Origin of the sequence: Polaromonas sp., from assembly GCF_036676035.1 — a bacterium.
In the GTDB taxonomy this organism is placed as follows: Bacteria; Pseudomonadota; Gammaproteobacteria; order Burkholderiales; family Burkholderiaceae_C; genus Polaromonas.
This window is the reverse complement of the sequence record NZ_JAKFDR010000042.1, coordinates 1-53,706: the sequence shown is the minus strand read 5'-3', so window position 1 is coordinate 53,706 and position 53,706 is coordinate 1. Positions and strand designations below refer to the sequence as shown.

Annotated in this window: 48 protein-coding genes and 2 pseudogenes; 24 read left to right on the top strand and 26 right to left on the bottom strand. The window is 62.5% G+C overall.

The genetic code is table 11. From position 1 onward, the window contains the following. Positions 1–211: 211 nt before the first annotated feature. The 9 genes from V6M61_RS06935 to V6M61_RS06895 form a co-directional block, all read right to left on the bottom strand. Positions 212–928 carry an ABC transporter ATP-binding protein gene (locus tag V6M61_RS06935; protein ID WP_332775834.1) on the bottom strand — a complete coding sequence of 239 codons (717 nt, stop codon included), beginning with the start codon at positions 926–928 and terminating at the stop codon, positions 212–214. A gap of 15 nt (positions 929–943) precedes the next feature. Continuing rightward, positions 944–1,711, bottom strand: coding sequence for an ABC transporter ATP-binding protein (locus V6M61_RS06930; RefSeq protein ID WP_332775833.1), 768 nt, complete (start codon positions 1,709–1,711; stop codon positions 944–946). Positions 1,712–1,722: 11 nt separating this feature from the next. Continuing rightward, positions 1,723–2,805, bottom strand: a complete 1,083-nt coding sequence (locus V6M61_RS06925) for a branched-chain amino acid ABC transporter permease (RefSeq protein ID WP_332775832.1) — start codon at positions 2,803–2,805, stop codon at positions 1,723–1,725. Between the two features lie 27 nt (positions 2,806–2,832). Beyond that, positions 2,833–3,762: a branched-chain amino acid ABC transporter permease gene (locus V6M61_RS06920; RefSeq protein WP_332775831.1), complete on the bottom strand. Its 930-nt coding sequence runs from the start codon at positions 3,760–3,762 to the stop codon at positions 2,833–2,835. 262 nt (positions 3,763–4,024) lie between these two features. Further along, positions 4,025–5,353: a replication-associated recombination protein A gene (locus V6M61_RS06915; protein WP_332775830.1), complete on the bottom strand. Its 1,329-nt coding sequence runs from the start codon at positions 5,351–5,353 to the stop codon at positions 4,025–4,027. A 29-nt stretch (positions 5,354–5,382) separates the two neighbouring features. Next, on the bottom strand, positions 5,383–6,051 hold the full coding sequence (gene lolA, locus V6M61_RS06910; RefSeq protein ID WP_442957740.1) for an outer membrane lipoprotein chaperone LolA: 669 nt from the start codon (positions 6,049–6,051) through the stop codon (positions 5,383–5,385). Positions 6,052–6,193: 142 nt separating this feature from the next. Next, entirely contained in the window at positions 6,194–6,829 is a 636-nt protein-coding gene (locus tag V6M61_RS06905) for a LysE family translocator (protein ID WP_332775836.1), read from the bottom strand. Between the two features lie 69 nt (positions 6,830–6,898). Then, positions 6,899–9,238, bottom strand: a complete 2,340-nt coding sequence (locus tag V6M61_RS06900; protein ID WP_332775828.1) for a DNA translocase FtsK — start codon at positions 9,236–9,238, stop codon at positions 6,899–6,901. Between the two features lie 232 nt (positions 9,239–9,470). Then, positions 9,471–10,148, bottom strand: coding sequence for a Crp/Fnr family transcriptional regulator (locus V6M61_RS06895; RefSeq protein WP_332775827.1), 678 nt, complete (start codon positions 10,146–10,148; stop codon positions 9,471–9,473). A 156-nt stretch (positions 10,149–10,304) separates the two neighbouring features. Here V6M61_RS06895 and trxB point away from each other — a divergent pair, with 156 nt between their 5' ends. From trxB to rpmG, 3 genes are all read left to right on the top strand, one after another. Then, the gene (trxB, locus tag V6M61_RS06890) at positions 10,305–11,246 is read left to right on the top strand and encodes a thioredoxin-disulfide reductase (RefSeq protein WP_332775826.1); all 942 of its coding nucleotides are present in this window, start codon (positions 10,305–10,307) and stop codon (positions 11,244–11,246) included. A gap of 188 nt (positions 11,247–11,434) precedes the next feature. After that, on the top strand, positions 11,435–11,668 hold the full coding sequence (gene rpmB, locus V6M61_RS06885; protein WP_332775825.1) for a 50S ribosomal protein L28: 234 nt from the start codon (positions 11,435–11,437) through the stop codon (positions 11,666–11,668). A gap of 11 nt (positions 11,669–11,679) precedes the next feature. Beyond that, positions 11,680–11,847, top strand: coding sequence for a 50S ribosomal protein L33 (gene rpmG / locus V6M61_RS06880; protein ID WP_007863188.1), 168 nt, complete (start codon positions 11,680–11,682; stop codon positions 11,845–11,847). Between the two features lie 272 nt (positions 11,848–12,119). Here rpmG and V6M61_RS06875 read toward each other — a convergent pair whose 3' ends face one another. The 3 genes from V6M61_RS06875 to V6M61_RS06865 form a co-directional block, all read right to left on the bottom strand. Then, positions 12,120–13,319 carry a DesA family fatty acid desaturase gene (locus V6M61_RS06875; RefSeq protein WP_332775824.1) on the bottom strand — a complete coding sequence of 400 codons (1,200 nt, stop codon included), beginning with the start codon at positions 13,317–13,319 and terminating at the stop codon, positions 12,120–12,122. Between the two features lie 192 nt (positions 13,320–13,511). After that, complete coding sequence (locus V6M61_RS06870; RefSeq protein WP_332775823.1) at positions 13,512–14,765, bottom strand: RsmB/NOP family class I SAM-dependent RNA methyltransferase; 1,254 nt, start codon at positions 14,763–14,765, stop codon at positions 13,512–13,514. A gap of 30 nt (positions 14,766–14,795) precedes the next feature. Further along, positions 14,796–16,658: a M48 family metallopeptidase gene (locus V6M61_RS06865; protein ID WP_332775822.1), complete on the bottom strand. Its 1,863-nt coding sequence runs from the start codon at positions 16,656–16,658 to the stop codon at positions 14,796–14,798. A 36-nt stretch (positions 16,659–16,694) separates the two neighbouring features. Here V6M61_RS06865 and V6M61_RS06860 point away from each other — a divergent pair, with 36 nt between their 5' ends. Next, the gene (locus V6M61_RS06860) at positions 16,695–16,931 is read left to right on the top strand and encodes a DUF1653 domain-containing protein (RefSeq protein ID WP_332775821.1); all 237 of its coding nucleotides are present in this window, start codon (positions 16,695–16,697) and stop codon (positions 16,929–16,931) included. A 46-nt stretch (positions 16,932–16,977) separates the two neighbouring features. Then, on the top strand, positions 16,978–18,597 hold the full coding sequence (locus tag V6M61_RS06855; protein ID WP_332775820.1) for a peptide chain release factor 3: 1,620 nt from the start codon (positions 16,978–16,980) through the stop codon (positions 18,595–18,597). Positions 18,598–18,699: 102 nt separating this feature from the next. On the opposite strand, the gene V6M61_RS06850 is transcribed toward V6M61_RS06855, so the two are convergent. Next, complete coding sequence (locus V6M61_RS06850; protein ID WP_332775819.1) at positions 18,700–19,167, bottom strand: Lrp/AsnC family transcriptional regulator; 468 nt, start codon at positions 19,165–19,167, stop codon at positions 18,700–18,702. Positions 19,168–19,271: 104 nt separating this feature from the next. On the opposite strand from V6M61_RS06850, the gene mdeB reads away from it, so the two are divergent. Continuing rightward, positions 19,272–21,983: an alpha-ketoglutarate dehydrogenase gene (mdeB, locus tag V6M61_RS06845; RefSeq protein ID WP_332775818.1), complete on the top strand. Its 2,712-nt coding sequence runs from the start codon at positions 19,272–19,274 to the stop codon at positions 21,981–21,983. Between the two features lies 1 nt (position 21,984). Here the strand turns inward: mdeB and purN are convergent, their stop codons facing one another. Next, positions 21,985–22,587: a phosphoribosylglycinamide formyltransferase gene (gene purN, locus V6M61_RS06840; RefSeq protein WP_332775817.1), complete on the bottom strand. Its 603-nt coding sequence runs from the start codon at positions 22,585–22,587 to the stop codon at positions 21,985–21,987. A 145-nt stretch (positions 22,588–22,732) separates the two neighbouring features. On the opposite strand from purN, the gene V6M61_RS06835 reads away from it, so the two are divergent. Together V6M61_RS06835 and V6M61_RS06830 are read left to right on the top strand one after the other, a co-directional pair. Beyond that, positions 22,733–23,914: an acyl-CoA dehydrogenase family protein gene (locus tag V6M61_RS06835; protein ID WP_332775816.1), complete on the top strand. Its 1,182-nt coding sequence runs from the start codon at positions 22,733–22,735 to the stop codon at positions 23,912–23,914. 11 nt (positions 23,915–23,925) lie between these two features. Next, positions 23,926–25,041: an acyl-CoA dehydrogenase family protein gene (locus V6M61_RS06830; RefSeq protein WP_332775815.1), complete on the top strand. Its 1,116-nt coding sequence runs from the start codon at positions 23,926–23,928 to the stop codon at positions 25,039–25,041. 18 nt (positions 25,042–25,059) lie between these two features. On the opposite strand, the gene V6M61_RS06825 is transcribed toward V6M61_RS06830, so the two are convergent. Beyond that, positions 25,060–25,617: an HNH endonuclease gene (locus tag V6M61_RS06825; RefSeq protein ID WP_332775814.1), complete on the bottom strand. Its 558-nt coding sequence runs from the start codon at positions 25,615–25,617 to the stop codon at positions 25,060–25,062. A 175-nt stretch (positions 25,618–25,792) separates the two neighbouring features. Here V6M61_RS06825 and V6M61_RS06820 point away from each other — a divergent pair, with 175 nt between their 5' ends. The 4 genes from V6M61_RS06820 (at position 25,793) to V6M61_RS06805 (ending at position 32,139) form a co-directional block, all read left to right on the top strand. After that, entirely contained in the window at positions 25,793–26,818 is a 1,026-nt protein-coding gene (locus V6M61_RS06820) for a bifunctional riboflavin kinase/FAD synthetase (RefSeq protein WP_332775813.1), read from the top strand. A gap of 120 nt (positions 26,819–26,938) precedes the next feature. Next, the gene (gene ileS, locus V6M61_RS06815; RefSeq protein WP_332775812.1) at positions 26,939–29,758 is read left to right on the top strand and encodes an isoleucine--tRNA ligase; all 2,820 of its coding nucleotides are present in this window, start codon (positions 26,939–26,941) and stop codon (positions 29,756–29,758) included. Then, positions 29,758–30,249: a signal peptidase II gene (gene lspA / locus V6M61_RS06810; RefSeq protein WP_332775811.1), complete on the top strand. Its 492-nt coding sequence runs from the start codon at positions 29,758–29,760 to the stop codon at positions 30,247–30,249. The genes ileS and lspA overlap by 1 nt, the downstream gene beginning before the upstream one ends. A gap of 225 nt (positions 30,250–30,474) precedes the next feature. Beyond that, on the top strand, positions 30,475–32,139 hold the full coding sequence (locus V6M61_RS06805; RefSeq protein WP_332775810.1) for a Na/Pi cotransporter family protein: 1,665 nt from the start codon (positions 30,475–30,477) through the stop codon (positions 32,137–32,139). 12 nt (positions 32,140–32,151) lie between these two features. On the opposite strand, the gene V6M61_RS06800 is transcribed toward V6M61_RS06805, so the two are convergent. Both V6M61_RS06800 and V6M61_RS06795 read right to left on the bottom strand, forming a co-directional pair. Beyond that, a complete protein-coding gene (locus V6M61_RS06800; protein WP_332775809.1) occupies positions 32,152–32,985 on the bottom strand; it encodes an NUDIX hydrolase in 834 nt (277 codons plus the stop codon). A gap of 4 nt (positions 32,986–32,989) precedes the next feature. Further along, the gene (locus V6M61_RS06795; protein WP_332775808.1) at positions 32,990–33,982 is read right to left on the bottom strand and encodes a quinone oxidoreductase family protein; all 993 of its coding nucleotides are present in this window, start codon (positions 33,980–33,982) and stop codon (positions 32,990–32,992) included. 157 nt (positions 33,983–34,139) lie between these two features. On the opposite strand from V6M61_RS06795, the gene V6M61_RS06790 reads away from it, so the two are divergent. Then, the gene (locus V6M61_RS06790; RefSeq protein WP_332775807.1) at positions 34,140–35,039 is read left to right on the top strand and encodes a DMT family transporter; all 900 of its coding nucleotides are present in this window, start codon (positions 34,140–34,142) and stop codon (positions 35,037–35,039) included. A 58-nt stretch (positions 35,040–35,097) separates the two neighbouring features. Here V6M61_RS06790 and V6M61_RS06785 read toward each other — a convergent pair whose 3' ends face one another. Then, the gene (locus V6M61_RS06785; protein ID WP_332775806.1) at positions 35,098–35,997 is read right to left on the bottom strand and encodes a LysR substrate-binding domain-containing protein; all 900 of its coding nucleotides are present in this window, start codon (positions 35,995–35,997) and stop codon (positions 35,098–35,100) included. A gap of 117 nt (positions 35,998–36,114) precedes the next feature. On the opposite strand from V6M61_RS06785, the gene V6M61_RS06780 reads away from it, so the two are divergent. Beyond that, complete coding sequence (locus V6M61_RS06780) at positions 36,115–36,546, top strand: VOC family protein (protein ID WP_332775805.1); 432 nt, start codon at positions 36,115–36,117, stop codon at positions 36,544–36,546. 468 nt (positions 36,547–37,014) lie between these two features. On the opposite strand, the gene acs is transcribed toward V6M61_RS06780, so the two are convergent. Continuing rightward, the gene (gene acs / locus V6M61_RS06775; protein ID WP_332775804.1) at positions 37,015–39,072 is read right to left on the bottom strand and encodes an acetate--CoA ligase; all 2,058 of its coding nucleotides are present in this window, start codon (positions 39,070–39,072) and stop codon (positions 37,015–37,017) included. A gap of 269 nt (positions 39,073–39,341) precedes the next feature. Here acs and V6M61_RS06770 point away from each other — a divergent pair, with 269 nt between their 5' ends. Both V6M61_RS06770 and V6M61_RS06765 read left to right on the top strand, forming a co-directional pair. Next, the gene (locus V6M61_RS06770) at positions 39,342–39,764 is read left to right on the top strand and encodes an ACT domain-containing protein (protein WP_332775803.1); all 423 of its coding nucleotides are present in this window, start codon (positions 39,342–39,344) and stop codon (positions 39,762–39,764) included. 21 nt (positions 39,765–39,785) lie between these two features. Beyond that, positions 39,786–39,983: pseudogene (locus V6M61_RS06765) on the top strand (hypothetical protein); the annotation flags it as partial. 11 nt (positions 39,984–39,994) lie between these two features. Here V6M61_RS06765 and V6M61_RS06760 read toward each other — a convergent pair. Together V6M61_RS06760 and V6M61_RS06755 are read right to left on the bottom strand one after the other, a co-directional pair. Continuing rightward, positions 39,995–40,954, bottom strand: a complete 960-nt coding sequence (locus V6M61_RS06760; RefSeq protein ID WP_332775802.1) for a LysR family transcriptional regulator — start codon at positions 40,952–40,954, stop codon at positions 39,995–39,997. 81 nt (positions 40,955–41,035) lie between these two features. After that, positions 41,036–41,158 (bottom strand): hypothetical protein, encoded by a 123-nt coding sequence (locus V6M61_RS06755; RefSeq protein WP_332775801.1) that lies wholly within the window; start codon positions 41,156–41,158, stop codon positions 41,036–41,038. A gap of 20 nt (positions 41,159–41,178) precedes the next feature. Between V6M61_RS06755 and V6M61_RS06750 the strand changes: the two genes are divergently transcribed. The 6 genes from V6M61_RS06750 to V6M61_RS06725 all read left to right on the top strand — a co-directional run bounded on the left by V6M61_RS06750 (position 41,179) and on the right by V6M61_RS06725 (position 48,390). Beyond that, the gene (locus tag V6M61_RS06750) at positions 41,179–42,102 is read left to right on the top strand and encodes an alpha/beta hydrolase family protein (protein ID WP_332775800.1); all 924 of its coding nucleotides are present in this window, start codon (positions 41,179–41,181) and stop codon (positions 42,100–42,102) included. 32 nt (positions 42,103–42,134) lie between these two features. Beyond that, complete coding sequence (locus V6M61_RS06745; protein WP_332775799.1) at positions 42,135–43,079, top strand: ABC transporter permease; 945 nt, start codon at positions 42,135–42,137, stop codon at positions 43,077–43,079. Continuing rightward, entirely contained in the window at positions 43,076–43,897 is an 822-nt protein-coding gene (locus V6M61_RS06740; protein ID WP_332775798.1) for an ABC transporter permease, read from the top strand. Before V6M61_RS06745 ends, V6M61_RS06740 begins: the two co-directional genes overlap by 4 nt. Continuing rightward, on the top strand, positions 43,894–45,549 hold the full coding sequence (locus V6M61_RS06735) for an ABC transporter ATP-binding protein (RefSeq protein WP_332775797.1): 1,656 nt from the start codon (positions 43,894–43,896) through the stop codon (positions 45,547–45,549). Before V6M61_RS06740 ends, V6M61_RS06735 begins: the two co-directional genes overlap by 4 nt. A gap of 34 nt (positions 45,550–45,583) precedes the next feature. Next, complete coding sequence (locus V6M61_RS06730) at positions 45,584–47,143, top strand: ABC transporter substrate-binding protein (RefSeq protein ID WP_332775796.1); 1,560 nt, start codon at positions 45,584–45,586, stop codon at positions 47,141–47,143. Positions 47,144–47,253: 110 nt separating this feature from the next. Then, positions 47,254–48,390, top strand: a complete 1,137-nt coding sequence (locus V6M61_RS06725; RefSeq protein WP_332775795.1) for a C45 family peptidase — start codon at positions 47,254–47,256, stop codon at positions 48,388–48,390. 101 nt (positions 48,391–48,491) lie between these two features. Here the strand turns inward: V6M61_RS06725 and V6M61_RS06720 are convergent. The 3 genes and pseudogenes from V6M61_RS06720 to V6M61_RS06710 form a co-directional block, all read right to left on the bottom strand. After that, positions 48,492–48,653, bottom strand: a pseudogene (locus V6M61_RS06720) (SDR family oxidoreductase); the annotation flags it as partial. Further along, a complete protein-coding gene (locus tag V6M61_RS06715) occupies positions 48,644–49,765 on the bottom strand; it encodes a CapA family protein (protein WP_332775794.1) in 1,122 nt (373 codons plus the stop codon). The pseudogene V6M61_RS06720 and the gene V6M61_RS06715, both read right to left, overlap by 10 nt. Positions 49,766–49,818: 53 nt before the next feature. After that, a complete protein-coding gene (locus V6M61_RS06710; protein WP_332775793.1) occupies positions 49,819–50,616 on the bottom strand; it encodes an SDR family oxidoreductase in 798 nt (265 codons plus the stop codon). Positions 50,617–50,667: 51 nt separating this feature from the next. On the opposite strand from V6M61_RS06710, the gene V6M61_RS06705 reads away from it, so the two are divergent. Beyond that, entirely contained in the window at positions 50,668–51,267 is a 600-nt protein-coding gene (locus tag V6M61_RS06705; protein WP_332775792.1) for an SH3 domain-containing protein, read from the top strand. 13 nt (positions 51,268–51,280) lie between these two features. Continuing rightward, complete coding sequence (locus V6M61_RS06700; protein WP_332775791.1) at positions 51,281–52,330, top strand: M48 family metalloprotease; 1,050 nt, start codon at positions 51,281–51,283, stop codon at positions 52,328–52,330. Positions 52,331–52,456: 126 nt separating this feature from the next. Here the strand turns inward: V6M61_RS06700 and V6M61_RS06695 are convergent, their stop codons facing one another. Both V6M61_RS06695 and V6M61_RS06690 read right to left on the bottom strand, forming a co-directional pair. Next, positions 52,457–53,413, bottom strand: coding sequence for a DMT family transporter (locus V6M61_RS06695; RefSeq protein ID WP_332775835.1), 957 nt, complete (start codon positions 53,411–53,413; stop codon positions 52,457–52,459). A gap of 17 nt (positions 53,414–53,430) precedes the next feature. Then, positions 53,431–53,706: gamma-glutamyltransferase (locus V6M61_RS06690; RefSeq protein WP_332775790.1), on the bottom strand; the 276-nt coding region annotated here is incomplete at its 5' end.

Here is a 53,706-nt window from a genome sequence, read left to right as displayed (position 1 = left end):
CCTGAAGCGAGCACCGCAGGGTGCCCGTAGCGCAGCGAAGGGTCGCAGACAGTAGGGTCGCCTTTCTTTTGGGTACTTTTCTTTGGCGAAGCAAAGAACAAGTGCCTCGCCCGCCGGGGCGAGTCCCGGCCTGGTAGTGAAGGGCGACCGCTATCAATTCAATAGCTGTCTGCGCCCATACCACCTAGGCTAGAGCACCAAAACGCTTGAGTTACTCGCCCAGATAAGCCGCCCGGACGCGAGGATCGTTCAGCAGCGCCTTGGCTTCACCATTCATCGTGACGATGCCCGACTCCATCACATAGCCGCGGTCGGCAATGCCCAGCGCGCGGCTGGCGTTTTGCTCCACCAGCAAGACGGTGACGCCCTGGCCCGACACGTCGCGCACGACTTCGAAAATCTTGTCGACCATGATGGGTGACAGGCCCATCGACGGCTCGTCGAGCAGCAGCACCTTGGGACGGCTCATCAGCGCGCGGCCCATGGCCAGCATCTGCTGCTCGCCGCCGGACATGGTGCCGGCCAGTTGGTCCTTGCGCTCCCGCAGACGCGGAAAGAGGGTGAACATTTTCTCGATGTCGGCGGCAATGCCGGCCTTGTCGCTGCGGATGTAGGCGCCCATCTGCAGGTTCTCGGTGATGGTCATGCGGGTGAAGACGCCGCGGCCTTCCGGCACCATGGCCAGGCCATCCTTGACCAGGTCCCAGGCGCCGCGGCCCTTGATGCTTTTGCCCAGGTATTCGATGTCGCCTTCGGCCATGGCCAGGCTGCCGGTGATGGCCTTCATCGTGGTGGTTTTGCCGGCGCCGTTGGAGCCGATGAGCGTGACCAGTTCGCCTTCGTGGACTTCAAGGTCAACGCCCTTGACGGCCTTGATGCCGCCGTAGGCCACTTTGAGGCCCGTCACTTTGAGGAGTGTGTTTGCCATGTTCTCTATTTCCCTTCAGTGACCGGTGCCCAGGTAGGCGGTGATCACTTTTTCGTTTTTCTGCACTTCGGCGGGAGCGCCTTCGGCGATCTGCTTGCCGTAGTCGAGCACGGTCACGCGGTCGCACAGGCCCATGACCAGTTTCACGTCGTGCTCGATCAGCAAAATGGTGCGGTTGTCCTTGCGGATCTGGTCGATCAGCTCGCGCAGCTGGATTTTTTCGGTCGCGTTCATGCCGGCTGCCGGCTCGTCCAGCGCGATCAGTTGCGGGTCGGTGGCCAGCGCGCGGGCAATTTCCAGGCGGCGCTGGTCGCCGTAGCTCAGCGTGCGGGCCTTGAAGTCGGCGTATTTGCCAATGCCCACGTAGTCGAGCAGCTCCTGCGAGCGCTTGGCAATCGCGGCCTCTTCGACCTTGAAGCCCGGCGTGCGAAACACGGCGCCCAGCAGGCCCGATTGGGTGCGGATGTGGCGGCCCACCATGACGTTCTCGAGCGCCGTCATTTCGGCAAACAGGCGAATGTTCTGGAAGGTGCGGGCGATGCCGGCCTTGGCCACTTCGTGCACCGCGGTGGGGGTGTAGGACTTGCCGGCCAGCTCGAAGCTGCCGCTGTCGGGCGTGTACAGCCCGGTCAGGACGTTGAAGAAAGTGGTTTTGCCGGCGCCGTTGGGGCCGATCAGGCCATAGACCTGGCCGCGCTCGATGTGGATGCCGACATCGGACAGGGCCTGCAAGCCGCCAAAGCGCTTGGAAACACCCGAGACTTTAAGAATGGTATCGCTCATGTCCATTCTCCTTATTCAGAAACTTTGGTGAGGGGCTTGCCGTGTTCGGACGAGGGCCACAGCCCGCGCGGACGCATCAGCATGATGCCGATCATGGCCAGTGCAATCAGCAGCTGGCGCAGGATGGCGGAGTCCAGACGGCCGTCGGTCATGGCCTGCAGCGGGCCGGCCACATGGCGCAGCACCTCGGGCAGCGCGGCCAGCAGCAGGGCGCCCAGAATGACGCCGGGCAGGTGCCCGATGCCGCCCAGCACCACCATGGCCACAATCATCACCGACTCCATCAGGCTGAAGGACTCGGGCGAGACAAAGCCCTGGAAGGCGGCAAACATGGCGCCCGAGACACCGCCGAAGGTGGCGCCCATGCCGAAAGCCAGCAGCTTCATGTTGCGGGTGTTGATGCCCATGGCCTTGGCGGCGATTTCGTCTTCACGCACCGCCATCCAGGCGCGGCCAATGCGCGACAGCTCCAGGCGGTGGCAGATGCCCACCGAGAAAATCACCAGGCCCAGAAACAGGTAGTAGTAAAGCGACACCGAGGCGACTTCGAAGCCCAACACGTTGAAGCTTTTGCCCAGGTCCAGGCCGAAAAACTTCATTGAGTCAATCTGGTTGATGCCCTTGGGCCCGTTGGTCAGGTTGATCGGGCGGTCCAGGTTGTTGAGGAACACCCGGATGATTTCACCAAAACCCAGCGTCACGATGGCGAGGTAGTCGCCACGCAGCTTGAGCGTCGGGGCGCCGAGGAGGACGCCAAAAAACCCGGCCACCCCGGCCGCCACCGGGATCGCCGCCCAGATCGGCAGGTGCAGGCCTTCCGGGAAAGCCGCCGCAACGGCGGGAAAGGCATCGGCCAGGTGCGGCGAGCCGAGCAGCGCGAACAGGTAGGCGCCGACGGCGAAAAAGGCCACATAGCCCAGGTCCAGCAGGCCGGCAAAGCCGACCACGATGTTCAGGCCCAGCGCCAGCAGCACATAGAGCAGCGCCATGTCGACGATGCGCACCCAGGCGTTGCCGCCCTGCTGCAGCAGCAGGGGCAGGACCAGCAGCAGGACGGCGGCGATCAAAAAGGAAACCAGTCTGTTTTGTTTCATGAAAATTTCTCCTTAGCCAGCCGGGGATCAGGCCCGGTCTGCCACACGTTCACCGAGCAGGCCGGATGGGCGCAGGGTGAGCACGAAAATCAGCACAATGAAGGCAAAGATGTCCGAGTACTGGCTGCCCAGCACGCCGCCGGTCAGCGGGCCGATGTAGCCCGCGCCGATGGACTCGATCAGCCCCAGCAAAATGCCGCCGAGCACGGCACCGCCGAGGTTGCCGATGCCGCCAAACACAGCCGCCGTGAACGCCTTGAGGCCGGGCAAAAAGCCCATGGTGTGCTGCGCCGTGCCGTAGTTCGATGCGTACATCACGCCGGCCAGGGCGGCCAGGATGGCGCCAATGATGAAGGTGGCCGAGATCACGGTGTCGGGTTTGACGCCCATCAGGCCGGCCACGCGGGGGTTTTCTGCCGTGGCGCGCATGGCGCGACCGAGGCGGGTGTAGTGGACCAGGTACATCAGGATGCCCAGCGAGATGGCGGTGGAAGCCAGGATCACCACCTGCGTCACGGTAATCACCGCCCCGCCCAGGAAGATGGGCTCGGTGGGCAGCAGCGTCGGGAAGGATTTGTAGTTGGGCTTCCAGATGATCATGGCCAGCGTCTGCAGCAGGATGGACATGCCGATGGCGGTGATCAGGGGGGCCAGCTTGGGCGAGTTGCGCAGCGGCCGGTAGGCGACTTTTTCAATCGCGAAGTTCAGCACGCTGCACACCACAAAGGCAATCAGCAGCGAGACCACCAAAATGAGCCAGCCGGGTGTGCCGGGCATGGCGCCCTGCATCAGGCCGATGATGGTCCAGCTGGTCAGCGCGCCGACCATCAGCACTTCGCCGTGCGCAAAATTGATCAAGTTGATGATGCCGTAGACCATGGTGTAGCCCAGGGCGATCAGGGCATACATGCTGCCCAGCACCAGACCATTGATGATCTGCTGTAGCAATACTTCCATAACGCTTCTCCCGTGTAATTGAAATCCGCCAACTCCGCTTGCGCCGCAACCCGGCGGGATCACCAGCGGGTTGCGTGAGTTAACAAAAAGCCCGCCGATCAGAACCAGGTGACAACTGGGCTGGGTGGCGAGCTAATCCGCAAATTGTAGCCAAGCGCATCTAGCGAGAAACGGGCCAAGAGGGCGGATTTCGCGGGGTTTACCCTTGAAAAAGCTTTATTTTTTTATTTAATCAGGGCTTATCAGCGGTTTTACTTTTCTATTAGTTTTTCTGATTGTTTTTTAACTTCAACTCGTTCAGCTTATCGGCAATCCTGATCTCCAGGCCCCGGTTGACGGGCCGGTAAAACGCGGGCGCGGCCATGCCCTGCGGAAAATAGTTTTCACCGGCGGCAAAACCGTCTTCCTCGTCGTGGGCATAGCGGTAGTTTTTGCCGTAGTCGAGCTCTTTCATCAGCTGGGTGGGCGCATTGCGCAGGTGCAGCGGCACCGGGCGGGTGCCGTCTTTCTTGACGAAGGCCTTGGCTTCGTTGAAGGCCTTGTAGACCGCGTTGGACTTGGGCGCCACCGCCAGGTAGACCACGCACTGGGCCAGCGCCAGCTCGCCTTCGGGCGAACCCAGCCGCTCATAGACCTCGGCCGCATCCAGCGCCAGGCGCAGGGCGCGCGGGTCGGCCAGCCCGATGTCTTCACTGGCCATGCGGATCAGCCGGCGCGCCATGTAGCGCGGCTCGGCCCCGCCATCGAGCATGCGCATCAGCCAGTACAGGGCGGCATCGGGGTCGGAGCCGCGCACCGATTTATGCAGCGCCGAGATGGTGTCGTAAAACTGCTCGCCGCCCTTGTCGTAGCGGCGCAGGCTCTCGCCCAGCACCTTGAGCAGCCAGGCGCCGGTGACATGCGTGGTCTGGTCGCGCCCGGCCGCGACGCTCAGCGATTCCAGCGTGTTGAGCAGGCGCCGGGCATCGCCGTCGGCGTAGGCGATCAGCCGCTCGATGGCCTCATTCGCTATGGTTTCGATAGCTGGCAGCGCACGCAATTCAAGCACCTTGACCACAATCTGCTTTAAATCCGCCTCGGACAGCGGCTGCAGCACATAGACCACCGCGCGCGACAGCAGCGCGGAGTTCACCTCGAACGAGGGGTTTTCGGTGGTGGCGCCAATAAAGGTAAACAGGCCGCTTTCGACATGCGGCAAAAAGGCGTCCTGCTGGGATTTGTTGAAACGGTGCACCTCGTCGACAAACACGATGGTGCGCCGCCCGTGCCCGTCACCCTGCCCGCGCCAGATGCTGGCCTGCTCGACCGCATCGCGGATGTCCTTGACGCCGCCCAGCACCGCCGAGATGGTGATGAAATGCGCGTCAAAGCTGCTGGCCATCAGCCGGGCGATGGTGGTCTTGCCCACGCCGGGCGGGCCCCACAGAATGCAGCTGTGCGGCTGGCCCGACTCGAACGCGATGCGCAGCGGCATGCCCTCGCCCAGCAAATGCTGCTGGCCAATGACTTCGCCGAGGTTTTGCGGGCGTAGCCGTTCGGCCAGCGGTGCCTGCGCTTTGGCCTGTTCTTTGGGGTCTGCCCTGGAAACCATGGGATGGCTGCGTGCGTGCGGAAAAGGGCTTACTGCCGGATCACATCCGCGCCCTTGGGCGGTGTGAACTGAAAGTGGCTGGCGGCCAGCGCCGGGTTGAGCTCGAACTGGCTGAAGCTCATGACCGAGCGCTGGCCAAAGCTGTCCAGAATGTCCAGCACCGCCAGCTCGCTGCCTTTTTCATTCGCTTTGTCGCCGGCCTTGTCGGTCGGCCTGAAGCCGACGCTGATGCTTTGCAACTGGCCGTCTTTGGTTTTAGGCTTGGCCTGCACCCACTGCAAGCCGTCTTTTTCGGGCAAGGGCGTCAGCGTGAAGTCGGCCTGCAAGGCCTTCAAGTCGGCGGCGGCCGCAATCACGGCGGCCGGGGTGCCACCCAGCGCTTGGGCCAGCTTGCGGGAGGTCACCTGGTTGAGGTCCACGTCATGCAGCCACAGCGTCTGCCCGTCGGCGACGATGCTTTGCTCGAACGGTTTTTTGTACAGGAACTTGAAGCGGTTGGGCCGCAGAAACTCAAAGCTGCCGCTGGAAGTCTTGACCTTAGCGGTCTGCCCCTCGCGCGCCGGGCTGGTCACCACCTGGGTAAAGGCGGCGCGGCCACTGCGCGCTGTCTTGACAAAATTCTCCAGGCTTTTCAGGCCATCCGTCCCCGTTGTTTGTGCGCCGGCAGCTATCGAAATCGTAGCAAAAAGAGCCGCCAAAACGGCGTGCGCCAGACCTGGAATCGGCCTGAAGCGGCGGGTCGGTGAAGATTGAATATGAATCATGGCCGTAGTTGGTGGTTACTCTGCGCAGTCTGCCCGAACTGGTCAGACGCCTGCCCAAAGCCCGGGTTATCGAAGTTCAGCGGGGTGAGGGACGCTCCAAAAGGAGCAGGCGCACGGCCAGCCAGAAGAGGACCCCGCCCAGGAACCAGCCCTGGTACTTGGCCGCCCGCGGGCTTCGGTTGAGAAACGTCCCGACCTGGCCGCCAAATGCGCCCAAGGCCGAATTGAACAACAGTGCCGCCAACGACAGCGTACAGCCCAACACGGTGAGCTGCAGCGCGACGTTGCCGCGCGACTCGACGACGAACTGGGGCAGAAACACCATGAAGAACAGCAAGGCCTTGGGATTGAGCAGGCTGTTGAGCATGGCCATTCTGAAGACACGCACCAGCGAGGCATGTTCGCGCCGCGTGATGACGGCTTTGCCCGGGGAGCGGATTGCCTGGACAGCGAGCCATAGCAGGTAAACCGCGCCGAGGTAGCGAAGCACGTCAAACGAGGCAGGCCAGGCGGCCACGAGCGCCGTGACACCGGTGGCCGTGAGCAGCGTGAGCGTCAGATCGGCAGCCGTGATGCCCAGGGCGGCGGCAAATCCACCCTGGGGGCCATGCGCAACCCCATGCGACAGCACGAAAGCCATGTTGGGCCCAGGCGAGAGGAACAAGGCCAGCACGGCCAGCAGGAAGATGGAGAGTGTGGACAGATCGACCATGAGAACCATGAGAAGTTACGCCTATTTGGAAATGAAGGGGTGTCGCCAGCGCTGACGCTTGACTTGCCTTTACTCGGCGCGGGCCGGCACCAGGATTTCACGCTGGCCGCTGCCCGACATGGCGCTGACCAGGCCCGCTTTTTCCATGTCTTCCACCAGCCGCGCGGCGCGGTTGTAGCCAATCTTCAGGTGGCGCTGGACCAGCGAAATGCTGGCTTTGCGATTCTTGAGCACCACCTCGACAGCCTGGTCGTACATCGGGTCCTTCTCGCTCTCGCCGCCCCCTGCACCGTCACCCAGCAAATCGCCGTCGCCATCGACCGTGCCGCCTTCCAGCACGCCTTCGATGTAGTTGGGCTCGCCCTGCTGCTTGAGGTAGGCGACCACGCGGTGCACTTCATCGTCGCTGACAAAAGCGCCGTGCACGCGAATCGGAAAGCCGGTACCGCTGGGCATGTAGAGCATGTCGCCCATGCCCAGCAGGGCCTCGGCGCCCATCTGGTCCAAAATGGTGCGGCTGTCGATCTTGCTGCTCACCTGGAAGGACAAGCGGGTCGGGATGTTGGCCTTGATCAGGCCGGTGATCACGTCCACGCTGGGGCGCTGCGTGGCCAGCACCAGGTGGATGCCGGCGGCCCGGGCTTTTTGCGCCAGCCGGGCAATCAGCTCTTCAATCTTTTTGCCGACCACCATCATCAGGTCGGCCAGCTCGTCGATCACGACCACGATGTAGGGCAGGCGCTCCAGCGGTTCGGGCTGCTCGGGCGTGAGGCTGAAGGGGTTGTAGATGAACTCGCCGCGTGCCTTGGCCTCGTCGATCTTGCTGTTGTAGCCCGCCAGGTTGCGCACGCCCAGCTTGCTCATGAGCTTGTAGCGCTTTTCCATTTCGGCCACGCACCAGTTCAGGCCATGGGCCGCCTGGCGCATGTCCGTCACCACCGGCGCCAGCAGGTGCGGAATGCCTTCGTAGACGCTCATCTCCAGCATCTTGGGGTCGATCAGCAGCAGGCGCACGTCGCGCGCATCGGCCTTGTAGAGCAGACTCAAAATCATGGCATTGATGCCCACCGACTTGCCCGAGCCGGTGGTGCCGGCCACCAGACAGTGCGGCATCTTGGCCAGATCCGCCACCACCGGACTGCCGCCAATGTCCTTGCCCAGACCGATGGTGAGCAGGGACTTGGCTTCGTTGTAGATCTGCGAGCCCAAAATCTCGCTGAGCTTGATGGACTGGCGCTTGGCGTTGGGCAGCTCCAGCGCCATGTAGTTTTTGCCGGGGATGGTCTCAATCACGCGGATGGACACCAGGCTCAGGGCCCGCGCCAGGTCCTTGGCCAGGTTCACGACCTGCGAGCCCTTGACGCCGGTGGCCGGCTCGATCTCGTAGCGGGTGATCACCGGGCCGGGCGCCGCAGCCACCACGCGCACCTCGACACCAAAGTCCTTGAGCTTTTTCTCGATCAGGCGCGAGGTCATCTCCAGCGTTTCAGGCGCCACGCCCTCTTGGCGCTGCAGGGCGCCATCAAGCAGGTCGACCTGCGGCAGCTTGGAGTCGGGCATGTCGCTGAACAGCGGCTTTTGCCGCTCTTTCGCCACGCGCTCGCTTTTGGGAATGTCGGCCAGCGTGGGCTCGATCAGCACCGGCGTCGGGTGATGCTCTTCAATCTCGATGCGCTCCTCCACCAGCGTGGCTTCGCGTTCGCGCGCCGCCAGCTTGCCCAGCGCCAGGTCTTCGGCGATTTCGCGTTTCTCGCGGCGCGAAGCTATCAGGCTGTCGATCCAGGCGCCAATGCGCTGGGCCGCGTGCGCCCATGAAAAGCCAAACACCACGGAAACGGCAATCACCCCCAGGGCAATCCAGACCAGGCCCGAACCGGTAAAGCCCAGCCATTTCACACCGGCCGGCCCCGCCAGGTAACCCAGCACACCGCCGCCGTGGCCGGGCAGTTTGAATTCAAAGCGGTACAGCCGCGACCACTCAAGTGCCGTGCTGGCCAGCAACAGCAGCGCCAGACACAGCCAGAACTTGACCCGCCCGGCGTGCAAGCGGCCCTGCGAGGCCGGCTCGCCACGCAACCAGCGCGCCAGCGAGGCCAGCCAGACCCGGCCACCGGCGGCCAGCAGCCACCAGACCGAAAAGCCCAGCAAAAAGTAGCTGGCATCGGCCAGCCAGGTGCCGAAACGGCCACCCCAGTTGTGCACCGCGCCGGCTGCCTCGCCGCTGCCCGAGGTCGACCAGGCCGCATCTTGCGGTGAATAGCTCAGCAGTGCCGCCAGCCAGAAAAGCAGGCCCAGCAGGCCCAGCACCAGGCTGGCTTCCTGCGCAAAGCGTTTGACGCCGCCGGGCGCGCCCGCGGCGGCAGAGGTGGAAGAGGTTCTGGAGTTCAGGGTATCGAGTGAATAAGTCATAAGCCCGGCTCAGAGCTTACCGCAGTTAAACAGGGGGTTGGAGACAAGCAGAAGGCAGGGCTCTAGTACTGCAACCCGGAAGTAGCGAAACAAAATGAAAGTGATGGATTCGTGCCCAGGGCTTGCGCCAAGCCGCAGCGAAGGCTATGCGCCTTCGCAAGGGTTGCAACGCCGCCATGGGTGCGAAGACGCGCTTTCATGTTTCGATATTTTCGGGTTGCAGTACTAGCTTTCAGCCCAGTGAATTGAGCCGCGCCTTGACCAACAGGGAGCCATCGTCACGGGTTTCAATATAACCGTGCTCTTCGAGGTATTTCATCACGCGGCTGACCATCTCGCGCGAGGCGCCGACCATCTTGGCCAGATCCTGGCGCGAGACCCTGTCGCGGATCACGGCATTGCCATCCCCGTCCTGGATGGCGAATTCAAGCAAGGCCCGGGCCACACGGCCATAGACATCCATCAGGGCCAGGGATTCGATTTTGCGGTCGGCGTGGCGCAGGCGCTGCACCAGGCCCTTCATGACGGCATAGGCCATGGAGCTGTTTTCGGGCAGGCAGCGGGCGAACTCCGGGCGGCCCAGCACCAACACATCGGTCTGCACCTCGGCGCGCACCGAGGCCGAATGCGGTTCGTTGTCAATCAGGCTCATCTCGCCCACGTAGTCACCCGGTTGCATGGTCGCCAGAATCACCTCGCGGCCCCGCGTGTCGGTGGTCACGACGCGGGCGCGCCCGGTCAGGATGATGGACAGCGCGTTGGATTGTTTACCTTGCTCCACGATGGCTTCGCCGCGTTTGAAGCGGCGTTTGATCACGGCCTCGGCCACCGATTCCGCCTGACTGGCTGTCAGCATCGAAAACAGGGGGACCCGGCGAATCAGCTCCAGGTTGGACACCATCGTAGACATATCAGCCTCTCCAGACCTCACCACCGACAGAACTTCGCGCGAGTTCTTACAATGGCGGTTTATTTTTTCACAATATCCACCGGCTGCAAAGCTTGCACCTTGCATTTGGCCCCGACTCTAACTGAGTTCCAACGCATTCCCTATCGGTTTTTCACTATGAAACATTCTAAAGTTCTCATTCTGGGCTCAGGTCCTGCGGGCTACACCGCAGCGGTGTACGCCGCTCGCGCCAACCTCGATCCGGTGCTGATCACCGGGATTGCCCAGGGAGGCCAGCTCATGACCACGACCGATGTGGACAACTGGCCCGCTGACGTGCAGGGCGTGCAGGGCCCGGACCTGATGCAGCGCTTTTTGGCGCATGCCGAGCGCTTCAAGACCGAGATTGTGTTTGACCACATCAACAAGGTCGACTTCAGCCAGCGCCCCTTCACCCTCACCGGCGACAGCGGCACCTACACCTGCGACACGCTGATCATCGCCACCGGGGCATCGGCCCAATACCTCGGGCTGGAATCGGAAAGTGCCTTCATGGGCCGCGGCGTGTCGGGCTGCGCCACCTGCGACGGCTTCTTCTATCGCCAGCAAGACGTCTGTGTGGTGGGCGGCGGCAACACGGCAGTGGAAGAAGCGCTGTACCTGTCCAACATCGCCAGCAAGGTGACGCTGGTCCACCGGCGCGACAAATTCAGGGCCGAAGCCATCCTGATCGACAAGCTGCATGAGAAAGTCGCTGCCGGCAAGATTGAGCTCAAGCTGCACCACACCCTGGACGAGGTGCTGGGCGATGCCTCCGGCGTGACCGGCGTGCGCCTCAAAAGCACCCAGCACAACACCACCCAGGAGTTGGCGCTCAAGGGCTGCTTTATTGCCATTGGCCACCGGCCCAACACCGAGATTTTTGCCGGCCAGCTGGAGATGAAAGACGGCTACATCATCACCAGGACCGGCCTGCAGGGCTTTGCCACCATGACCAGCGTGCCGGGCGTGTTTGCCGCCGGGGATGTGCAAGACAACGTCTACCGCCAGGCGGTTACCAGCGCCGGCACGGGCTGCATGGCGGCGCTGGACGCCCAGCGTTTTCTGGAACAGGCGTAGTAAAAAGGCGCAGTAAGAGTAAGTCAAAAATCCCTTATAATTCAAGGCTTTGCTAAATTTGACCCTCAAAGGGTTGGATTTGGCAGTTTTGGGTTACCGCCACCCTATTCTGGCGAGGTGAGGCAGAAATGACGACAAGCGCGTAGCGCCTGGACGGTGTGACTGCTGTTAAAAATACTGGAGTGCATATGGCACGCGTATGTGAAGTAACGGGCAAACGCCCGATGGTGGGCAACAATGTGTCCCACGCCAACAACAAAACCAAACGCAGGTTCCTCGTGAACTTGCAATACCGCCGTTTCTGGGTCGAAAGCGAAAACCGCTGGATTCGCTTGCGCGTTTCCAGCGCAGCCCTGCGCCTGATCGACAAAAACGGCATTGATGCCGTGCTCGCAGACCTGCGCGCACGCGGCCAAGCTTAAGGAGCACCACCATGGCTAAAGGCGCACGCGAAAAAATCAAGCTGGAATCAACCGCCGGCACCGGTCACTTCTACACGACCACCAAAAACAAGAAAACCACGCCCGACAAAATGCTGATCATGAAATTTGATCCGAAAGCTCGCAAGCATGTGGAATACAAGGAAATCAAGCTGAAGTAATTCAGCCTGGTTTTCGGTGGCGCCCTGGCATCACCACCCCAAAGAACCCGCCCTTGCCCGGCGGGTTTTTTTTGCGCCTGCTGAAAGCTTCCGCATCAATAATCCTGCACTGCTCCCGGTGCGCACGTGCTGGCTACTGGCGCCTGCTTAGCCCCTCCCGCCTCTTCAAAGGCGAGTATCAATCGCACCAATGAAAACGGCCGCCCCAGCATTTCGCTGAGGCGGCCGCCATGCCGGCCTGACGGCCGGCGTTGGGATCGGGCAGTTGCAGTTTAGGCGCGGGCTGCGCGCAGCTTGGCAGAAAACTCCTGCAGGGCGGCAATGCCGCTTTCTTCGGCACGATGGCACCAGGCCTGCAGATCAGCCGCGAGCTGCTCGCGCGAGGCGGTGGTGGTCAGCCACATCTGGCGTAGCTCTTCGCGCATGGTGACCATTTTGTCGAGCACCGGATGCTCGGCACGGACCTGGGCGATTTGCGGTTTGGCCGCTGCGGGCACCTTGTCATCGTCGCGGTGCAGCCAGCGATTGGCCGCCTGCAGCACCGAGACATCGCCTTGTTTGGCTTTCAGGGCCTCCATCTCGACCTTGCAGGCACGGCGCATTTCACGCGCATAACCGGCCATGACCTCGTAGCGGTGTGCGATCAGCGCTTCGAGGGTTTTCTCGTCAGCCACCGGCTGGATGGCGCCCAGCTGCAGCTTGGGCGGCACTTTCTTGACCGTGGCCAGACCGACTTTTTCCAGGGCGCGGATATAAACCCAGCCGATGTCGAATTCGTAGGGCTTGACCGAGAACTTGGCGGAAGTCGGGTAGGTGTGGTGGTTGTTGTGCAGCTCTTCGCCGCCAATCATGATGCCCCAGGGCGAAATGTTGGTGCTGGCGTCGGGCGCCTCGAAGTTGCGGTAGCCCCAGTAGTGGCCGATGCCGTTGATGATGCCGGCGGCCGTCACGGGAATCCAGGCCATTTGCACGGCCCACACGGCCAGACCGGCCACGCCAAACAGCGCCAGGTTGATGACCATCATCAGGCCCACGCCCTGCCAGCTGTAGCGCGTGTACACATTGCGCTCCAGCCAGTCATTGGGCGTGCCCAGACCGAACTTGGCCAGGGTTTCCTTGTTTTTCGTCTCGGCACGGTAGAGCTCGGCACCCTTCCAGAACACGGTTTCAATGCCGTGGGCCTGGGGGCTGTGCGGGTCTTCCAGGGTTTCGCACTTGGCGTGGTGCTTGCGATGCACCGACACCCACTCCTTGGTGACCTGACCGGTCCCCAGCCAGAGCCAGAAGCGGAAAAAGTGTGCGGGAATGGCGTGCAGGTCCATGGCGCGGTGCGCCTGGTGACGGTGCAGATAAATCGTGACACTGGCAATGGTGATGTGCGTCGTCACCAGGGTGTACAGCACAATTTGCCACCAGCTTGCGGCGACCAGTCCGTGGGCCAGCCAGTCAATGGCGGCATCAAAAAAGATCATGAGATTCCTTAAAACAGCCCACACCGGCGCTTTGCCTCAAAGCGCGGCTCGGGTTAGCCTTCTATTGTAGGCGCTCAGGCCGGAAACACCAACCCTGCGGACGCCATAACCATGCAACACCGAAAAAGTAAGTAAATTTACTGATAAACACTCAATTAATCGCCATTTAACGTCTTCTTCTTTCAAAACTCATCAAATTTTCTGCCAGACGGCGGCAAAAAAACCGTCAGTTCCATGCTGGTGGGGCCACAGCCTCAGGTAGGCGCCGCTGCACAGCCGCTCAGCCCCCTCCACCCCCAGATGGGTCAGCAGCTCCCTGGTTTCAAGGGGTTTGAACGCCGGGTTGGCTGCGCTAAAGGCCTCGGCAATCGCCTCGTTTTCGTCCCGCAGCACGCTGCAGGTCGCGTAGACCAGCCGCCCGCCGGGCTTGAGCAGGCGGGCGGCGCTCTGCAAAATCGCCGTCTGCTTGGCTGTCAACTCCTCAATCGCCTTGGGGCTCTGCCGCCATTTGAGGTCGGGGTTGCGCCGCAAGGTGCCCAGGCCCGAGCACGGCGCGTCGACCAGCACCCGGTCTATCTTGCCGGCCAGGCGCTTGATGCGCTCGTCGCGCTCGTGCGCGATGGCCACCGGGTGGACGTTGGACAGGCCGCTGCGCGCCAGCCGGGGTTTGAGGGCGTCCAGCCGGTGGCCGGAGGTGTCAAACGCGTACAGCCGGCCGGTATTGCGCATGCTGGCGCCTATCGCCAGCGTCTTGCCGCCAGCGCCAGCGCAAAAATCCACCACCATCTCGCCGCGCTTGGCGTCCAGCAGCAGTGCCAGCAGCTGGGAGCCCTCATCCTGCACCTCGATGGCGCCCCGGGTAAAGACGTCGAGCTTGTTCAGCGGCGGCTTGTCGGCCAGCCGCAAACCCCAGGGCGAGTAAGGAGTTGCTACTGTTTTGATAGCTGCTTTTGCAAGCTCTTTCTGGACATCAGAGCGTTTATCCTTCAGGGCATTGACCCGCAGGTCGAGCCCGGCGGGGGCGTTGAGGCTTTCCACCAGCGGCCAGAAATTGTCCCCGAGCTGCTGCTTGAGCGGCTCAACCAGCCACTGCGGCAGGTTGTGGCGGTGCAATTCGAGCAAATCACCGGGCTGGACCTGGTCGCAGCGGGCCAGCCAGTCTTTTTCCTGATCGGTCAGCGCACTTAAAAGAAAATCACGCTCGGCCGCGAAACCCAAAATCGCCAGCCGCCGCTCGGGCGGGCCGCTGCCGTGCTGGGCCAGGTAGGTGTAGAGCGATTTTTTGCGCAGCACGCCGTACACCGTTTCGGCCAGCGTGGCGCGCTCGCGCGGGCCCAGGCGCTGCTCGCGAAAGTAGCGCGACACCACGGCGTCGGCGGGGTGGTCAAATTTGAGAACCTGCTTGAGAAGCTCGGAACAACTGTCGAGTAAGGCTTTAGGGTGCATGGCCCTATTGTCCCATCTGGCCGTGCAGCTTCAAGCCGGAGGGCGGATGTAGATGGGCTCGAAAGCGTTTCGCTCGATGTCGTCCAGCGTGGGGGAATAGCCGGCCCACAGGGCCAGAGCCGGCCCGGGCAGGTCCAGCGAACGCTCGAGCGCGCGGCACAGGTCGTAGCGCTCTTCGTCGTCCAGGCCTGGCAGTTCCACGAAGACGAGGTAGCAGCGCCGGTAGGGAAACTCGCGCAGGTTCTTGCGCACCAGCCAGGCCCGGGCCACCGGTTTGCAGCGCGCCAGACCCGCCTGGACCTCGCCTTTTTCGAATTCGTTCAGGTCGTGGCGGCTGATCGACTGGAAAAACGGCGTGTTCGTCAGTTCTTCCCAGGCACGGCCTTCGGCTTCCTCGGCCTGCTTGAGCCGCTCGCGCCAAAGTTTGAGCGCCTTGTCATCGAGGCTGCCGTCGGCGGCGGGCTTTTCCAGCTCGGCCACCGCCACCCGGCAGGCCCACCAGCGGTTGGGCAGGCTGTGATCAAACAGCTGGCCCAGGCAGTCCAGCCGTCGGGCATGCTCAGCGGCCGGCAGGCATTGCACCAGGCCGCGCAAACCGTCAGCATGGCCGGGCGTGATCTGCAAAGCCCGTTCGTAGTGGCTCCGCACATCGGCACGCGCATTGAGGCGTCTTTGCAGGTCGCCCAGCTCGACCATTTCGCCGGCGTTGTTGCGCGCGGCGCTGGCCATCAGGGCGTCGGCGCGGGCCCGCACCCGACCCAGGTAGGCATGGTGCTGCTTCCAGTCGGTAGCGTTGTCCTTGCACCATTGCTTGTCGAAATGGGCGATCCACTTGGCACCGCTGGCGCCCAGCAGGTCCAGCGCGGGTTTGGACGACCAGGCGGGCAAGCCCTTGCTCGCGTCCAGCGCCTCCAGGCGATCCCGCAGTACCGGGTGCGTGTCATCGACGTCGCTGATCTGCCTCAGGGTCTGCCGCAAGGTCTCGCGGGCGAAGTCGTCCGGCGGCGCCAAGGCCAGCAGTTTGCGCATGGCCGCATACGGCCCGACGGGCAGCGCGCTGGCTGCGGCGGCGCTCCAGTGGCCCGACCAGAACTCGCGGCCCAGCCAGGCGCTCTTGATGGCGATTTCGGTCAGCGCTGCGGCGGCGACTTCTTTGCCCAGCAGCTTGCCGGAAATGCGGTCAGCCTCGTACTCGTCCTGGCGCGCCAGCGCAAAGGTCTTGGCCGAAAAGCGCGGGAAATACCAGCGCAGGAAGGCCTGGGTGGCTGCGGCCGCCGGCCCCTCGTCGTTGCGCAGGCCGTGGCTGAGCTTGGCCCAGCTCAGGCGGGTGCGGTAAATCCAGGCCGCGAAGCGGCCGTGGTCGCCACGCAAGTGACCGTACTCATGGGCCAGCACGGCGAGAAAGCGCGGCCGGTCCACCGCCAGCAGCAAAGGCAGGCCAATGGTCAGGTAATTGACGGCGCCGCCAAACAGGCCATAGCGCGGATACTGGCTGATGCTGGCATTGAAGTCCCCGTCCAGCAGCACACGGTGGATAGCCGGGCCCTTGATCTTCCTGCGAATGCGCTCCAGCGCCTCGAACAGGGCCGGCGCCTCGGTGGGCGACAGCGCTACGCCTTGCGGCTCGTCGAGCCGGCACCACAGGGCGCGCAGGCTGGTCCAGAGCAGGCCGCCCGCAGCCAGCAGCAGCCCGATATAGGCGCCCTTGAACTGGCCCCGCAGCAACGAACCGACCGTCCAGAACAGAATCGCCGCCGCCAGCAGCAGACACCCGACAACCCAGGCATAACCCAGGGCGGCAAAGGCCGCGACGCTGCGGCGGTAGGCTTTGCTGTCTTCGGCGCTGGCGTGTTCGCTCAGTCGCACCAAATGAATGAAATCGGCTCGATCCAATCGCTTCCCCTCCTTGGTTTGTGGACAATCTTAACCATGGACCAAGACCTTGCCCCCCTGATCGAAACCCCGCCCGGCCTGTACCGGCATTACAAGGGCCTGCTCTATGAAGTCGTGGGCACGGTGCGCCACAGCGAGAGCCTGGAGCCGATGACGCTGTACCGGGCCCTGTACGGCGAGCGCGGCCTGTGGGTGCGCCCGGCCGCCATGTTCAACGAGGAGGTGGTGATAGACGGCGTGCGGCAGCCGCGTTTTGCCAGGCAGCCCGATTAAACCCGGCCTGCAACGTGGCAAGCCACGTCAACGATAATTGAGGGTTATGTCTGAAATCCCTTCCGAAATCGCAAAACAGGTCAAGCGCCGCCGCACGTTTGCCATCATCTCCCACCCCGACGCCGGCAAGACCACGCTGACCGAGAAGCTGCTGCTGTTTTCGGGCGCGATCCAGATCGCCGGCAGCGTCAAGGCGCGCAAGGCCGCGCGCCACGCCACCAGCGACTGGATGGAGATCGAGAAGCAGCGCGGCATCTCGGTGGCCAGCTCGGTCATGCAGATGGAGTACCGCGACTGCGTGATCAACCTGCTAGACACACCCGGCCACCAGGATTTCTCGGAGGACACCTACCGCGTGCTGACGGCCGTGGACGCGGCGCTGATGGTGATTGACGCGGCCAACGGCGTGGAGCCGCAGACGCGCCGCCTGCTGCAGGTATGCCGCGCCCGCAACACGCCCATCCTGACCTTTGTCAACAAGATGGACCGCGAGGTGCAGGACCCGATGAGCGTGATGGACGAGATCGAGCGCGAACTGGGCATGGCGGTGGTGCCTTTCACCTGGCCGGTGGGCATGGGCAAGCTGTTTCATGGCGTGTATGACCGGCGCGAGGACCAGATGCGCGTCTTCAGCCCCGGCGAAGACAAGCGCGGCGGCGACGATGAAATCCTGTCCGGACTCGACAACGCCGAGGCGGCCAAACGCTTTGGCGCCGAGTACAAGCAGGCGCAGGACGAGATTGAGCTGGTGGCCGGCGCCTCGCACGAATTTGACCGCGCCCAGTTCCTGAGCGGCAAGCAGACGCCGATGTTCTTCGGCTCGGCCATCAACAACTTCGGCGTGCGCGAGGTCCTCGATGCGCTGGTTGATCTGGCGCCGGCACCGGCCGAACGGGCCGCGCTGCAGCGCACCGTGCAGCCCGAAGAAAAGAAATTCTCGGGCGTGGTCTTCAAGATCCAGGCCAATATGGACCCGGCCCACCGCGACCGCATTGCATTTTTGCGCGTGGCCAGCGGCGAGTTCACGCGCGGCATGCGCCTCAAAGTCGTGCGCAGCGGCAAGGAGCTTCGCCCCAACACCGTGGTCAGCTTCATGAGCCAGCGCAGGGAATTGCTGGACACTGCGTTCGCAGGCGACATCATCGGCATTCCGAACCACGGCGTGCTGCAGCTCGGCGACACGCTGACCGAAGGCGAAGCGCTGCAGTTCACCGGCCTGCCCTTCTTCGCGCCGGAAATGTTCCGCGCCGTGGAGGTGGCCGACCCACTGCGTAGCAAGCAGCTGCGCGCCGGCCTGACGCAGCTCGGCGAAGAGGGCGCGATCCAGGTGTTCCGCCCGATTGCCGGCTCGCTGTTGCTGCTGGGCGCGGTCGGCCAGCTGCAGTTTGAAGTGGTGGCGCACCGCCTGGAACACGAGTACGGCGTGAAAGCCCGCATCATGGGCAGCAACTTCCACCTGGCGCGCTGGGTCACCAGCGACGATGCCAACGAGCTGAAAAAATTCATCGATGCCAACTCGCACCGCGTGGCGCTCGATGCGGTCGATGCGCCCACCCTGCTGGTCGATCACAGCGCCACCTTGCGCGCGGTCGAGCAGCAATGGCCCAAGATCAAATTCCATGCGCTGCGCGAGCATGCAGGCCTGGTGTTTCAATCGAAAATGTAACGATTTAAGGTTCTAGCCCTTGCTGATCGGGCGTTGACAGCTATTTTTTTAGTAGCAATCTTCACTGCGGCAACAGCACAGACCGCGAGCTGCGAGCAACCGCTACAGGGCGGGCAGCGGCAACGCCGTCTTGTAGCGCACCTGCTTGAGCGCGAAACTGGAGCGGATTTTTTCGATGCCGGGAATTGGCGTGAGCTGCTCCAGAATGAATCTTTCCAGCGCGCCGATGTCAGCCACCGCCACACGGATCAGGTAGTCGCTGTCGCCGCTCATCAAATAGCACTCCATCACCTCGTCATGCTCGGCGATGCGCCGTTCAAACTCGGCCAGGGACTCCTTGCTCTGCGAGCGCAGGCTGATGGAGATGAACACATTCAAGCCCAGCCCCAGCGCAGCGGCATTGGCAATCGCCACATAGCGGTCAATCACGCCGGCAGCTTCCAGCGCCTTGACGCGCGCCAGGCAGGGCGACGGGCTCAGGTGTACTCGGCGCGCCAGCTCCACGTTGGACAGCGCGCCGTCGCGCTGCAGCTCGTCAAGAATCCTTAAATCCAGGCTGTCAAGCTTCATAAACCTTTAAATCGAAAATTCAAAGCATTTTATGCTGTCCATAACCTGGTTGACGGCGCTATCTTGGCAGCTCATTTGGTGCAAATCTGCGTATATTGAGCCCGATGAACGCTTCTATTCCCTCCCACGCGCTGGCGCCGGCCGATCTGAATTTGCCCGGTGAAAGCGGCCCGGCGACTATGCCTGCTAGCGACCCGGACCCCCAGGAAACCGCCGAATGGCGCGAGGCCTTTAGCGCGCTGGCCGCCACCCAGGGCCCGGCGCGTGCGCGGCAAATGCTCGACGAGCTGGCCCGGCTGGCACGCGCCCAGCGTGTGGGCTGGAAGCCCGAGCTGTCCACGCCCTACCTCAACACCATAGGCGTCAACGAGCAACCGGTGTTTCCCGGCGACCTGGCGATTGAAGAGCGCTTGGCTTCGCTGATGCGCTGGAACGCGCTGGCCATGGTGGTGCGCGCCAACCAGGCGCATGGCGAGCTTGGCGGCCATATTGCGAGCTATGCGAGTGCGGCCGATCTGTTCGAGGCCGGCTTCAACCATTTCTTTCACGCACGCGAAGGCCTGGGTCAGATTGACGGTGTTAACCAGCACCGCGGCGACCTGGTGTTCTTCCAGCCGCACAGCGCGCCCGGTGTCTATGCCCGCGCCTACCTGGAAGGCCGGCTCACGGAAAAAGACCTGGCCTTTTACCGCCAGGAACTTTCCGCACCCGGCCATGGAGCGCAAGGGCTTTGCAGCTACCCGCACCCGTATCTGATGCCCGACTTCTGGCAGTTCCCGACCGGCTCCATGGGCATAGGTCCGATCAGCTCGATCTACCACGCGCGCTTCATGCGCTACCTCACGCACCGCCGCCTGCTCGACTGCACCGGCCGAAAAGTCTGGGGCGTGTTCGGCGACGGCGAGATGGACGAACCGGAGTCCATGAGCGCGCTGACCCTGGCCGCGCGCGAGGGGCTGGACAACCTGGTGTGGGTGGTCAACTGCAACCTGCAGCGGCTCGACGGCCCGGTGCGCGGCAACGGCCGCATCATTGACGAGCTGGAAAAACTGTTTGCCGGCGCCGGCTGGAATGTCATCAAGCTGGTCTGGGGCAGCGACTGGGACGGCCTGTTTGCACGCGATCTCACCGGCGCCCTCACGCAGGCCTTTGCCCACACGGTCGACGGCCAGATGCAGACCTTTGCCGCCAAGGACGGCCGCTTTAACCGCGACAACTTCTTTGGCCAGAACGAGGAACTGGCACGGCTGGCGCAAGGCATGACCGACGAGCAGATCGACCGGCTCAAACGCGGCGGCCACGACCTGGTGAAAATCCACGCAGCCTACGCGGCGGCGGCAAACCATCAGGGCCAGCCCACGGTGATCCTGGCCCACACCAAAAAAGGCTACGGCATGGGCAGCGCGGGCCAGGGGCGCATGACCACGCACTCGCAGAAGAAATTCGATGAAACCGATTTGATCGAGTTCCGCAACCGCTTCAACCTGCCGCTCTCCGACGAGCAGGCCAGAAACATAGCTTTTTACAAACCTGCACCCGATAGCCCCGAGATGCAGTACATGCACGCCAAACGCGCTGCACTGGGCGGTTATTTACCAAAACGGGAAACCGCCGCAGACGTCATTGCTGTGCCGCCGCTGTCCTCGTACGCCCAGTTTGCGCTGGCCGCTGCGGCCAAGGAAATGAGCACCACCATGGCTTTTGTGCGCATGCTCGGCGGCCTGCTCAAAGACCCGGCCCTGGGCCCGAAGATCGTGCCCATCGTGGCCGATGAAGCGCGCACCTTCGGCATGGCCAACCTGTTCAAGCAGGTGGGCATTTACTCCAGCGTGGGCCAGCGCTATGCGCCCGAAGACATCGGCTCGGTGCTCAGCTACCGCGAGGCACTGGACGGCCAGATCCTGGAAGAAGGCATCAGCGAAGCCGGCGCGCTGGCCAGCTGGACGGCGGCGGCCACCAGCTACAGCGTGCATGGCCTGGCCATGCTGCCCTTTTATATCTATTACTCCATGTTCGGCTTCCAGCGCGTGGGCGACCAGATCTGGGCCGCCGCCGACCAGCGCGCCCGCGGCTTTTTGCTGGGCGCCACCTCCGGGCGCACCACGCTGGGCGGCGAAGGCCTGCAGCACCAGGACGGCTCCAGCCACCTGATGGCGGCCACCATTCCCAACTGCAAGGCTTACGATCCGGCCTTTGCCTGCGAGCTGGCCGTCATCATGGATCAGGGCATGCGCGAGATGATGGCCCTGCAACAGGACGTTTTTTACTACATCACCTTGATGAATGAAAACTATGCCCAGCCCGACCTGCGTGCCGGCTCGGAAAGCGACATCATCAAAGGTTGCTATAAATTCGATAGCTACTCACGCACAAAAGGCGAGGGGGAAACACCTAAATCGTCTCAAACCGTGACGCTGCTCGGCTCGGGCGCCATTTTGACCGAGGTCATCAAGGCCGCCCAGCAGCTGGCGGCCCAGGGCGTGGACGCCACGGTCTACAGCGTGACCAGCTGGAGCGAACTGGCGCGTGATGGCGCCGCTTCACAACAGCGCGCGCTGGCAGGCGAGGCTGCCGCGATCGAGCCCTTTATCAAAAACCGGTTGCGCGGCAGCGCGGGCCCCATCATTGCCGCCACCGACTATGTGCGCGCCGTGCCGGAGAGCATCCGCGCCTTCCTGCCTGAAGGCCGCAGCTACCTGACGCTGGGCACCGACGGCTTCGGGCGCAGCGACACGCGCGCCGCCCTGCGCGATTTTTTTGGCGTCAACGCGCAGAGCATCGCGGGCGCCGCCCTGCACCTCATCAAGGCGCCCTGAATCAGGAGGGGCTGCCCTTGCTGAGCCACTCGCGTATGGCGCGCGGGTAGATCAGGTGCTCCTGCGTGAGCACGCGCGCGGCCAGCGTATCGGCGCTGTCGCCCGGCAGCACCGGCACCACGGCCTGCGCCAGTATCGGGCCGTGATCGAGGTCAACCGTGACCTGGTGCACCGTGGCCCCGGCGACCTGGCAGCCCGCATCGATCGCACGCTGGTGCGTGTTCAGGCCCGGGAAGGCGGGCAGCAGGGACGGGTGAATATTGATCAACCGCCCGGCGTAATGCTGCACAAACCCGGGCGTGAGTATGCGCATGAAGCCGGCCAGCACCACCAGTTGCGGCTCATGGCGGTCGATCAGCGCCATCAGGGCGGCATCAAAGGCCTCGCGCGAGGCAAAGGACTGGTGCGCCAGCACCTCGGTGGCCATGCCCAGGCTTTGCGCCAGCGCCAGGCCCGCCGCACCCGCCTTGTTACTGATGACGGCCGCCACACGCCCGCCCCATTGGTCCTGCCAGGCTTCTTTTTGGGCGGCCCGGACGATGGCGGCCATGTTGGAGCCGCTGCCGGAAATCAGGATCACGATGTTTTTTTGCTTGCTTGCCATAGGCCCGTAGTTTATTAGGGCCTGCGCCGGGCCTGATGCCGATTCCTGGCATTTGTCCCACCTGAGACATAAAATTCCGAACGACCGTGCTAAAAACCTGTGGTGGCAGCGACGCTGAAACACACCCGAATTTGGAGACACCAAGATGGATTTAGCCTTCACCCCCGAAGAACAGACGTTTCGCGAAGAAATACGCAGCTGGGTTCGCGCCAACCTGCCGGCCGACATCTCGCACAAGGTCCACAATGCCCTGCGCCTGTCGCGCGACGACATGCAGGGCTGGGCCAAGATTCTGGGCAAGAAAGGCTGGCTGGGCCACGCCTGGCCCAAGGAATTTGGCGGCCCGGGCTGGAACGCCGTGCAAAAGCATTTGTTTGAAGAAGAATGTGCGCTGGCCGGCGCGCCGCGTGTGGTGCCGTTCGGCCCGGTGATGGTGGCCCCGGTCATCATGGCCTTTGGCAACGCCGAGCAGCAAAAGCGTTTTTTGCCGGGCATTGCCAGCGGCGAAGTCTGGTGGAGCCAGGGCTACAGCGAGCCGGGCTCGGGCTCTGACCTGGCCTCCGTCAAGTGCCGGGCCGAGCGCCAGGGCGACCACTACATCGTCAACGGCCAGAAAACCTGGACCACGCTGGGCCAGTACGGCGAGTGGATTTTCTGCCTGGTGCGCACCAGCACAGAGGGCAAGCCGCAGACCGGCATCTCCTTCCTGCTGATCGACATGAAGTCGCCCGGCGTCACGGTGCGCCCCATCGTGCTGCTGGACGGCGAGGCCGAGGTCAACGAGGTCTGGTTTGACAACGTCAAGGTGCCGGCCGAGAACCTGATTGGCGAGGAAAACAAGGGCTGGACCTACGCCAAGCACCTGCTTTCGCACGAGCGCACCAACATCGCCGACGTGAACCGGGCCAAGCGCGAGCTGGAGCGCCTCAAGCGCATCGCCAAGGCCGAGAACGTCTATGACGACACCCGCTTCCGGGACGAAATCGCCAAGCTCGAAGTCGATGTGGTGGCGCTGGAAATGCTGGTGCTGCGGGTGCTGTCGGCCGAGAAATCCGGCAAGAACTCGCTGGACATTGCCGGCCTGCTGAAAATCCGCGGCAGCGAAATCCAGCAACGCTACAGCGAGCTGATGATGCTGGCCGCCGGGCCTTACAGCCTGCCCTTCATCGAGGAGGCCATGGAGGCCGGCTGGCAGGGAGACTTCCCCGGCGGCGTGCTAAGCAATGCGCCGCTGGCATCGACCTATTTCAATCTGCGCAAGACCACCATTTACGGCGGCTCCAATGAAGTGCAGCGAAACATCGTCGCTCAAACAGTTCTTGGCTAAAGGGAAACATCATGAATTTCGATTTCACGGACGACCAGGAACAACTGCGCGACGCGGTGCGCAAATGGGTGGACAAGGGCTACGACTTTGAGCGTCGCCGCGGCATTGTCAAGGCCGGCGGCTTTTCGCGCGACGCCTATGCGCAGCTGGCAGAGCTGGGCCTGACGGGCCTGTACATTCCCGACACGCACGACGGGCTCGGCATGGGCCCGATTGAGGGCATGGTCGCGATGGAAGAGCTGGGTCGTGGCATGGTGCTCGAACCCCTGACCCAGGCCCTGATCGCCGGCGGCGTGCTCTCGGCCTACGCGCCGGAGGCGCTCAAAACGGCCTGGCTGCCCCCCATCGCCAGCGGCGAGCGCCTGGTGGTGCTGGCCTGCCAGGAGCGCGCGGCCCGCTACAAACTCGATGTTTGCGAGGCAAAAGCCGCTTCGGCCGGTACTGGATGGGCGCTGACAGCTACCAAAAGCATAGTACCGGCCGGTGACCAGGCCGATGCCTTCATCGTTCCGGCCACGGTCAAGGGCCAGATCGCCCTGTTTCTGGTGGAGCGCAGCGCGACGGGCGTCACAACCCGCGGCTACAGCACGCAAGACGGCGGGCGGGCGGCTGAAGTCAGCCTCAAGGACACGCCGGCCAGCCTGATTACCCAGGGCGGCCTGACGGCGCTGGAGCATGCCGTGGACATTGGCATCGCCGCCGCCTGCGCCGAAGCCGTGGGGGTGATGGACAAGACGCTGGCCATCACCACCGAGTACATGAACACCCGCAAGCAGTTTGGCGTGGCCATCAGCAGCTTTCAGGCCCTGCGCCACCGCGTGGCCGACATGAAGATGCAGCTCGAACTGGCCCGCTCCATGAGCTACTACGCCTCGCTCAAGCTGAATTCACCCACCGAAGAGCGCCGCCGCGCCATGGCGCGCGCCAAGTACCAGCTGGGCCAGTCCATGCGCTTTGTGGGCCAGCAGGCCGTGCAGCTGCATGGCGGCATTGGCGTGACGGACGAGTACATCGTGAGCCACTATTTCAAGCGGCTCACCCAGCTGGAAATGACCTTTGGCGACAGCCTGCACCACCTCGGCGAGGTGTCGCAGCGCATGCAGGATACGGCGGGCGTGTTTGCCTGAGGCCTGAGCCGGGCCTGCTCAGGCGTGCAGGCGCGATGTTTTGGGCAGGTGCGCCATCAAGAACTCCATCTGGTCCGCCAGAATGCGGCGGTTGCGCAAAATGAAGTCCTCCCAGAGGCTGGGCACATAGGGCGTGTACAGCAGCGGCATGCGGGCCTGCTCGGGCGTGCGGCTGCTTTTGCGGTGGTTGCAGCCGCGGCAGGCCGTCACCACGTTCATCCAGGTGTCGATGCCGCTTTGGGCAAACGGAATGATGTGCTCGCGCGTCAGCTCTTCTTCGTGGAAATGATCGCCGCAATAGGCGCAGACATTGCGGTCGCGCGCAAACAGCTTGCTGTTGGTCAGCCCGGGCTTGAGGTTGAAGGGATTGATGTTGGGCACGCCCTTGGTGCCAATGATGCTGTTGACCGTGATGAGGGACTGCTGGCCCGTGATGGCGTTGTGCCCACCCCGAAACAGCGTCATCTTCGCGCCCATCTCCCAGCGCACCTCATCGGCTGCGTAATGCAGCACGGCTTGTTCGAGGCTGATCCACGACTGTGGCAACCCCTGGGCTGAGAGCTTCAAGACCTTCAAAACGAACCTCCACGATTGCGAATGACGCATGGAAACACGGAATCGGACCAGGAAATCGGGCTAACTGCGTATCAATATACAGTGAAATCATGATAAACAGGTCCAAACTCCCGATTAACCACTTTCAGGCGACGCCCAACCGGGCTCTGGCGCTATAAAAACGATAATTGGCTTCATGAAAATTTTCCGTGGCTACCACCATCCCCAGCTGGCGGCGCACTGCGCCCTGACCATCGGCAACTTCGATGGGGTGCACCGCGGCCACCAGGCCATGCTGGCGCTGCTTAAAAACGAAGCCCAGCACCGCGGCGTGCCCAGCTGCGTCATGAGTTTCGAGCCTCACCCGCGTGACTATTTCGCCGCGGTCGCCCGCAAACCCGAGCTGGCGCCCGCGCGCATTGCCACGCTGCGCGACAAGCTCACCGAGCTGGCGCGCTGCGGCATCGACCAGTGCGTGGTGCTGCCCTTTGATGCGCGGCTGTCGTCGCAATCGCCCGAAACCTTTATCCAGGACGTGCTGGTGCAGGGCCTGGGGACCCAGTACGTGCTGGTGGGCGACGATTTCCGCTTTGGCGTCAAACGCGCCGGCGACTACGCCATGCTCGACGCGGCGGGCGATCGCCTGGGTTTTGACGTCGCCCGCATGAACAGCTATGAAGTGCATGGCACCCGGGTTTCCAGCTCGGCCGTGCGCGAGGCGCTCGCTGCCGGGAAAATGGACGATGCCGCGCGCCTGCTGGGCCGACCCTACAGTGTTTCAGGCCATGTGGTGCATGGCAGCAAACTGGGCCGCAATCTGGGCTTTCGCACGCTCAATCTGCGGTTTTCCCACTGGAAGCCGGCGGCCAGCGGCATTTTTGCGGTCCATGTGCATGGGCTGGCAGACCGCCCCCTGCCCGGCGTGGCCAATCTGGGCGTGCGCCCCTCTCTGAAAGCCGATGACGTCAACGCCGGGCGGGTGCTGCTGGAAACCTATTGCCTGGACTGGCCCGCCAGCCTGGGCGCGGAAGGGGCATACGGTAAAATCATCCGCGTGGAACTGCTACACAAACTGCACGACGAACTGAAGTACGACGGTCTGGACAGCCTGAGATCGGGCATCGCCAAAGACTGCGACGATGCGCGGGCGTTTTTCGCCCAGGCTTTTGCGGCGTCCATGCACACGGAAACCAGCCGCCAGACCACGCGCGACCGAATTTAGACGAGCTGTCATTGCGGACCCGATCCCGGAGGGATCCTCCGAATCCGCCGCAATCCATTCCTCGCCCCCACCATCCTGGATTCCGGCTCAAGCCCGGAATGACACTCCGAAGCCATTGCCATGACCGACAAAACCGACTACCGCAGCACCCTGAATTTGCCCGACACGCCCTTCCCCATGCGCGGCGACCTGCCCAAGCGCGAGCCGGGCTGGGTGAAAGAGTGGGACGACAAAGGCATTTACAAAAAACTGCGCGATGCGCGCTGCGGGGCGCCCAAGTTCGTGCTGCACGACGGCCCGCCCTACGCCAACGGCCAGATCCACATCGGCCACGCGGTCAACAAGATCCTGAAAGACATGATCGTCAAGGCGCGCCAGCTCAAGGGCCTGGACGCCATTTATGTGCCGGGCTGGGACTGCCACGGCCTGCCGATCGAAAACGCGATTGAAAAGCTGCATGGCCGCAACCTGCCGCGCGACGAGGTGCAGGCCAAAAGCCGCGCCTTTGCGACCGAGCAGATCGAAGGGCAGCGCCAGGACTTCAAGCGCCTGGGGGTGCTGGGCGAGTGGGACAATCCCTACCGCACCATGGATTTTGGCAATGAAGCCGATGAAATCCGTGCGCTCAAACGCATCATGGAGCGGGGTTTCGTCTACCGCGGCCTCAAACCCGTCTACTGGTGTTTTGACTGCGGCTCATCGCTGGCTGAATTCGAGATCGAGTACGCCGACAAAAAGTCCCAGACGCTGGATGTCGGTTTCAAATCTGCCGAGCCCGAAAAACTCGCCGCCGCGTTTGGCCTCAAAAGCCTGGCCAAAGACGCCTTCGCCGTGATCTGGACCACCACCGCGTGGACCATCCCCGCCAACCAGGCCCTCAACCTCAACCCCGAGCTGGACTACGCGCTGGTCGACACCGAGCGCGGCCTGCTGGTGCTGGCCGCCTCGCTGGTCGACAAGTGCCTGGAGCGCTACCAGCTCACGGGCACGGTGCTGGCCACCACCCGGGGCGAAAACCTCGAGCGCCTCAATTTCATGCACCCGCTGTACGAGGTGCACGAGGGCTACCGCCGCCTCAGCCCGGTGTTCCTGGCCGACTACGCCACCGCCGACGACGGCACCGGCATCGTCCATTCCTCGCCCGCCTATGGCGTGGAAGACTTCAACAGCTGCATGACCCATGGCATGTCCTACGACGACATCCTCAACCCGGTGCAGGGCAATGGCCGCTACGTGGACGAGCTGCCGCTGTTCGGCGGCATGAACATCTGGAAGGCCGCGCCGCAAATCATCGAGACGCTGCGCGAACACGGGCGCCTGTTTGACACGCATGACATCATGCACAGCTACCCGCACTGCTGGCGCCACAAGACGCCGGTGATCTACCGCGCAGCCGCCCAGTGGTTTGTGCGCATGGACGAGGGTGAAGGCGTGTTCACCAAGGACAAGGCGTCCAAGACCCTGCGTGAGCTGGCCCTGGCCGCGATCGAGGAAACCCGCTTCTACCCCGAGAACGGCAAGGTGCGGCTGCACGACATGATTGCCGGGCGGCCCGACTGGTGCATCAGCCGCCAGCGCAACTGGGGCGTGCCGCTGCCCTTTTTCATCCACACCGCCACCGGCGAGCTGCACCCGCGCACCATGGAACTCATGGACCAGGCCGCCGACATGGTGCAGGCCGGCGGCGTCGAGGCCTGGAGCAAGGCCACGCCCGAATCGCTGATTGGCGAGCAAGATGCGGCCCACTACACCAAGAGCCACGACATCCTGGACGTCTGGTTCGACTCCGGCACCACCCACGACCATGTGCTCAAGCACAGCCACGCCGAACAGTCCACCTGGCCGGCCGACCTCTACCTCGAAGGCCATGACCAGCACCGCGGCTGGTTCCACAGCTCGCTGCTCACGGCCTGCGCCATGTACGACCACGCGCCCTACAAAGGCCTGCTGACGCACGGTTTCACGGTGGACGGCCAGGGCCGCAAGATGAGCAAGAGCGTGGGCAATGTGGTGGCGCCGCAGGAAATCAGCGGCAAGCTGGGCGCGGAGATCATCCGCCTGTGGTGCGCCGCCACCGACTACTCGGGCGACCTCAGCATTGACGACAAGATCCTGGCCCGCGTGGTCGACGGCTACCGGCGCATTCGCAACACCTTGCGCTTTTTGCTGGCCAATGTGAGCGACTTCGACCCGGCCCAAGACGCCGTGCCGTTCGAGCAGATGCTGGAGATAGACCGCTACGCGCTCAGCCGCGCGGCGCAGCTGCAGGCCGACATCCTGGCGCACTACGAGATTTATGAATTTCACCCGGTGGTTTCCAAGCTGCAGGTGTACTGCTCTGAAGACCTGGGCGCCTTCTACCTCGACATCCTGAAAGACCGGCTGTACACCACGGCTCCCAAGTCGCTGGCGCGGCGCAGCGCGCAAACCGCACTGTGGCAGATCACGCACGCCATGCTGCGCTGGATGGCGCCGTTTTTGAGCTTCACCGCCGAAGAGGCGTGGAAGACCTTTGGCAGCTCGGAGTCCATCTTCATGGAAACCTATACCGAGCTGACCGCCCCCGATGAGGCGCTGCTGGCCAAATGGTCGCGCATCCGCGAGATCCGCGACGCGGTCAACAAGGACATCGAGGCCTTGCGCGCCGACGGCAAGGTGGGCTCGTCACTGCAGGCCAATGTGGCCCTGGAAGTCAATGCCGACGACCACGCACTGCTCGCCAGCCTCGGCGACGACTTGAAGTTCGCCTTCATTACATCTGCTATTGATTTAATAGCTGCTGACGCAATGACCATAAGGACTACCGCCAGTTCCGACACCAAATGCGAACGCTGCTGGCACTACCGCAAGGATGTCGGGCATGACCCGGCGCATCCGGCCATCTGCGGCCGCTGCACCAGCAACCTGTACGGTGCGGGCGAAGACCGGAGGTTTGCCTGATGGCCAGATCGTCGACCGCGTCCCGCGGCATGCTGCCCTGGCTGGGCCTGGCGCTGATCATCCTGCTGGCCGACCAGTTCACCAAGGTGCTGATTCTGGGCTACTACCGGCTGGGCGATGCGACCCAGGTGACCAGCTTTTTCAACGTCGTGCGCGTGCACAACACAGGCGCGGCCTTTTCCTTCCTCGCCGGCGCCTCCGGCTGGCAGCGCTGGTTCTTCACGGCCATTGGCGTGGCTGCGGCGCTGTTCATTCTTTACATGCTCAGGTCGCACGCCGGGCAAAAGCTGTTTGCCTTCGCGCTGGCCTGCATACTGGGCGGCGCCGTGGGCAATGTGATTGACCGCACGATGCACGGCTATGTGGTGGACTTTCTGGATCTTCATTACGGCGGCTGGCACTTCCCGGCCTTCAACATTGCAGACAGCGCCATCTCGATAGGCGCGTTTTGCCTCATCCTGGATGAGTTGCTGCGTGTGAAGAAGAGTTAGCCCCAATACTGTTCTGTTAAGCAAAGAACCGTTCGGGCTGAGCTTGTCGAAGCCTTGGGGCCAAGCGCGCGGACCCTTCGATACCTCAGGGCGAACGGTCATCAAAGGCCTGCCATCATTGGTGAAATTCTCAATAGCAGCAGAGCCAACATGGTGCTTAAGAATGCTCCGGGTTTTCCGCTTCATCTGCTTGCGCCGGCTGGCGTATAGTGAAGGCCGAAAACCATGAAGCATTTGTTGAATTTATTGGCAGCCATCGCGCTGCTTGTCTGGGGCACCCATCTTGTACGTACCGGCATCCTGCGGGTGTTCGGTGCCAATCTGCGCCAGGTGCTGGCGCGCAGCATCAGCAACCGCTACACCGCGGCCGTCTCGGGCATTGGCGTCACGGCGCTGGTGCAATCGGGCACCGCCACGGCGCTGATCATCGCTTCCTTTGTCGGGCAGGGTCTGGTGGCGCTGCCACTGGCGCTGGCCGTCATGCTGGGAGCCGACATCGGCACCAGCCTGATGGCCGTGGTGTTCTCCTTCGACTTGTCCTGGCTGTCGCCCCTCTTCATTTTTCTGGGTGTGGTGCTGTTCATCTCGCGCCAGGACAGCACGGCAGGCCGCCTGGGCCGCGTCCTGATTGGTCTGGGCCTGATGCTGCTGGCGCTGCGGCTGGTCACGGATTCCACCGAGGTGCTGACCCGGGCACCGGCCGTCAAGGCGCTGCTGGCATCGCTCAGCAGTGACTTGCTGCTGGAAATCACCACCGGTGCGGTGTTGTCCGTGGTGTCTTACTCCAGCCTGGCGATTGTGCTGCTCACCGCCACACTGGCCAGCACCAATGTCATTCCGCTGGACGTCGCCCTGGGCCTGGTGCTGGGCGCCAACCTGGGCAGCGGCCTGCTGGCCGTGCTGACCACGGCAAAGTCCTCCATCGAAACGCGGCAGGTGCCGCTGGGCAACCTGGTGTTCAAGGCGCTGGGCATTGTCATTGCCGCGCCGCTGATCGGCCTGTGGCTGCAGCATGTGCGCCCGCTGCTGGGTGAACCGGCCACGGCGGTGGTGCTGTTCCACCTCAGCTTCAATGCCGTTATCGGCGCGGTCTTCATTGGCCTGACGCAGATGGTGGCACGCTGGGTCGAAGCCTGGCTGCCCAAAGCCGAGAAAAAGACCGACGCCAGCACGCGCCACCACCATCTGGACCCTTCCGCGCTGACCACGCCCTCGCTGGCAATCTCGTGCGCGGCGCGTGAGGCCATGTACCAGGCCGATGTGGTGGAAACCATGCTGCGCGGCATGCTGGAAGTCATCAAAAAAGACGATCTGCGGCTGGCCGAAGACCTACGAAAACTCGACGATACGGTGGATGAGCTGTACTCGGCCATCAAGTACTACCTGACCAAAATCTCGCGCGAAGCCCTGAGTGAAGAGGAAAGCCGCCGCTGGACCGACATCATCAGCTTCACCATCAACATGGAGCAGATCGGCGACATCATCGAGCGCGTGCTGATTGACATTGAAGACAAGAAGATCAAACCGGCCCGCAGCTTCTCGGAAGCCGGCATGGCCGAGATCTGCGAGCTGCATGACCGGCTCATCGACAACCTGCGCCTGGGCATGAGCGTGTTTCTGAACGGCACGGTGCATGACGCCCAGAAGCTGCTGGAAGAAAAAGCACGCTTTCGCGACCTGGAGCGCGCCTACGCCACCACCCATCTGAGCCGCCTGTCCGCCAACACGCTCCAGAGCCTGGAGACCAGCTCGCTGCACATCGACCTGATCAGCGACCTCAAGCGCATCAACTCGCATATCTGCTCGATCGCCTACCCCATTCTTGATTCGGCCGGGGCACTGGCGCCCAGCCGTTTGCGCCAGCCCATCGCCTTGCCCGGCGCACGCTAGGCCCCGGCAGGCTCAGGTCAAACCGAGCACGGCGGCCTGGATCAGCGCCGCCTCGGTCGTGAATTCGTTGTGCTGCATTCTGCTCAGCAATTCGCGTGCATCCATCAGGCAAAACTGCTCGACCTCGCCATCCTGGTTGACGGGCCGAAGGCCCTGGGGCACGGTGCAGCGGTACCAGTCAATGTGCTCCACCACATAGCCCGCGCCCATGCCGTCTTCCGAGGGGCGCCGCATGGACAAGCGGCCACAGGCCGTCACGTCGCCCAGCTTGCCGAGCTCAAGGCCCGCCTCTTCCCAGGTTTCCCGCACCAGCGCGGTCTGCAGCGTGTCGGCGGCCGAGATCATGCCGCCCATCAGCGTATCCCACAGGCCCGGGTCGTTGGCCTTGGTCAGAGAACGCTGCTGGACCCAGAAGCGCCCATCGGCCGTTTGCCCCACCAGATGCACGGCGTGCGTGGTGATGCCCAGTGGCCGCACCGCGGCGCGCTCAACAGTGCCCAGGCGTTCCCCGCGTTCATTGTGCACAGCGAGCTGCTCATTGCGCCACACCCCGGCCAGACCTGCCGTCTGCAGAGCCGCGGCCACGCGGTTCAGGCCGGCGCTCACCTCCCCCTGCAGGCACCAGCCCGACACACCGGAACGCTCCTCTTTCAGGAGCTGCTCATGCCCATTTGACAAGGGCTGCAGGCTGATTTGACATAAAAAATCAGGCTCCACCGAACCAATCAGCGAATCGCCCGCCCAAAGTGGCACCCGCGGACGCAGCGGGGGCTGGCTGGCTTGTGCTTGCAGGGCGCGCAGCCAGCCGGCATCCACCATAGGGTTTTCTGCTGGCGTCTTGTTCACTGGATCACAGGGTCAAGATCGTGCAGCCGGTGGTCTTGCGCGCTTCCAGCGAGCGGTGTGCTTCTGCCACATCGGCCAGCGCAAACCGCTGGTCAATGCGTATCTTGACCTTGCCGCTGGTGACCATCTCAAACAGCTCGTCGGCCATGGCCTGCGTGGACTCGCGCGTGGCGATGTGGGTGAACAGCGTTTGCCGCGTCACATAGAGCGAGCCCTTGGCGCCCAGCAAGCCGGGTGCGAACGGCGCCGGCGCCCCCGAGGCAGCGCCAAAACTCGCCATCAGGCCGAAGGGCTGCAGGCAGTCGAGCGACTTGTCCCAGGTGTCCTTGCCCACCGAGTCGTACACCACCTTGACGCCACGCCCGCCAGTGATCTCCTTCACGCGGACCAGGAAGTCTTCACGCGTGTAGTTGATGGCATGGGCCGCGCCGTACTCCTTGGCCAGCGCACATTTTTCGTCCGACCCCGCCGTGCCTATCAGCTGCAGGCCCAAGGCCTTGGCCCATTGGCAGGCAATCAAACCAACGCCACCGGCGGCAGCGTGGAACAGCACGAAATCACCGGCCTGCAGCCCGCCCTGCGGCTGCGTGCGGCGCAGCAGGTACTGCGCGGTGAGCCCCTTGAGCATCATGGCCGCGCCGGTCTCAAACGAAATGGCGTCTGGCAGCTTGCACACGCATTTGGCAGGCATCACGCGCAACTCACAGTAGCTGCCGGGCGGGTGGCTGGCATAGGCAGCCCGGTCACCCACCTTGAGATGAGTTACCCCTTCGCCCACGGCCTCGACCACCCCCGCCGCTTCCATGCCGAGCTGCACCGGCAGGGTCTGCGGGTACAGGCCGCTGCGCTGGTAGACATCAATGAAATTAAGCCCCACGGCATGGTGGCGGATACGGATTTCACCGGGACCGGGTTCGCCCACCGTGACAGTCACCAGCTTGAGTTCTTCAGGCCCGCCATGCTGCTCGATGCGGACGGCTTTTGAGGTTTGTGGCATGTTGCTTTTCCTTGAAATTCGGTTGAATGGGAAGTGCGGCCTGCATCCTGCCACGAATCAGCGCTGCCTGCTTGCCCCGCGCGGCTGTCCCGCTTCGCCGGCCGGGGTGTTCCGCCGGCCTCCAGCAAGCCGGCGGAGCCTTGGTTAAAGTCGCCGCATGACCCAAGGCCTGACACCTCGCACCACCCTGCTGCTGGTCGTTCCCCCGCTGCTCTGGGCTGGCAATGCGGTGGTAGGCCGTCTGGTCGCTGGACTCGTTCCGCCCATGACGCTTAATTTTCTGCGCTGGGCGCTGGCGTTTGTGATTCTTTTGCCGCTGGCCCACCGGGTGCTGCAGCGGGGCAGCGCCCTATGGCCGAGCTGGAAGCGCTTTTCGCTGCTGGGCTTGCTGGGCGTGGGCTGCTACAACGCCTTGCAATACCTGGCGCTTAAAACCTCCACGCCGCTCAATGTCACGCTGGTCGCATCCAGCGTGCCGCTCTGGATGCTGGCGATCGGCTGGCTCTGCTTCGGCCAGCGCGTCTCGCGCCAGCAGCTCGCGGGCGCCTCGCTGTCGATGGCGGGCGTGCTCGTGGTGCTGTCACGCGGCCAGTGGGCCATGCTGGCAGAAATCCGGCTGGTGCCCGGCGATCTCTATGTGCTGCTGGCCACGCTGGCCTGGGCGTTTTACAGCTGGCTGCTGTCGCAGCCCAAAGAGCCCGCAGAAATCCGCGATGACTGGGCCGCCTTTTTGATGGCGCAAATCGTTTTCGGCCTGGGTTGGTCCGGTTTTTTTTCAGCCGGCGAATGGGCGCTGACCGACGCTCACATCAGTTGGGGCTGGCCCCTGGCGACGGCCCTGCTCTACGTGGCCGTCGGTCCGGCCGTGATCGCCTACCGCTGCTGGGGCATGGGCGTGCAGCGTGTCGGACCCGCCATTGCCGGCTTTTTCTCCAACCTCACGCCGCTGTTTGCCGCCTTGCTGTCAGCGGCTTTTCTGGGTGAGCTGCCGCATCTTTATCACGCGCTGGCGTTTTTGCTGATTGTGGGTGGGATTGTGGTGTCGGCGCGGCGGTGAGGGAAGTTGCGCGGGCCGCCCTGCTGCAACGCGGAAGCAGTCTGCATTTACAGGCCCCTCAGCCCTGAGGGGAATCTGCTGGCTTGAAACCCGCTTCTGCAGCATCGCGAAGGCATTGCGCCAGCTGATGGACCGCGGGCTGGCTGCCCTTTGGGCTTCGCTGGAGAATGCCGATCTCGCGGTAAAAAGTGTGTTCTCCGAGTGACATGGCCCGCACACTGCGGGGTAGCGGCAGCTGCGCTTCCCCCATAGGCATCAGGGCCACGCCCAATCCGTTCGCCACCATCTGCACCATGCCCTGAAGTTCATCGAGTTCGATCGATTCCTGCACGGCAAGGTGCATGGACCGCAAGAAGCGCTCGACCATGCGCCCGCCGAACGAGGTTCGCTCATAGCGCAGGAAGGGATGCGTCTGGATCAGCTTGCGCCAGCCATTGCCCTTTATCCTGGCAGGCACCACCAGCATGAAAGGCTCGTGGACCAGCGACTGCCAGCTCAGCTCAGGCAGCATGCCGAAAGGCGGCCGGATCATGATGGACGTATCGATTTCTCCTGCGTCCAGCTGGTCCATCAGGTGCATGGACACGCCTGGAACGATGCGCAGGCGTAGCTGCGGAAACTTCTGGCGAAAACGCACCAGGGCACGCGCCAGCAGCGTGGACTGAACCGAAGCAATGGCGCCAATGCGGAGCAAGCCATTGGCGTTCTCATCACTGGGCAGTTCGCCGAGCTTGGAGAAGAGCGCCACGATTTCCTCTGCCCGTGCCAGTGTCATGCCCCCGGCCGCATTCAGCGTCGCGGAGCGCCCTGTGCGGTCAAAAAGCTCAAAGCCCAGCGACTCTTCCAGACGCTTGATCTGGCTGCTCACCGCCGATTGAGTCAGGCCAATGTGCTCGCCCGCCGCCGCAAAAGTGCCATGGCGGGCGACAGCAATCAGCGTGCGGAGTTCGGGAATCATGATTGAATCATCAATTATTTAGTTTCTCAGAGCAAATATATATCGCTTTTCATGATCAATGAAGAATCCTAAAGTTCTGACACGTTGTTTTTAACGCTTCTTTTTTTGAACACCATCATGCCCACCACGACCACCATCCCCCCGTTCCATCTTGCGTTCCCTGTCCATGACATCGCACAAGCGCGCCGCTTCTACGGCGATCTGCTGGGCTGCCCGGAAGGCCGAAGCGCGCCCGATTGGGTCGACTTCAACTTTTACGGCCACCAGATCGTGGCCCATCTGGCACCCGACGAAGTGGGCCATCGCTCGACCAGTGCGGTCGACGGCCATAACGTGCCGGTGCGCCACTTCGGCGCGGTGCTGCCGATGGAACAGTGGCAGGCCTTGGCCGACAAGCTGGCGGCCGCTGGCACGCAATTCGTGATTGAGCCCCATATCCGCTTCAAGGGCGAAGTTGGCGAGCAGGCCACCATGTTTTTCCTGGACCCGTCCGGCAACGCCGTGGAGTTCAAGGCGTTCGCCAACCTCGACGCCTTGTTCGCCAAGTAAACCGAAACATCACGCAATCAAGGCATGGCGAGGTGTCAAGCCGCTCCGTCCAGCCGGTTGTTCCCTTGTTGCCTCCTCCTGCAAGAGGTCTCCATGAAGAAATCACTATCCGTAAAGTCTGCGGCCCTAATTGCTGCAATGTTGGCGGTGGGTTCCGCCCACGCCCAAGCGAATGACATCTTGAAAAGATAATGCTACTGCTGACGGTCAGCAATGGATTCATTCATATTCGGGACCCGGCCGACCCCATGTGGCTATACACAAGTCTGCTTTGCACCAGGTCAAGTGCCTGCTGGTTTGGCTCCTTCACCCTCTGGGGGAAGGGGTAAAACGGGTAGCCAGAGCCTTCAGAAGGCTGGCACGAACTTGTGTATAACGAAATGGGCCGACCCATCACCCCACAACCTGCATCCGCACCCGCCGCGCCACCTCCTTGGCGCAGTTTCTTGCTGCCAGGTGACATGGGCGCTACTTGGCCAGCTCCTTGATCTTGTCAACGACCTCCGGATTGGCGAGGGTCGACACGTCGCCAGGATCCAGGTGATTCGAGATCGCCGCGAGCACGCGGCGCATGATCTTTCCCGAGCGGGTCTTGGGCATATCGGGAACGACGATCACTCGGCGCGGCCGCGCGATGGCGCCGATCTCGGACACGACCGATGCCGAGACCCTGTTCGCTATCTCCTCGGAAGGCGCCAATCCCGGCTTCAAGGCAACATAGAGGTCGGGCACCTTGCCCTTGATCGGGTCGGCGACCGGAACCACGGCCGCCTCGACGACCTCAGGCACGAGCAGCGCGGCCGATTCGATTTCCTTGGTGCCCAGGCGATGGCCGGCGACGTTGATCACGTCGTCGATGCGGCCAAGGATCCGGTAGTAGCCGTCGGCCGCCTGCACCGCACCGTCCCCCGCCAGGTAGGGCCAGTCGCGCCAGTCCTTGCTCTCGGGGTTTCTGCAATAGCGCGAGTAGTACTGGCGCACATAGCGCTCGGGGTCCTTCCAGATCGTCTGAAAGCCACCCGGCCAGGGGTTGCGGATGCAGATGTTGCCCGCCTTGCCCGAACCGCTCGCCAGCTCCTTGCCCTCGTCGTCGTAGATCACCGGATGAATGCCTGGAATCCCGGGGCCCGCGCTGCCGGGCTTCATCTTGTGGATCGCCGGCACCGTGCTGCACAGGAATCCGCCGTTTTCGGTCTGCCACCAGGTGTCCACGATCACCGCCTGGCCCTTGCCGACCATCTTGTGGTACCACTTCCAGACTTCGGGCTCGATCGGCTCGCCCACGGTCGTCATGTGCTTGAAGTGGTGGTTGTACTTCGCGGGCTCGTCGGGTCCGTCGCGCCGTAGCGCGCGGATTGCCGTGGGCGACGTGTGGAAGATGTTGACGTCGAGGTTCTCAGCGATACGCCAGGGCCGTCCGGCGTCCGGGTATGTCGGCACACCTTCATACACCACCGAAGAAGCGGCGAGCGCCAGCGGGCCGTAGACGATGTAGGAATGGCCTGTGATCCAGCCGATGTCGGCCATGCACCAGTACACGTCCTCGGGATGGATGTCCTGGATGAACTTCGACGTCCAGGTGACGTAGGCGAGGTAGCCGCCGATGGCGTGCTGACAGCCTTTAGGCCGCCCCGTCGTGCCGCTCGTGTACATCAGGAACAGCGGCGCCTCTGCCGGCATCTGCACGGGCTCGACCCGCTGGCCGCGGAACTTCTTGAGGACGTCGTTGATGACGAAGTCGCGTCCCTCCACGAGCTTGGTGGGGCTAGAGTTCTTGCTTGGGTAGCGCTGCCAGATCAGGACCTTGTCGACCTGCTGGCCATGGCTGGCTGCCTCCATGACCGCGGTGTCGGCTTTCTCCTTGTGGTCCAGCAGATTGCCGGCGCGGTGATAGGCGTCCATGGTGATCAACACGCGGCTCTCGGAATCCGCGATGCGGTCGGCGCAGGCCTTGCCGCTGAATCCGCTGAACACCTGCGAGTGAATCACGCCGAGCCGCGCGCAGGCGAGCATGGTGATGGGCAGCTCCGCCACCATCGGCATATGCAAGGTCACCCTGTCCCCCGCTTTCAGGCCGCAGAAATCGCGCAACAGGGCCGCGAACTCGTTGACGCGTACGAAAAGCTCCTGGTAGGTAAGGTGCTGCGGCGCCTCGTCCTCCGGCTCGGGCACGAAATGGATCGCCGTCTTGTTCTTGTGCTGGCCAAGGTGGCGGTCCACGCAGTTGTAGCAGGCGTTGATCTTGCCGCCGACGAACCAGCGCCAGAACGGGGGGTTGCTGGTGTCGAGCGTTGTCTCCCAGTACTTGTACCAGTCCAGCAGGTCCGCGAACTCCTTGAAGCATTCTGGGAACTTGTCGAGGGCAAAACGCGCGAAGATGCCCGCGTCCGTCAAATTGGCCTGCGCGATGAACCGGTTGGACGGCGAGAAATAGTCCTCCTCCGGCCAATGCACTGCGATCTGCGCCTCGGAGACTTCGACGTTCTGCTGCTCGGTGGCATGGCGCGGCAACTTGTCTTTTGACATGACCGTTCCTCCTTGGCTTTGCGTGACTCCGATGCAGGCAATCGGCGCGCCAAGCGCAATGAGCGGACTGCCTTTGTCACAAAGATCAATATTAGTCCGGGCCTGGTGAATTGCCAAGAAAAGCGCCAGATCAGAAACTCACCGCATGCCCAACCGAAGCGTTGATTGAGAAGGGAAACCCTTGACACTGCCCTGCTGAGCCTTGCTTTTGGGCCCGTCATGCCGTAGATTTTAGATTTTCGTGGGGCGTAACAAAAGGAGAATCTGACATGGATCTTCTCGTGGAACGTGTAGATGTTTGGGCGGCGACCATTGAAGACAGACCCGGCGGCCTGGCGCAGGTGCTGGCTACTCTGCGAGACGCGGGAGCAGACCTGCAATCCATCATTGCCCGGCGTACCCCGGAACAACCTGGCAAGGGCGTCGTGTTCGTCACGCCGCTGCAAGGTGACAGGGAAATCCGTGCGGCCGCCCAAGTGGGTTTCAACGTGACCGCAAGCCAACACTGCGTTCGGGTCATGGGCCCGGACCGGCCTGGGATCGCCGCGGAGCTGACTCAGAAGCTGGCTGACGCGCGAATTGACCTGCGCGGGTTCTCGGCCTCCGTGATCGGCCCACAGTTTGTGGCCTACGTGGCGGTGGACTCGCTGGACGATGCCAATAAGGCGATAGAAATCCTGCAGAAGGCCTGAAGTGACGATGAGACGGCGACGCTGCCGGCCAGGCTGGCCTGGGCGTTTTACAGCTGGCTGCTGGCCAAGCCCGACGAGCCGCCCGAGCTGCGCCGCGACTGGGCCGCTTTTTTGATGGCCCAAATGTCAGCAGCGTTTCTGGGCGAGCTGCCGCATGTTTACCACGCGCTGGCGTTTTTGCTGATTGTGGATGGGATTGTGGTGTCGGCGCGGCGGTAAACAGCCAGGTTTCAGGTTTTGACAACATCCCCTCGCAAACGGTGAGATTTCCCCACGGCCTGCGGCGTGTTCAAAGCCGCGCTGCTCGGGCCTTTTTCTGCCAGCAGACTGACAAGGTGCTGTCGAATCACGGAGGTAATGTGCTCACGCTTGCCCTGTTCGACCATACCGATTTGCCGAGTTGGCGAACGCCCCGGCAAGGGGATGACGCACAAGGACGGGTCGTTCATCCAATCCGCATTTCTCAAATGCGGCACGATCGTGACGCCAACATTCTGGCGCACCAGATCCACAATGGTCGAAAGAGAACTCAGCTCAAGAAGATCCTGAGGCACCAGGCCGAGTTTGCGTAGAGTCTGTTCGATGCGAATGCCACTGGGCATCCGCCGATCAAAGCGTAAAAAAGGGTTTTCTCTTAGCAGTTTCTTAAAGTCGCTATCGGGTCGGGCAATTTGCGAACTGGCCACGACCGTCAATGGCTCCACATAGAGAGGCGTCCAGGTCAGGCCCTGGTGCTCTTCGGGAGAATCGCTGATGACGATGGCCGCATCAAGCTCGCCCAACCTGACATTCTTCACCAACTCACGGGACTCCTGCACAACCAGTCTTACATTCAGCCTCGGAAAAAGTGGCTTGATACGCACCACAGTGCTGGACAACAAGCCCATGGCCGAGGCAGTCGCCCCCACCGCGACCGTTCCTGCAATTTCGCCTTCATCGTCCAGGCCAACACGCATCTGGTCGTAACAGGCAATGATTTTTTCCGCATGAGCGATCAACGCCCGGCCCGCCACCGACAGCACCACGCCGCGCCCTGACCTTTCGAACAACACGGTTTTCAGCTCTGTTTCAAGCGCACGCATCTGGAGCCCGACAGCGGCCTGCGTCAGCGCAACCCGTTCTGACGCGCCCGCAAATGAGCCCACATGCGCCACCGCCAAAAAGGTTTTGAGAAATCTGATGGTGCTCATCGGAGTGAAGGTGCGTGCCACCGCTTAATTCAAAAGAATAACTTTAGCATCACAAAACATAATTTAGATATTTTTTTTAAATTAGATGAAGAACAATTCACAAGCGATGGCTTTTTTGACATTTGATTGTGCTAACTCACGCAGATGTCTTGCCGTCAATTTCGCCGCGTTTTCCCTGGATGAGCGCGTGCGGATGACTTTCATGACTTTTACGGTGACAACACATGCCTGACCTGCCGACGCTGACCACCAGCACCAATGCACCGCTTTCGTTTGGCGAAAAGCGGGCAGCCGCCATTTATGACCTGGGCCACAGCACCGTGTTCGCCGCCCGCACCGACCCGCGCTTTTCCTATTGCACGTATGCCCCGCCGCTTTCCGGGAATGAGAAATACGCCAAAGAGCTGGTCGTCGTCGTGCATGGCACCGGCCGCGCGTTCACCGAATACCGCGATGCCTTTGCAGAGTTTGCAAAATGGAACGACTGCATCGTCCTGTGCCCGCTGTTTCCCGCCGGACCACAGGGCGATGGCAATCGCGATGGCTTCAAACACCTCCAGGAAGCCGCCATTCGCTATGACCAGATCCTGCTGGACATGGTCGATGAGGTGGCCGAAAAGTTCGGCTGTGATTTTTCGAAATTCGCCCTGTTCGGCTATTCGGGCGGCGGCCAATTTGTGAACCGCTTCAGCCTGCTGCATCCAGAACGCCTGTGGGCCGTGTCCATTGGCGCGCCAGGATCTGTAACCCTGCTTGACTTCAACCAGGACTGGTGGGTCGGGGTTCGGGATTTTGAAAAGAAATTCGGCAAACCGCTCAACCTCGATGCCTTGAAAGCCTTGCCCGTTCACATGGTCGTCGGCAAGGCCGATCTGGAGACTTGGGAAATCACGCACCGTGAGGGCGGAAAATTCTATATGGCCGGGGCCAACGACGCCGGGCGCACCCGCCCGGAGCGGCTCGAAAGCCTGCGCAAGTCGTTCGTAGCCTCAGGTGTCGATGCAACGCTGGACCTCGTCGACAACGTTCCCCACAACGGACTCGCCTGCGTTGACAAGGTACAGGATTTTTTTGCCGCTGCACTTCGCGCGCTGCGTGATGAAACAGTCCCCCAGTTCGCGGATCAGCGCGCTAACCCGTCGTGTTGAGCTCTGCCTTGAAAAACCTGAGGATCTGAACCATGTTCCGTTTTGCGCTGGCCCGTCTCGCCATGACCATACCGACGCTTCTGATCGTGGCAGTGGCCGTTTTCGTATTGATCCGGTTAATCCCGGGTGATCCCGCACAGCTTTTACTGGGCGATCTCGCGGATCCGGTGCGTTTGGCCGAGTTGCGTGCGCGTCTGGGCCTGGACCAAAGCTGGCCGGTGCAATTCGGCATCTGGGGCAGCCACGCACTGCAGGGCGACTTGGGCCTCTCCATCACCACCAGCGAAAAGGTGATGCACCTGGTATGGAGCCGCTTTCTCGTCAGCGCACAAATTGTGCTGGTGGCGGTTCTTCTGGCAACCATGGTCGCGGTGCCAGCCGGGATGATCGCGGCATGGAAGCAAAACCGTCTTCCAGACTTGATGCTGGTAGGAACTGCAACCTTGCTGGTGTCCATTCCGACTTTCTGGCTGGGCCTGCTTCTGCTGCTTTTTTTCGGTCTGAAGCTGGAGTGGCTGCCCGTGGTGGGCTATGTTTCTGTCGTCAGCGACTGGAAAGCCGGGCTGCTCTACCTGGTGATGCCCATCCTCACCCTCTTCCTCCACGAAATCGGCGTCCTGATACGGATGGCCAGGGCCAGCACACTGGAAGTTCTGCGGCTGGACTACATCACCCATGCACGCGCAAAAGGGCTTTCCGAACGCGCGGTGTTGCTGCACCACACCTTCAGAAATTCGTTTGGCCCGACATGGACACTGATCGGCTTGGTGCTTGGCCACCTGCTCGGAGGCGTGGCCGTGGTGGAAACCGTCTTTACCATTCCGGGACTTGGCCGCCTGCTGGTGGACGCCATTTTTGCCCGCGACTATCCCGTCATTCAGGGCTGTCTTCTGTTCGTCGCAGTGATTTACGTCATCACCAACCTGCTGATTGACCTGTGTTATCCCATCTTCGATCCAAGGGTGCTGGCCGAATGAAAAAATTTTTAACGCCACAAGCCCTGATCGGCCTGTTGATCGTGGGCCTGATTCTGGGTGCCGCCGTTGTGGGCGTCTTCTGGACGCCGCATGCGCCGCTACAGATTAATTTTTCTGCGCGCTTCAAGCCGCCAGGCTCGCTGTATTTACTGGGGACCGATGAATTCGGGCGTGATGAACTCTCGCGCCTGATGGCTGGCGCGTCCAACAGCATGTGGATCAGCTTTCTGACCGTTCTGTTCGCCGTTGCCGCCGGCACCACCATCGGCGTCGTGACCGGCTTTATCCGCGGGTGGACTGACCGCATCATCATGGCGTTCATCAATGCACTTCTGGCCTTTCCCAGCCTGCTGCTGGCACTCGCACTACTTGTCGTATTCGGTGCCAACAAATACGGCATCATCCTGGCGCTCGGCCTGGCGTACACACCCTCAGTGACCCGGATTGTGCGCGGAACGGTCTTGTCCCTGCGCGAAAAGGAATTTATTGAATCGTCGCGGGTGCTGGGCAACTCGGAGCTCTACACCATGTTTCGCCACGTGCTGCCGAACTGCGTGGCGCCGCTCACCGTGCTGGCCACCTCCATGTTTGGCTGGGTCATCCTGGCAGAAAGCGCCCTGTCTTTCCTGGGCCTGGGCGTGCCGCCGCCTGCGCCTACGTGGGGCAACATGCTGGCCTCTGCCCGCCCCTACATGACGCAAGCCACCTATCTCTCGATTTTCCCCGGGCTTTGCATCGCACTGACCTTGCTGGGCATCAACTTTCTGGGAGACGCCGTGCGCGATCTGCTGGATCCACGCATGAAGGGTCTGGAATGAATAAGCTGGTCGATGTCTCCAACCTGACGCTGGCCGTCGGGGCGGGTGGCAGGGAAATTGTGCGTGACGTATCGTTCGCCGTCCTGCCTGGTGAATTCGTGGGCATTGTGGGTGAATCTGGCAGCGGGAAAACCCAGGCCGCGAAAGCCATCATGGGCCTCACGCCCTTGCCGCTCGTTCGCACCGCAGGCCGCATCGAGTTCGAAGGTGAAGACCTGACCGTAGCGAGCGAGGCACGCTTGAGGGACTTGCGCGGCGCACGCATTGGCATGGTTTTCCAGGAGCCCATGACGTCGCTGAATCCGTCCATGACGATTGGGCGGCAACTTGACGAAGGCCTCGCCTTGCACCGGCGCCAGCTGACACCAGCCATGCGCCGCGAACTCACCCTGGATATGCTGGCGCGCGTGGGCATACTCGACCCCAAAGCGGCTCTGGTGGCCTGGCCCCACGAGTTTTCGGGCGGCATGCGGCAACGCATGATGCTCGCGTCGGTCATGCTGCTGGAGCCCGCCCTGCTGATTGCCGACGAGCCCACCACCGCGCTGGATGCTGTCATACAGCGGGACGTGCTTGAACTCATGGTGGGGTTGACGCGGGAGCGCAATACCGCAGTGCTTCTCATCAGTCATGACCTGCCCATGGTGGCGCGCTATACCGAACGCGTGATCGTCATGAAGCAGGGCGAGGTTGTGGAGTCCGGCGATACCGCGCGCCTGCTCGCGGCCCCTGGTCAGCCGTATACGCGCAAGCTGCTGGAAGCCATCCCGCGCAGGCAGGCTGCGCGGACCATAGAGGCAGCGCCACCGGTCATCGAAGTGCGCAATCTGGTTTTTGACTATGCCGGGCACAGGCGGCTCTTCTCAAGAACGGCCGCAAAACGCGTCCTGCACGGCATCGATCTGGTCATCCGCCCACGCGAAGTCGTTGCGGTCGTGGGTGGATCGGGTTCGGGCAAAACGACGCTAGGACGCGCCATTGCCGGGCTCATTCAGCCCACGCTGGGCGAAATCCAGTTTCGCGGGCACGCCATCAAACGCCATGATGCGCGGTGGCATGACTACCGGCTCAACTGTCAGATGGTGTTCCAGGATCCCTATTCGTCGCTGAATCCACGAATGACTATTGGCCAACTCGTGGGCGAAGGTTTGCGACAAGTACATGACATGTCGACCGCTGACAAGCGTGCGCGCGTTACGAAAATGCTGCAAGAGGTCGGCCTCGACGGCAAGTACTCAGACCGTTACGCACATGAGCTGTCAGGTGGCCAGCGGCAGCGCGTGGCCATCGCCCGGGCGTTGATTCGCCACCCGTCTTTTGTCATTGCCGACGAACCGGTTTCAGCCCTGGACGTCACGGTGCGTGCCCAGGTGCTGGAGCTGTTTGCAGAGCTGCAGGATCGTCACGGTTTTTCCTGCCTGTTCATCAGCCATGACCTGGGCGTGGTGGAACAGGTGGCCGATCGCGTGATCGTGATGCAGGCCGGAAAGATCATTGAACAAGGCAGCCGCGACAAGGTTTTTGATGAACCCAAGCATGCCTACACACGCAAGCTGCTGTCCGCCATCCCGGCCTTGACGTCCACCCCCCATGGGGGCATGCAACTGAAGTGGCGTTTTGATGAAGCTGATGCACCGAATTTCCCCGCTTGACCCATTAATTTCTGATTTTTAAGGAGCTACTGCTATGCGATTGAAGTTTTTTAGCACCTACGCGGCAGTGCCCGCTTTGCTGGCCCTTGGCTGCGTAGCGCACGCACAAACGGCACAGATGGTGGTGGCACAGCCGGCCGACATCCGTTCGACCAACCCCGGTGTGAACCGTGACAACACCACCGACGGTGTCATCCTCAACATCGTTGAAGGCCTGGTCGGCTACCACGACAATGGCACGGTCGGCCCTTTGCTGGCGCGCTCGGTCACCACCAGCGCCGACGGCCTGACCTATACCTTCAAGCTACGTCCGAACGTGAAATTTCACAACGGTGATCCGCTCACCTCGGCCGATGTGTTGTGGAGCTGGAAGCGCTATACCGACCCTAAAACCGACTGGCGTTGTCTGAGCGAGTTCGATGGTCGTTCCGGCGTGAAAGTCGTCTCGGCCACGGCGCCGGATGCACAGACCTTCGTCATGCAGATTGACCGTCCTTCAGCCGTTTTTCTGGAAAATCTGGCACGCACCGATTGCGCCATGACCGCCATTTTGAGCAAAAAATCCGTCAAGGAAGATGGCAGCTGGGACAAACCGATCGGCACCGGCCCTTTCAAGTTTGAAGAGTGGAAACGTGGCGAATACCTCACGATGACCGCGTTCGCCGACTATATTTCGCCACCTGGTACAAAGTTTGATGCTTACCTTGGCATTAAAAAACCACTGGTGGGACAGGTCAAGTTCCTGGTCGTACCGGACATGTCCACCGCCAAGGCGGGCCTGCAATCTGGCGCGATCGATGCGGGTCAAATTACATCTTCGGACGTTCAGGAACTGAAGGCCAACAAAAACCTCAACGTCATTGCCGCCATCGATGCCGGCAAAAACACCCTGCTGCTTCAAACCAACGACCCGGTCCTGAAAGACGAGAGAATCCGGCAGGCCATTGCGCTGTCACTCAACATGAAGCAGATTGTGGAAGCCTCGTCCGAGGGCCTGGCGCGTGTCAACAATTCAGCAGTGCCGGATACCTCTTCGTTTTACAGCCAGATCCAGAAAAACGGCTATCGTTACGATCCCGCCAGAGCAAAACAGTTGCTTCGCGAAGCCGGCTATAAAGGCCAGCCCATTGTGATTCAAGCCAACAAGCGCGCCCATGTGCCGAGCTTTTCTGTCGCCGTGCTGAGTCAGGCCATGATGCAGGCCGTTGGCATCAATGCACAGATCGAAGTGCTGGAATGGGCCACACAACTGGACCGCTACAACAGCGGGAACTACCAGATCAGCTCGTTCACCTATTCGTCCCGCCTGGACCCGGCCCTGAGCTACGAACAGTTTTCCGGCAGGAAAGAAAAGCAACCCCGCAAAGTATGGGACGACCCGGCTGCACAAAAGCTGATTGACCAAAGCTTCGCCGAAGCGGACCCGAAAAAGCGCCAGGTTTTATTCGACCAGCTACACACCATGATGATTGCCAAGACGCCCCTCATCGTGCTTTACAACGTGACCGACTCCTGGGCCGTGCGTAAACGGGTGACCGGATTTTCAGTCTGGGAAGGCAAACCCCTGCTCTGGAACACCCAGCTCGGCAAATAGCATTTTCGGCATTGATTGATGGGCACCGGCAGGCACAGCCGGTGCGCCGCTCGCCCAAGCCGGCAATTCGGGTGAGTTGCCGCGCCTCCCTCTTTTGAACAGCCTTGCACATGACCAACGTACAACAATTTCCTTTTGTATCGGTTTCCGGTACAGCGCACGAGCGCGGCCTGCAATATGGGCAGCAAGCCGCCGACAGGGTGCGCGGCAGCACACGCCTTTATGGGCAAACGCTCATAAATCTCGGCTACAGCGACCAGGAACGTAACAGCCTCATCGGTTACTTCGCGAAGGAGATCGAGAATTTTGCACCCCACTACCTGGATGAAATGCGCGGCATCGCCAAGGGAGCGGGGGTCGATTTTCAGGACATCGTGATGATCAACGCCCGCACCGAAGTGCTGGCGAAGGCACGTGCCGAAAAGGTCAAGCAAGCCGATCAGGAGCCCGGCGACGGGTGTACAGGCGCACTGATACTGCCGGAGCGTTCCGCCAACGGCAATTTGCTTCACGGGCAGAACTGGGACTGGCGCGCCGAATGCGCAGACACCTCCGTCGTGCTTCGGGTCCGTAACGATCATGGACCGGATTTTCTGACGTTTGTGGAAGCAGGTGGCCTCGCCCGCAGCGGATTCAACAGCGCCGGCGTGTCCATCACAGCCAACTACCTGGAGTCAGAGCGCGACTTCAGGCAGTTGGGCGTACCGCTGTCACTGATTCGCCGCAAAGTGCTGGAGCAGGACATTTTTTCGCTCGCGATCAAAGCGGTAGCCACAACACCCAAGTCCTGCTCCAACAACATCATGCTCGGCATAGCACAAGGTTTTGGCATCGACTTTGAATGCACCACCAATGAATCTTTCCCGATCTACCCCGGTGCAGACCATCTGATTGTGCATGCCAACCACTGGGTAAGCCCGGTTGCATTGAGTAAACTGCAAGACATGGGTTGCGAAAATTCGCCGGACAGCCACTATCGTGACTGGCGTGTGCGCAAACTTCTGAACACCAAGGAAAAGCTGGAGCGCCAGGACCTCAAGAATGCTTTTTTTGATACGTTTGGAACCCCCTACTCCGTATGCCGCCCACCTCGACCGGGCAGCCACGACAACCTCTCGGCCACTGTGGCCATGGTGATCATGGAGCCGGCAGTGGGTGAAATGGAAGTGGCCCCGCTGCCTGCACTGAACCGCGTTTTCACGCGTTACAGCCTCACCGAGGAGCCGAGGCTTTCTACGCCTTTTTAGAGTGCCGGATATGGCGGGCCCTGAAGGCGCAGCCGGCGGGTTACCCATTGGCACGCAGCCCGGGCCCAGGTTTTTCGCCCGAGCTCAGCGAGCAGCCCTCTTTAAAACGTTCCGGAGAAGGCCCCGCCATTGGCCCGCGCGTTCTGCTCCGTCATATACGCTGCCTGCGCGCTGCACAAAAACGCGCAGATCACACCAAACTCTTCTGGCGTTCCGAAGCGCCAGGCCGCAATGGTCTTGCGGCGCGCGCCCATCACCGCGTCCAGCGCAACAGCAGATCAGCGTCGCACTGCTCCACGCCCGTCCCGAACCGCTGCCCCTCCCGATTCAGGGTCGCCAGCAGCCAGGCCGTTTCGTCGTCGCTCGCCCGCTGGATCTGAAAACGCTCAACGCGTATGGGCACCATGGTCAGGCCCGCGAGGCGACGCGCCTGCGCATCGAAGCTCGCAAAGTACATCAGCCCCAGGCCCGGGCGGTAGCTGTCGTAACCGCCAATGCCTTCGTAGTCGTTCAGCAGGTCGCCGCAGCCATACAGGATCAGGCGTTCGCGGTAGACCTCGATGCCCTTCGCATGGTGGGAGGAATGGCCGAAGACGATGTCCACGGCGCCGGAATCAATCAGATGCCTGGCAAAGCTGCGCTGCTCGGCGGGCACCTGAAACCCCCAGTTGCCACCCCAATGCATGGACACGACCACGACGTCACCCTCACCCTCTTGCCGGGCTGCAGCCGCTCTGGCGGCCAGCGCCTGCGCCGCCTGTGCCGAGAAATCTGGCACGCGCGAGACACCCGCGCGCGCTGCCGTGGCCTCCCAGGAAGCGGGGACGCCGCTGCTGTCACTGGCCATGGCCAACACGAGGACCCGCCCTTTGCCGGGCACCTCGATGCAGGCCGGCGCCTCAGCCTCGGCCTGGTTGAGTCCCGCGCCGGTGGTACGCAGCCCGGCACGATGGAGTGTGGCCAGGGTGTCGCTCAGGCCGTCGTAGCCCCAATCCAGGACGTGGTTGTTGGCCAGTGCGCAGCAGTCCAGCCCGGCAGCCGTCAGACAGGGCACATTGGCGGGATGCATGCGGTAGTGAATGCCCTTGCCCGGCCAGGGCTGCCCTCGCGCCGTGACGGCGGTCTCCAGGTTGACGATGCGCGCGTGCGGCTGCAGGCGGTCCAGCTCGGCCAGGGCATCGCCCCAGACATAGTCCCAGCCCACCGGCCTAGGGATGGGGCCGTTTTGGCCTTCCGCCAGCTCGACGTAATCGCGCGCGGACTTGACGAACGATTCGAACAGTTGCGGGTGGACTGGATGAGGCAGGATTTGGTCGATGCCGCGGCCGCACATGACATCACCCGCCAGGAACAGAGTGATTGCTGATGTGTCCATCCACCCATGGTCCGCCGACGCGCGGCGCGCGTCAACTGCCGCCAGTACGTTTGTCAGTACGTTCCCGGATAGGCCCCGCCATCCGTCAGGATGTTCTGCCCCGTGATGTAGCCGGCCTGCTGGCTGCACAGAAAGGCGCAGGCGGCGCCGAACTCTTCGGGCGTGCCCAGGCGCTGGGCCGGGACATGCTTCTTGCGGGCTTCGATGATCGCATCGACGCTCTGGCCGGTTTTCGTGGCCGTGCCCTGGGCCATGCCGCGGATGCGGTCGGTGTCGAACACGCCGGGCAGCAGGTTGTTGATGGTCACGTTGGCCGACGCCAGCTTGACCGTGCGCGCCACGCCCGCCACAAAGCCGGTGAGGCCGCTGCGCGCGCCGTTGGACAAGCCCAGCACATCGATAGGCGCTTTCACCGAGCTGGAGGTGATATTGACGATGCGGCCGAAGCCGCGGGCCGCCATGCCATCGACCGTGGCCTTGATCAACTCGATGGGGGTCAGCATGTTGGCGTCCACCGCCTTGATCCAGGCGTCGCGGTCCCAGTCGCGGAAGTCGCCCGGTGGCGGGCCGCCGGCGTTGGTCACCACGATGTCGAAGTCCTTGCGCACGGCAAAGACTGCAGCGCGGCCTTCGGCGGTGGTGATGTCTGCAGCGACAAATTGCACACCAGCCGTCGTCGGACGGGCGCTGTCAGCTATTAATTTGCTAGCAGCTGCCTCCAGCACCTCGGCACCGCGCGCGACGATCAGAACATTCACGCCTTCGCGCACCAGCGCCTGCGCGCAACCAAACCCCAAACCCTTGCTGGCGCCGCACACCAGCGCCCATTTGCCTGCAATACCCAAATCCATAATAATTCCTCGATTACGCCAATACCAATACACCCAGAGGGCCTGCGAACCATGATACCCAGTAAATTGAATGTTCAGCGCCTGGTGGGTGCGTGCATGCTGCTGATCGGCATCAGTGCGACACAGGTGCAAGCGCAGGCCCAAAATGAATCCGTGCTGCTCAAGCGGGCCGCTGAATTGCGCGAGGCGCCGGGCGAGGCCTCGCGCAGTCTGGCAGCGCTGGCGGTTCAGACACCGGTGACACGGCTCGGCGGCCGCCAGGGCGCCTGGATTCAGGTGCGCACTGCCGAGGGTGCCACGGGCTGGCTGCACATGTTTGACGTGGCCTCTGCCGGCAACGCGGCGCCAAGCGGCAGTGCAGGCACCGGCGCCCTGCGCAGCATTACCAGCTTTTTCAACCGGAGCAGCACGCCGGTGGCTTCCAATGTCACGTCCACCGCGGGCATACGCGGCCTGGGCGCCGAGGACCTGGCCAACGCCCAGCCCAACCCGGCGGCCGTGGCGCAAACCGACACGATTCGCGTCAGTGCCGGCGAAGCCCGCCAGTTTGCAGGCAGCGCGGCCTTGAGCAGCCGCACCGTGGCCCCGCTGCCTGAACCCGCCCCACCGCCCGCGCAGGCGCCTGGCCATGACAACCTGCACAGCAAATAACCAGGAGCCGACCATGAACGCCCAACGCCTTTCAGGCTTCAAGCCGAACGTCCCGCGAACCCTGGGCCTGCTGACTGTGCTGGCCTGCCTGGCAGCCGCACCCGCACAAGGCCAGGACGCCGCCAAGGCGCTCAACCTGTTCCAGTCCCTGCTGCGGCCGGGGCAGCCCGCGGCGCCTGCGCAACCGGCCTCGCCCGCCGGTGCAGTGGGCAACCTGCTGAGCGGCCTGGCGCCGGGCGGTGCGGCCCAGCCGGCCCGCGCCGGGGATTTGATCCAGCTGCTGTCGCAGTCGCTGGACCAGATCGACGAGCCCCGTGAAATCGAGATCGGCCGCCAGCTGGCGGCCGTTTTGCTGGGCAGCAAACCGCTGTACCCGGACATGGCCATGCAGCGCTACATCAACCAGCTCGGTCGCTGGATCAGCCTGCAATCCTCACGTCCCGACCTGCCCTGGACGTTTGCCATACTGGACGACCCCGGCTTCAACGCATTTGCAGCCCCCGGGGGTTATGTGTTTGTGACCAAGGGGCTGGTTGACCGGGTGGCCGACGAATCGGAGCTGGCCGGCATTTTGGCGCATGAGATCGGCCACGTCACCGCCAAGCACCACCTCCAGGCCATTGCCAAAACCGCACGCACCGGGCTGCTCACACAGGCCATCAGCTCGCAGTTCAAAAACGACCTGGGCGGCATGGTGTCGGCGCAATTGCTGGCCCTGGGCCGCGACATTTATTCGCGCGGCCTGGACCAGAGCGATGAGTTCGATGCGGACCGCAGCGGCGTCACACTGGCCGCCAGTGCCGGCTTCGATCCCTATGGCCTGGTGTCGGTGCTGCAGCAGCTGCGTACGGCCACCCCCGACAACCCCCTGTTCGCCCTGTCCCTGAGCACCCACCCGCCGGCACAGCAGCGGCTCAACCTGCTGGAACAGGCGATGGGCAACCGGCTGGACGCTTATGCCGGCCAGCCGACCGTGACCGTGGCGCAGCGCCTGAGCACCGCCAACCGCCGGCCCACGGCACAGGCGCCCGCCTCCGCACGGCCACCCGCCAAAAAGAACTAGAAAAGCCTGCCGAAGGCGGCGTGGGGTTCCCACACCAGCCAGGGCCGCGGAACCGGCTTTGCCGGGCCGCAGGCGCAGCGGCCCCCTCGGGGGGCAGCGCATTACACGAAGTGAAAAGCGTGGGGGCTATCTAGTACGGGTAAATACAAAGATTCCGGCAATCACCAGCACGGTGCCCGCGGCGACCCAAGCCGTGAACGGCTCACCCAAAATCAGCACCCCCATCAGGATGGTCGACATGGGGCCCACCATGCCGGTCTGCGCCGCCAGGCTTGCGCCTATGCGCTCTATCGCCATCATCACCATCAGCACGGGCACGGCCGTGCACAGGGTGGCGTTGAGAAGGGACAGCCAGATCACTTCGGGTGCCACCGCAGCGGCGCTCATGGGCCTGAGCAGCACAAACTGCAGCAGGCAGCACAGGCAGGCCACCGTGGTCGCCAGCCCCACCAGCCGCAGGGAACCCAGGCGCTTGACCATTTCGCCGCTGTAGACCAGGTAAATCGCATAGCTGACCGCACTGAGGAACACCAGCAGCGCGCCCCAGGCCGCCCCGGCGCGTTGGCTATCGCCTTGCAGCGTGATCTCGTGGCCAAACACCAGCACCACACCGCAATAGCTGATGGCCATGCCGATGATTTGCGGCGCCATGACGCGCCGCTGGTACATCACCAGGCCCAGCAGCATGACCAGTGTGGGGTTGAGGTACAAAATCAGCCGCTCCAGCGAGGCGCTGATGTAGGCCAGCCCGGCAAAGTCCAGAAAGCTGGCCAGGTAGTAGCCGGTGAAGCCGAGCCAGAGCACGCCCAGCCAGTCTTTGCGCGTGAGGGGCGCCTTGCCCCCACCATCTTGACGATAAGTTGCCCACCAGGCCATCACGGCAAAAATCGGCAGCGCAAACAGCATGCGGTACATGATCAGCGTGACGGCATCGACGCCGTAGCGGTAAGCCAGCTTGACGATGATCGCCTTGCCGCTGAAGGCAATCGCCCCGCACGTGGCGAGCAACAGGCCGGGCGCTATGCTTTTGGTAGCTGCTTGCGCCCGTTCTTCCTGGGCTACGAGCTTATTTGACTCTGAAATAGGGTTCAAGATATGGCTTAGAAACCCACGGCCTGCCCGTCGCGCCGCGGATCGCTCGCCACCACATAGCCTTCCACCTTCGGGTCACCCGCGCGCCAGATGAACTGGCCGGCGCCAAAGTCCTGGTAAGAGTCGTTGATGACTTCGACGCGGTGGCCGCGCTCGGCCAGGCCGCGCACCGTGGTCTGGTTCATCGCGGCTTCAACGTTGATCTCCAGGCCGGCGTTGTAGCGCCAGCGCGGCGCGTCGCAGGCCACCTGCGGACTCTGGCGGTAGTCCAGCATGCGCACCAG

What these genes read in the sequence shown, in the direction of transcription:
- V6M61_RS06740 (WP_332775798.1), top strand. Translation starts at nt 43,076, where the DNA reads ATGAAAAAATTTTTAACGCCACAAGCCCTGATCGGCCTGTTGATCGTG.
- V6M61_RS06785 (WP_332775806.1), bottom strand. Translation starts at nt 35,997, where the DNA reads ATGATTCCCGAACTCCGCACGCTGATTGCTGTCGCCCGCCATGGCACT.
- V6M61_RS06850 (WP_332775819.1), bottom strand. Translation starts at nt 19,167, where the DNA reads ATGAAGCTTGACAGCCTGGATTTAAGGATTCTTGACGAGCTGCAGCGC.
- V6M61_RS06745 (WP_332775799.1), top strand. Translation starts at nt 42,135, where the DNA reads ATGTTCCGTTTTGCGCTGGCCCGTCTCGCCATGACCATACCGACGCTT.
- V6M61_RS06905 (WP_332775836.1), bottom strand. Translation starts at nt 6,829, where the DNA reads ATGGTCGATCTGTCCACACTCTCCATCTTCCTGCTGGCCGTGCTGGCC.
- mdeB (WP_332775818.1), top strand. Translation starts at nt 19,272, where the DNA reads ATGAACGCTTCTATTCCCTCCCACGCGCTGGCGCCGGCCGATCTGAAT.
- V6M61_RS06900 (WP_332775828.1), bottom strand. Translation starts at nt 9,238, where the DNA reads ATGACTTATTCACTCGATACCCTGAACTCCAGAACCTCTTCCACCTCT.
- V6M61_RS06715 (WP_332775794.1), bottom strand. Translation starts at nt 49,765, where the DNA reads ATGGACACATCAGCAATCACTCTGTTCCTGGCGGGTGATGTCATGTGC.
- V6M61_RS06805 (WP_332775810.1), top strand. Translation starts at nt 30,475, where the DNA reads ATGAAGCATTTGTTGAATTTATTGGCAGCCATCGCGCTGCTTGTCTGG.
- V6M61_RS06835 (WP_332775816.1), top strand. Translation starts at nt 22,733, where the DNA reads ATGGATTTAGCCTTCACCCCCGAAGAACAGACGTTTCGCGAAGAAATA.
- V6M61_RS06875 (WP_332775824.1), bottom strand. Translation starts at nt 13,319, where the DNA reads ATGATCTTTTTTGATGCCGCCATTGACTGGCTGGCCCACGGACTGGTC.
- V6M61_RS06725 (WP_332775795.1), top strand. Translation starts at nt 47,254, where the DNA reads ATGACCAACGTACAACAATTTCCTTTTGTATCGGTTTCCGGTACAGCG.
- V6M61_RS06750 (WP_332775800.1), top strand. Translation starts at nt 41,179, where the DNA reads ATGCCTGACCTGCCGACGCTGACCACCAGCACCAATGCACCGCTTTCG.
- purN (WP_332775817.1), bottom strand. Translation starts at nt 22,587, where the DNA reads ATGGCAAGCAAGCAAAAAAACATCGTGATCCTGATTTCCGGCAGCGGC.
- V6M61_RS06915 (WP_332775830.1), bottom strand. Translation starts at nt 5,353, where the DNA reads ATGGTTTCCAGGGCAGACCCCAAAGAACAGGCCAAAGCGCAGGCACCG.
- V6M61_RS06895 (WP_332775827.1), bottom strand. Translation starts at nt 10,148, where the DNA reads ATGTCTACGATGGTGTCCAACCTGGAGCTGATTCGCCGGGTCCCCCTG.
- rpmB (WP_332775825.1), top strand. Translation starts at nt 11,435, where the DNA reads ATGGCACGCGTATGTGAAGTAACGGGCAAACGCCCGATGGTGGGCAAC.
- V6M61_RS06755 (WP_332775801.1), bottom strand. Translation starts at nt 41,158, where the DNA reads ATGAAAGTCATCCGCACGCGCTCATCCAGGGAAAACGCGGCGAAATTG.
- V6M61_RS06700 (WP_332775791.1), top strand. Translation starts at nt 51,281, where the DNA reads ATGAACGCCCAACGCCTTTCAGGCTTCAAGCCGAACGTCCCGCGAACC.
- trxB (WP_332775826.1), top strand. Translation starts at nt 10,305, where the DNA reads ATGAAACATTCTAAAGTTCTCATTCTGGGCTCAGGTCCTGCGGGCTAC.
- lspA (WP_332775811.1), top strand. Translation starts at nt 29,758, where the DNA reads ATGGCCAGATCGTCGACCGCGTCCCGCGGCATGCTGCCCTGGCTGGGC.
- V6M61_RS06920 (WP_332775831.1), bottom strand. Translation starts at nt 3,762, where the DNA reads ATGGAAGTATTGCTACAGCAGATCATCAATGGTCTGGTGCTGGGCAGC.
- V6M61_RS06780 (WP_332775805.1), top strand. Translation starts at nt 36,115, where the DNA reads ATGCCCACCACGACCACCATCCCCCCGTTCCATCTTGCGTTCCCTGTC.
- V6M61_RS06730 (WP_332775796.1), top strand. Translation starts at nt 45,584, where the DNA reads ATGCGATTGAAGTTTTTTAGCACCTACGCGGCAGTGCCCGCTTTGCTG.
- V6M61_RS06830 (WP_332775815.1), top strand. Translation starts at nt 23,926, where the DNA reads ATGAATTTCGATTTCACGGACGACCAGGAACAACTGCGCGACGCGGTG.
- ileS (WP_332775812.1), top strand. Translation starts at nt 26,939, where the DNA reads ATGACCGACAAAACCGACTACCGCAGCACCCTGAATTTGCCCGACACG.
- V6M61_RS06770 (WP_332775803.1), top strand. Translation starts at nt 39,342, where the DNA reads ATGGATCTTCTCGTGGAACGTGTAGATGTTTGGGCGGCGACCATTGAA.
- V6M61_RS06705 (WP_332775792.1), top strand. Translation starts at nt 50,668, where the DNA reads ATGATACCCAGTAAATTGAATGTTCAGCGCCTGGTGGGTGCGTGCATG.
- V6M61_RS06790 (WP_332775807.1), top strand. Translation starts at nt 34,140, where the DNA reads ATGACCCAAGGCCTGACACCTCGCACCACCCTGCTGCTGGTCGTTCCC.
- V6M61_RS06930 (WP_332775833.1), bottom strand. Translation starts at nt 1,711, where the DNA reads ATGAGCGATACCATTCTTAAAGTCTCGGGTGTTTCCAAGCGCTTTGGC.
- V6M61_RS06710 (WP_332775793.1), bottom strand. Translation starts at nt 50,616, where the DNA reads ATGGATTTGGGTATTGCAGGCAAATGGGCGCTGGTGTGCGGCGCCAGC.
- rpmG (WP_007863188.1), top strand. Translation starts at nt 11,680, where the DNA reads ATGGCTAAAGGCGCACGCGAAAAAATCAAGCTGGAATCAACCGCCGGC.
- V6M61_RS06760 (WP_332775802.1), bottom strand. Translation starts at nt 40,954, where the DNA reads ATGAGCACCATCAGATTTCTCAAAACCTTTTTGGCGGTGGCGCATGTG.
- acs (WP_332775804.1), bottom strand. Translation starts at nt 39,072, where the DNA reads ATGTCAAAAGACAAGTTGCCGCGCCATGCCACCGAGCAGCAGAACGTC.
- V6M61_RS06820 (WP_332775813.1), top strand. Translation starts at nt 25,793, where the DNA reads ATGAAAATTTTCCGTGGCTACCACCATCCCCAGCTGGCGGCGCACTGC.
- V6M61_RS06855 (WP_332775820.1), top strand. Translation starts at nt 16,978, where the DNA reads ATGTCTGAAATCCCTTCCGAAATCGCAAAACAGGTCAAGCGCCGCCGC.
- V6M61_RS06735 (WP_332775797.1), top strand. Translation starts at nt 43,894, where the DNA reads ATGAATAAGCTGGTCGATGTCTCCAACCTGACGCTGGCCGTCGGGGCG.
- V6M61_RS06935 (WP_332775834.1), bottom strand. Translation starts at nt 928, where the DNA reads ATGGCAAACACACTCCTCAAAGTGACGGGCCTCAAAGTGGCCTACGGC.
- V6M61_RS06870 (WP_332775823.1), bottom strand. Translation starts at nt 14,765, where the DNA reads ATGCACCCTAAAGCCTTACTCGACAGTTGTTCCGAGCTTCTCAAGCAG.
- V6M61_RS06925 (WP_332775832.1), bottom strand. Translation starts at nt 2,805, where the DNA reads ATGAAACAAAACAGACTGGTTTCCTTTTTGATCGCCGCCGTCCTGCTG.
- V6M61_RS06795 (WP_332775808.1), bottom strand. Translation starts at nt 33,982, where the DNA reads ATGCCACAAACCTCAAAAGCCGTCCGCATCGAGCAGCATGGCGGGCCT.
- V6M61_RS06860 (WP_332775821.1), top strand. Translation starts at nt 16,695, where the DNA reads ATGGACCAAGACCTTGCCCCCCTGATCGAAACCCCGCCCGGCCTGTAC.